This is a genomic window from Photobacterium makurazakiensis (assembly GCF_050336715.1).
In the GTDB taxonomy this organism is placed as follows: domain Bacteria; phylum Pseudomonadota; class Gammaproteobacteria; order Enterobacterales; family Vibrionaceae; genus Photobacterium; species Photobacterium makurazakiensis.
In genome coordinates this window covers 1-57,671 of record NZ_JAKJSJ010000017.1, presented here as the reverse complement: position 1 = coordinate 57,671, position 57,671 = coordinate 1, and the positions used below count along the sequence as shown (strand labels likewise).

Annotated in this window: 52 protein-coding genes and 4 tRNA genes (1 of these 56 running past the window's edge); 13 read left to right on the top strand and 43 right to left on the bottom strand. The window is 43.6% G+C overall.

Annotated elements, in window-relative coordinates:
* Together L4D09_RS08655 and L4D09_RS08650 are read left to right on the top strand one after the other, a co-directional pair.
* Positions 1 to 9 carry the 3' portion of a long-chain-fatty-acid--CoA ligase gene (locus L4D09_RS08655; RefSeq protein WP_428457092.1) on the top strand. The gene continues 1,536 nt to the left of window position 1, outside the view, so 9 of the gene's 1,545 nt are visible here — the last part of the coding sequence; its start codon lies beyond the left edge, outside the window; the stop codon is at positions 7 to 9.
* Positions 10 to 86: 77 nt separating this feature from the next.
* Complete coding sequence (locus L4D09_RS08650; RefSeq protein ID WP_428457091.1) at positions 87 to 833, top strand: DUF3108 domain-containing protein; 747 nt, start codon at positions 87 to 89, stop codon at positions 831 to 833.
* Between the two features lie 40 nt (positions 834 to 873).
* On the opposite strand, the gene L4D09_RS08645 is transcribed toward L4D09_RS08650, so the two are convergent.
* From L4D09_RS08645 to L4D09_RS08625, 5 genes are read right to left on the bottom strand one after another with little or no spacing between them, the layout of a single operon-like run.
* Entirely contained in the window at positions 874 to 1,125 is a 252-nt protein-coding gene (locus tag L4D09_RS08645; protein ID WP_428457090.1) for a hypothetical protein, read from the bottom strand.
* Positions 1,126 to 1,132: 7 nt separating this feature from the next.
* On the bottom strand, positions 1,133 to 1,690 hold the full coding sequence (locus L4D09_RS08640) for a gamma-glutamylcyclotransferase family protein (RefSeq protein ID WP_428457089.1): 558 nt from the start codon (positions 1,688 to 1,690) through the stop codon (positions 1,133 to 1,135).
* 32 nt (positions 1,691 to 1,722) lie between these two features.
* Complete coding sequence (locus tag L4D09_RS08635) at positions 1,723 to 2,670, bottom strand: 5-oxoprolinase subunit C family protein (protein ID WP_428457088.1); 948 nt, start codon at positions 2,668 to 2,670, stop codon at positions 1,723 to 1,725.
* A complete protein-coding gene (gene pxpB, locus L4D09_RS08630) occupies positions 2,652 to 3,365 on the bottom strand; it encodes a 5-oxoprolinase subunit PxpB (protein ID WP_428457087.1) in 714 nt (237 codons plus the stop codon). The genes L4D09_RS08635 and pxpB overlap by 19 nt, the downstream gene beginning before the upstream one ends.
* Positions 3,362 to 4,102: a 5-oxoprolinase subunit PxpA gene (locus L4D09_RS08625; RefSeq protein ID WP_428457086.1), complete on the bottom strand. Its 741-nt coding sequence runs from the start codon at positions 4,100 to 4,102 to the stop codon at positions 3,362 to 3,364. Before L4D09_RS08625 ends, pxpB begins: the two co-directional genes overlap by 4 nt.
* A gap of 173 nt (positions 4,103 to 4,275) precedes the next feature.
* Between L4D09_RS08625 and L4D09_RS08620 the strand changes: the two genes are divergently transcribed.
* The gene (locus L4D09_RS08620; RefSeq protein WP_428457085.1) at positions 4,276 to 4,857 is read left to right on the top strand and encodes an outer membrane beta-barrel protein; all 582 of its coding nucleotides are present in this window, start codon (positions 4,276 to 4,278) and stop codon (positions 4,855 to 4,857) included.
* A gap of 41 nt (positions 4,858 to 4,898) precedes the next feature.
* Here the strand turns inward: L4D09_RS08620 and L4D09_RS08615 are convergent.
* From L4D09_RS08615 to L4D09_RS08600, 4 genes are all read right to left on the bottom strand, one after another.
* Positions 4,899 to 4,974 (bottom strand) — tRNA-Gly (locus L4D09_RS08615).
* 41 nt (positions 4,975 to 5,015) lie between these two features.
* Positions 5,016 to 5,102 (bottom strand) — tRNA-Leu (locus L4D09_RS08610).
* Between the two features lie 78 nt (positions 5,103 to 5,180).
* Positions 5,181 to 5,256: transfer RNA gene (locus tag L4D09_RS08605), tRNA-Gly, on the bottom strand.
* A gap of 22 nt (positions 5,257 to 5,278) precedes the next feature.
* Positions 5,279 to 5,352: transfer RNA gene (locus tag L4D09_RS08600), tRNA-Cys, on the bottom strand.
* Between the two features lie 292 nt (positions 5,353 to 5,644).
* Here L4D09_RS08600 and L4D09_RS08595 point away from each other — a divergent pair.
* Both L4D09_RS08595 and L4D09_RS08590 read left to right on the top strand, forming a co-directional pair.
* Positions 5,645 to 6,445 carry a hypothetical protein gene (locus L4D09_RS08595; RefSeq protein ID WP_428457084.1) on the top strand — a complete coding sequence of 267 codons (801 nt, stop codon included), beginning with the start codon at positions 5,645 to 5,647 and terminating at the stop codon, positions 6,443 to 6,445.
* Positions 6,446 to 6,719: 274 nt separating this feature from the next.
* Positions 6,720 to 8,309 (top strand): methyl-accepting chemotaxis protein, encoded by a 1,590-nt coding sequence (locus L4D09_RS08590; RefSeq protein WP_428457083.1) that lies wholly within the window; start codon positions 6,720 to 6,722, stop codon positions 8,307 to 8,309.
* A 76-nt stretch (positions 8,310 to 8,385) separates the two neighbouring features.
* Here the strand turns inward: L4D09_RS08590 and L4D09_RS08585 are convergent, their stop codons facing one another.
* From L4D09_RS08585 to L4D09_RS08560, 6 genes are all read right to left on the bottom strand, one after another.
* Positions 8,386 to 9,018 carry a bifunctional 4-hydroxy-2-oxoglutarate aldolase/2-dehydro-3-deoxy-phosphogluconate aldolase gene (locus L4D09_RS08585; RefSeq protein WP_428457082.1) on the bottom strand — a complete coding sequence of 211 codons (633 nt, stop codon included), beginning with the start codon at positions 9,016 to 9,018 and terminating at the stop codon, positions 8,386 to 8,388.
* Between the two features lie 7 nt (positions 9,019 to 9,025).
* A complete protein-coding gene (locus L4D09_RS08580) occupies positions 9,026 to 9,928 on the bottom strand; it encodes a sugar kinase (RefSeq protein WP_428457145.1) in 903 nt (300 codons plus the stop codon).
* Positions 9,929 to 10,053: 125 nt separating this feature from the next.
* A complete protein-coding gene (locus L4D09_RS08575; RefSeq protein WP_428457081.1) occupies positions 10,054 to 11,544 on the bottom strand; it encodes a sodium:solute symporter family protein in 1,491 nt (496 codons plus the stop codon).
* A gap of 256 nt (positions 11,545 to 11,800) precedes the next feature.
* Positions 11,801 to 12,193 (bottom strand): RidA family protein, encoded by a 393-nt coding sequence (locus L4D09_RS08570; protein WP_428457080.1) that lies wholly within the window; start codon positions 12,191 to 12,193, stop codon positions 11,801 to 11,803.
* 92 nt (positions 12,194 to 12,285) lie between these two features.
* Positions 12,286 to 13,725, bottom strand: a complete 1,440-nt coding sequence (locus L4D09_RS08565) for an N-acyl-D-amino-acid deacylase family protein (RefSeq protein ID WP_428457079.1) — start codon at positions 13,723 to 13,725, stop codon at positions 12,286 to 12,288.
* A 66-nt stretch (positions 13,726 to 13,791) separates the two neighbouring features.
* Entirely contained in the window at positions 13,792 to 14,655 is an 864-nt protein-coding gene (locus L4D09_RS08560; RefSeq protein ID WP_428457078.1) for a MurR/RpiR family transcriptional regulator, read from the bottom strand.
* A 173-nt stretch (positions 14,656 to 14,828) separates the two neighbouring features.
* On the opposite strand from L4D09_RS08560, the gene L4D09_RS08555 reads away from it, so the two are divergent.
* Together L4D09_RS08555 and L4D09_RS08550 are read left to right on the top strand one after the other, a co-directional pair.
* The gene (locus L4D09_RS08555; protein WP_428457077.1) at positions 14,829 to 16,103 is read left to right on the top strand and encodes an amino acid deaminase; all 1,275 of its coding nucleotides are present in this window, start codon (positions 14,829 to 14,831) and stop codon (positions 16,101 to 16,103) included.
* Between the two features lie 283 nt (positions 16,104 to 16,386).
* Positions 16,387 to 16,587, top strand: a complete 201-nt coding sequence (locus L4D09_RS08550; protein WP_428457076.1) for a hypothetical protein — start codon at positions 16,387 to 16,389, stop codon at positions 16,585 to 16,587.
* Between the two features lie 16 nt (positions 16,588 to 16,603).
* On the opposite strand, the gene gloA2 is transcribed toward L4D09_RS08550, so the two are convergent.
* From gloA2 to nrfB, 8 genes are all read right to left on the bottom strand, one after another.
* Positions 16,604 to 16,999, bottom strand: coding sequence for an SMU1112c/YaeR family gloxylase I-like metalloprotein (gene gloA2, locus L4D09_RS08545; RefSeq protein ID WP_428457075.1), 396 nt, complete (start codon positions 16,997 to 16,999; stop codon positions 16,604 to 16,606).
* A gap of 103 nt (positions 17,000 to 17,102) precedes the next feature.
* Entirely contained in the window at positions 17,103 to 19,214 is a 2,112-nt protein-coding gene (locus tag L4D09_RS08540; protein ID WP_428457074.1) for an alkyl/aryl-sulfatase, read from the bottom strand.
* Positions 19,215 to 19,372: 158 nt separating this feature from the next.
* Positions 19,373 to 19,852 carry a heme lyase NrfEFG subunit NrfF gene (gene nrfF / locus L4D09_RS08535; RefSeq protein WP_428457073.1) on the bottom strand — a complete coding sequence of 160 codons (480 nt, stop codon included), beginning with the start codon at positions 19,850 to 19,852 and terminating at the stop codon, positions 19,373 to 19,375.
* Positions 19,833 to 20,378 (bottom strand): DsbE family thiol:disulfide interchange protein, encoded by a 546-nt coding sequence (locus tag L4D09_RS08530; protein WP_428457072.1) that lies wholly within the window; start codon positions 20,376 to 20,378, stop codon positions 19,833 to 19,835. Before L4D09_RS08530 ends, nrfF begins: the two co-directional genes overlap by 20 nt.
* A 31-nt stretch (positions 20,379 to 20,409) precedes the next feature.
* Positions 20,410 to 22,377, bottom strand: a complete 1,968-nt coding sequence (locus L4D09_RS08525; protein ID WP_428457071.1) for a heme lyase CcmF/NrfE family subunit — start codon at positions 22,375 to 22,377, stop codon at positions 20,410 to 20,412.
* 60 nt (positions 22,378 to 22,437) lie between these two features.
* Positions 22,438 to 23,397, bottom strand: a complete 960-nt coding sequence (nrfD, locus tag L4D09_RS08520) for a cytochrome c nitrite reductase subunit NrfD (RefSeq protein ID WP_428457070.1) — start codon at positions 23,395 to 23,397, stop codon at positions 22,438 to 22,440.
* A complete protein-coding gene (nrfC, locus tag L4D09_RS08515; protein ID WP_428457069.1) occupies positions 23,394 to 24,083 on the bottom strand; it encodes a cytochrome c nitrite reductase Fe-S protein in 690 nt (229 codons plus the stop codon). The genes nrfD and nrfC overlap by 4 nt, the downstream gene beginning before the upstream one ends.
* 8 nt (positions 24,084 to 24,091) lie before the next feature.
* On the bottom strand, positions 24,092 to 24,694 hold the full coding sequence (gene nrfB, locus L4D09_RS08510; RefSeq protein WP_428457068.1) for a cytochrome c nitrite reductase pentaheme subunit: 603 nt from the start codon (positions 24,692 to 24,694) through the stop codon (positions 24,092 to 24,094).
* A gap of 544 nt (positions 24,695 to 25,238) precedes the next feature.
* Here nrfB and nrfA point away from each other — a divergent pair.
* Positions 25,239 to 26,678, top strand: coding sequence for an ammonia-forming nitrite reductase cytochrome c552 subunit (gene nrfA, locus L4D09_RS08505; protein ID WP_428457067.1), 1,440 nt, complete (start codon positions 25,239 to 25,241; stop codon positions 26,676 to 26,678).
* A gap of 141 nt (positions 26,679 to 26,819) precedes the next feature.
* Positions 26,820 to 27,461 carry a DUF642 domain-containing protein gene (locus L4D09_RS08500; RefSeq protein ID WP_428457066.1) on the top strand — a complete coding sequence of 214 codons (642 nt, stop codon included), beginning with the start codon at positions 26,820 to 26,822 and terminating at the stop codon, positions 27,459 to 27,461.
* 59 nt (positions 27,462 to 27,520) lie between these two features.
* Here L4D09_RS08500 and L4D09_RS08495 read toward each other — a convergent pair whose 3' ends face one another.
* The 4 genes from L4D09_RS08495 to L4D09_RS08480 all read right to left on the bottom strand — a co-directional run bounded on the left by L4D09_RS08495 (position 27,521) and on the right by L4D09_RS08480 (position 31,107).
* Positions 27,521 to 28,201, bottom strand: a complete 681-nt coding sequence (locus L4D09_RS08495) for a TPR domain-containing protein (RefSeq protein ID WP_428457065.1) — start codon at positions 28,199 to 28,201, stop codon at positions 27,521 to 27,523.
* 188 nt (positions 28,202 to 28,389) lie between these two features.
* Entirely contained in the window at positions 28,390 to 28,698 is a 309-nt protein-coding gene (locus tag L4D09_RS08490; protein ID WP_428457064.1) for a glutaredoxin domain-containing protein, read from the bottom strand.
* A 91-nt stretch (positions 28,699 to 28,789) separates the two neighbouring features.
* Entirely contained in the window at positions 28,790 to 30,043 is a 1,254-nt protein-coding gene (locus L4D09_RS08485; protein WP_428457063.1) for an NADH:flavin oxidoreductase/NADH oxidase family protein, read from the bottom strand.
* 65 nt (positions 30,044 to 30,108) lie between these two features.
* On the bottom strand, positions 30,109 to 31,107 hold the full coding sequence (locus L4D09_RS08480) for an NADP-dependent oxidoreductase (RefSeq protein WP_428457062.1): 999 nt from the start codon (positions 31,105 to 31,107) through the stop codon (positions 30,109 to 30,111).
* 166 nt (positions 31,108 to 31,273) lie between these two features.
* Here L4D09_RS08480 and L4D09_RS08475 point away from each other — a divergent pair, with 166 nt between their 5' ends.
* Positions 31,274 to 32,176: a LysR family transcriptional regulator gene (locus tag L4D09_RS08475; protein WP_428457061.1), complete on the top strand. Its 903-nt coding sequence runs from the start codon at positions 31,274 to 31,276 to the stop codon at positions 32,174 to 32,176.
* An 11-nt stretch (positions 32,177 to 32,187) separates the two neighbouring features.
* On the opposite strand, the gene amrS is transcribed toward L4D09_RS08475, so the two are convergent.
* Positions 32,188 to 33,267: an AmmeMemoRadiSam system radical SAM enzyme gene (gene amrS / locus L4D09_RS08470; protein WP_428457060.1), complete on the bottom strand. Its 1,080-nt coding sequence runs from the start codon at positions 33,265 to 33,267 to the stop codon at positions 32,188 to 32,190.
* Between the two features lie 85 nt (positions 33,268 to 33,352).
* On the opposite strand from amrS, the gene amrB reads away from it, so the two are divergent.
* Positions 33,353 to 34,144: an AmmeMemoRadiSam system protein B gene (gene amrB / locus L4D09_RS08465; protein ID WP_428457059.1), complete on the top strand. Its 792-nt coding sequence runs from the start codon at positions 33,353 to 33,355 to the stop codon at positions 34,142 to 34,144.
* On the top strand, positions 34,113 to 34,700 hold the full coding sequence (amrA, locus tag L4D09_RS08460) for an AmmeMemoRadiSam system protein A (RefSeq protein ID WP_428457058.1): 588 nt from the start codon (positions 34,113 to 34,115) through the stop codon (positions 34,698 to 34,700). Before amrB ends, amrA begins: the two co-directional genes overlap by 32 nt.
* A 90-nt stretch (positions 34,701 to 34,790) precedes the next feature.
* Here the strand turns inward: amrA and L4D09_RS08455 are convergent, their stop codons facing one another.
* The 5 genes from L4D09_RS08455 to L4D09_RS08435 all read right to left on the bottom strand — a co-directional run bounded on the left by L4D09_RS08455 (position 34,791) and on the right by L4D09_RS08435 (position 39,661).
* Positions 34,791 to 35,897, bottom strand: a complete 1,107-nt coding sequence (locus L4D09_RS08455) for a DUF3541 domain-containing protein (RefSeq protein ID WP_428457057.1) — start codon at positions 35,895 to 35,897, stop codon at positions 34,791 to 34,793.
* Between the two features lie 72 nt (positions 35,898 to 35,969).
* Entirely contained in the window at positions 35,970 to 36,605 is a 636-nt protein-coding gene (locus tag L4D09_RS08450) for an alpha-ketoglutarate-dependent dioxygenase AlkB family protein (RefSeq protein ID WP_428457056.1), read from the bottom strand.
* Positions 36,606 to 36,628: 23 nt separating this feature from the next.
* Entirely contained in the window at positions 36,629 to 37,777 is a 1,149-nt protein-coding gene (gene prpC, locus L4D09_RS08445; RefSeq protein ID WP_428457055.1) for a bifunctional 2-methylcitrate synthase/citrate synthase, read from the bottom strand.
* A gap of 107 nt (positions 37,778 to 37,884) precedes the next feature.
* Positions 37,885 to 38,949 carry an endonuclease/exonuclease/phosphatase family protein gene (locus L4D09_RS08440; protein ID WP_428457144.1) on the bottom strand — a complete coding sequence of 355 codons (1,065 nt, stop codon included), beginning with the start codon at positions 38,947 to 38,949 and terminating at the stop codon, positions 37,885 to 37,887.
* Between the two features lie 226 nt (positions 38,950 to 39,175).
* Positions 39,176 to 39,661, bottom strand: coding sequence for a hypothetical protein (locus L4D09_RS08435; protein ID WP_428457054.1), 486 nt, complete (start codon positions 39,659 to 39,661; stop codon positions 39,176 to 39,178).
* 279 nt (positions 39,662 to 39,940) lie between these two features.
* On the opposite strand from L4D09_RS08435, the gene mobB reads away from it, so the two are divergent.
* On the top strand, positions 39,941 to 40,471 hold the full coding sequence (mobB, locus tag L4D09_RS08430; RefSeq protein ID WP_428457053.1) for a molybdopterin-guanine dinucleotide biosynthesis protein B: 531 nt from the start codon (positions 39,941 to 39,943) through the stop codon (positions 40,469 to 40,471).
* Positions 40,472 to 40,555: 84 nt separating this feature from the next.
* Here mobB and L4D09_RS08425 read toward each other — a convergent pair whose 3' ends face one another.
* From L4D09_RS08425 to ygfK, 10 genes are all read right to left on the bottom strand, one after another.
* Positions 40,556 to 41,938, bottom strand: a complete 1,383-nt coding sequence (locus L4D09_RS08425; protein ID WP_428457052.1) for an NCS2 family permease — start codon at positions 41,936 to 41,938, stop codon at positions 40,556 to 40,558.
* A gap of 274 nt (positions 41,939 to 42,212) precedes the next feature.
* On the bottom strand, positions 42,213 to 43,529 hold the full coding sequence (guaD, locus tag L4D09_RS08420) for a guanine deaminase (protein WP_428457051.1): 1,317 nt from the start codon (positions 43,527 to 43,529) through the stop codon (positions 42,213 to 42,215).
* Positions 43,530 to 43,639: 110 nt separating this feature from the next.
* Complete coding sequence (locus tag L4D09_RS08415) at positions 43,640 to 45,046, bottom strand: nucleobase:cation symporter-2 family protein (protein WP_428457050.1); 1,407 nt, start codon at positions 45,044 to 45,046, stop codon at positions 43,640 to 43,642.
* Positions 45,047 to 45,263: 217 nt separating this feature from the next.
* Complete coding sequence (locus L4D09_RS08410; RefSeq protein WP_428457049.1) at positions 45,264 to 48,134, bottom strand: molybdopterin-dependent oxidoreductase Mo/Fe-S-binding subunit; 2,871 nt, start codon at positions 48,132 to 48,134, stop codon at positions 45,264 to 45,266.
* A 2-nt stretch (positions 48,135 to 48,136) separates the two neighbouring features.
* Positions 48,137 to 48,931, bottom strand: a complete 795-nt coding sequence (gene ygfM, locus L4D09_RS08405; protein WP_428457048.1) for a molybdopterin-dependent oxidoreductase FAD-binding subunit — start codon at positions 48,929 to 48,931, stop codon at positions 48,137 to 48,139.
* Positions 48,932 to 49,331: 400 nt separating this feature from the next.
* Positions 49,332 to 50,246, bottom strand: coding sequence for an FAD binding domain-containing protein (locus tag L4D09_RS08400; protein WP_428457047.1), 915 nt, complete (start codon positions 50,244 to 50,246; stop codon positions 49,332 to 49,334).
* Positions 50,240 to 50,710: a (2Fe-2S)-binding protein gene (locus L4D09_RS08395; RefSeq protein WP_428457046.1), complete on the bottom strand. Its 471-nt coding sequence runs from the start codon at positions 50,708 to 50,710 to the stop codon at positions 50,240 to 50,242. Before L4D09_RS08395 ends, L4D09_RS08400 begins: the two co-directional genes overlap by 7 nt.
* Entirely contained in the window at positions 50,700 to 52,877 is a 2,178-nt protein-coding gene (locus tag L4D09_RS08390; protein WP_428457045.1) for a xanthine dehydrogenase family protein molybdopterin-binding subunit, read from the bottom strand. Before L4D09_RS08390 ends, L4D09_RS08395 begins: the two co-directional genes overlap by 11 nt.
* Positions 52,878 to 52,891: 14 nt before the next feature.
* Positions 52,892 to 54,220 (bottom strand): putative aminohydrolase SsnA, encoded by a 1,329-nt coding sequence (gene ssnA / locus L4D09_RS08385; RefSeq protein ID WP_428457044.1) that lies wholly within the window; start codon positions 54,218 to 54,220, stop codon positions 52,892 to 52,894.
* A gap of 15 nt (positions 54,221 to 54,235) precedes the next feature.
* Positions 54,236 to 57,349, bottom strand: a complete 3,114-nt coding sequence (gene ygfK, locus L4D09_RS08380; protein ID WP_428457043.1) for a putative selenate reductase subunit YgfK — start codon at positions 57,347 to 57,349, stop codon at positions 54,236 to 54,238.
* Between the last annotated feature and the right edge of the window lie 322 nt (positions 57,350 to 57,671).

Sequence of the window (57,671 nt, the reverse complement as noted above, 5' to 3'; positions counted from 1 at the left end):
CTAAAATAGTCGTTCTAAATTGGCACAATAAAGCCTGCCCTGCTATTTTTGATCAAAGTTGAGAAGTATTTTGAATCGGAGGTAGAGTGCAGGCTTATTCCTTTCTATATCCATGTTTTATCGCTTTAGTTCTTCTCATCACGAGCTTCTACTCAGCGACCGCTAGTACTGCGCCTTCCCTTGCTTTTCATCAATGCTCAAAAACATTTTCCTACGATCTCTTTTTTAACAACCTAAAAGTCGGGCAACTCAGTCGTACATTAAAATGGCAGGATACAAACGCCACGATTCTCTCATACAGTAATATCGAAGTTTTAATGACAAAGACAAAGTTTAAACAGAGCAGTCAATTATACTGGTCTGAGCGACATAATTCTTTTTTATCAAAAGGCTTCAAGCGTGAAGTATCAGGGTTACTCGCCGGTAAAACCCAAGCAAGCTTTTCCTCTGACGGGAAAGCATCATCTATAAGTAGCAACGGTGAAACGGCAACATTTACAAGTCAGGATCTCCCTCTACTCGACACCGATGCCGTTGGCAGCCAAATGCGGCTCGCACTCATTGAAGGTAAAAAAGAATTCAACTACAAACTGCAAGATACTGATGACGTCAATCACTACTATTTTCAGGTTATGGGCACTGAAAAAATCAACAGCAACTTTGGTAAAATTAATACAATTAGAGTCGAACAAGTACGGAAAAGTGACCGAAAATTGGTCATGTGGTTTTCGCCAGACATTGACTATCAGCTGGTCAGGGCAACCTATAAGCGTAAAATACTTAATTTAAAAGCCGTTTTGTTTAGCAAAAAAGTCCAATGCCCTCAGCAATAACACATGCTTCTTTAAAGTCCGTCATGAATAAAGGCGACTATTACTTCATTGTCACCTTACCGCCGATCATTTTGAATGCAGGGGCACCACGCACTAACGTATCGCGAGCAAATACCTTCTGACATTGCGGGCAGGTTCCTGCATCAGTCGTAAAATCCTTCACTATGCGTTCTTTAAAGCACTTTACCAATGCGCCCTTCCCGCCCTTTCGGTATTTGTAGAGTGGTGTTTTACAACCCGCACAATAGACATCAACCGTTTTGGTTGGCCCTTTCTTATTCGGTTTTGCCATTGTTCTCTTATTTTGTCCTAACAGTTGCTAGCAGTTGATCGATTTTATCAAGGTGCCTTTCTTCTACACCTGCATGATTACCATATTTAGGCTGATGGCGGTCATTTTCCAGAGGATAATGCCACCCTTGAGTTGTTTGAACAAATGTTTTTGCGAAGGTCTCTGAGATAGACAAACATCCAGCCAACACGGTATCTACATAGGTTTGCATGATCGGCTGCACTTCACATGGAGGTTCATGCTGCGGCCTGACATACACCCAAATCGGTTGATGTTTATCGATTTCATTTGATGTAATAATCTGATTGGGTTCAAGCTCAATACGTTGATAGCCTAGCTCGCGTTGATCAAAACATTGCAACGCCTCATCATCCACCCTCACCAATACCCCATTACACTCACCAGCCCCCACCATAGCAACTAATGGTGAAATACTATAACGACTGTCTATTTTTCCCCAATAACGTTCAATCCCCTTTACCGTTACGGCAACCGCCTCACTTGTTTGCCCTGTCCGTGTTCTCGAATAATGGTTAATTAAGCTGCCGTATCCGAATATGTACATAGTGCTCCTTTGCATCAAAAAGTAATAAGCAGCTAAAACTGCAAACCAAAAAATCTTGAGAATACCAACCACTCTTCTGTCGCTTCAGCCAATGGCATTGGTTTAAAGTGAACCTCAGTGTAAGGCCTTGCTTGAGCCAACTTTGGAATATCAACACGGGCGACACACCCTAATTTTGGATAACCGCCGAGCGTCTGTCGGTCATTCAGTAAAACAATTGGCTGGCCATTAGGCGGGATCTGAATGGCTCCAAGCGCTATTCCCTCTGAAACAATACCATTATTCATATCCGCCGTTATTGCTCTCCCATCTAATCGACACCCCATACGATCAGTTTCTTGACTAACAGTATAGGTACTTTGATAAAAGGCCTCTTTTTCGCTGTCAGCAAAGGCTGCATGCTGATAAGACTCTACAACTCTAAGTGTGATGGGTTTACCGTAATCTGGCACAAAACGAGAAGCAGCCTGCTGCCCTTCAATACGTCCAAGCTCCTTAAAATCAGCCATTGGATTTAACGGTAAGCTATCCCCTTTCATTAACGGCCGACCTTTTTTCAACCCACCGAGCTGATTACGCGACACCGTCGTACAGCTGCCTAACACTGCAGGGATGTTAAAGCCGCCACTGACTGCTAAATACGCTCTTAGTCCTTCGCGCGCAAAACCAAAAGATAGCACCTGCCCTTTATTTAGAATAAAACGTTGCCAATTGTTAACCGCAGTTCCATCAACAATTGCTGACATATCAGCACCTGTAATCACTACGCAGCACCGCGATGTCGCTTTAAATGACGCCTTGCCCAACGTGATTTCGATGAGTGGAGTATTTGCATCATTACCGACAAGGTGATTGGCCCAGCAATAAGCATGTAAATCGACAGGCCCTCCCTGACTTAACCCTTGCGAGCCAACGCCAAATCGCCCAAGATCTTGTACCAGACTCAGCATACCTGCATGGATCACTTCCAATGTGGCCATATCTCACCTCCTTGATCCAAAAACTCTTTACGCGATATTTGAGTAAAGCGTACTTGGTCGCCAACCATAAAAGGTGACATGGGCGTTTGATTGGGGTTAAACAGTTCCGATGGGCAATTTCCAATAATCTGCCATCCTCCAGGCGAATCTGCGGGATATACCGCCGTTTGCGAATTAGCAATTCCAACACTGCCTGCAGGTATTTTCTTTCTTGGAGCATGGTGCCGAGGAGTAGCAATCTCCTCATTAACCGATGCTAAAAAAGCAAAACCAGGTGCAAAGCCAATAGCGCACACCGTATAAAGTTGTTCGCTATGGAATGCAATAACTTGGTCGAGACTTAACTGCTTCTCTTTCGCGATCGCCTTTAGATCTGGGCCAACCTCTGTTGAATAATAAACAGGTAACTCAATCACTTTTGAGTGATTTGACTGTGGTAGGTTTAACGGCTGATTTTCGCGAAGAATCTGCTCATATTGCAATACCGCAGCTTGTAGTTGCCCAAATGAAATCTGTTGTGGCCGGAATTGAATCAGTACGGAAGTGTATGAAGGTATGACTTCAACAATGGCATTAGCCTTCAACGTCCATAAATAATCAACTAACAGGCTAATTTTCGGTGTTAATGCAACGTCGATTTGGTTGCCGAGGTAAACTATCGCATTGTTTTCAGAAACATGTTCGATCTTCATCATTGCTGGAGATCCTCATATAAGGATTTTACAACCGCAATAGATTGTTCATTGTCACCATGCACACATACAGTATCAGCTTGGAGCAATAATTTAGTGCCCGACGCTGTCGTGATGAACCCTGCTGAAAGTTCGGCGACTTGCCGTCGGATCCTTTTGCTATCATGGTGCACTGCACCTGATTTACTTCTGGGTACCAATAATCCCGTATCATCATATGCACGGTCAGCGAACGCTTCGAATAATAGCTCAACATTATATTTAGCGGCCAAATCGCGATACGTTGTATTGTCTGCTCTTGCTAACACCATCAGCTTTAACGGCTTTTCAAGTGACGGATTCAACCTTGAAATGGATTCAAGCACCGCAATGAATATCCCTTCCTCAGCCATCATATCGTTATACAGTGCCCCATGAGGTTTAACATAGGTCATCGCAACATCATGAAATTGGCAGATAGCGTTAAGCGCCCCTATTTGATAAGCAATTAAATGTGAAATAGCTGCCGATGTGTGTGGAATAGAGCGGCGTCCGAAACCTTGTTTATCGTCGTAGCCAGGATGTGCGCCAACTTCAACTCCATGTTTTTTGGCTAAGCGAACAGTTTCTGACATATGATTAGGATCTGAAGCATGAAACCCACAAGCAATATTTGCCATATCAACCCATGGCATAACAGCATTATCATTACCTATTTGCCAACAACCAAAGCTTTCGCCCATATCACAGTTTAATTTCATCACTATCCCTGCTACATAAAATTCAACAACCTGCCCTTTTTATCCACTCTATAAAGAAAAGCATGTCTAATCAATGCTCCTAGCGAGGCTTAACATGGCGCTCTTGCATTAAAGACTCATCAGCATACAGTCATCCCCTATACTCACTGTTCACTCTACAAGTCGGCATCGAAATGAATAAACTATTTTCTGTGTTTCTATTTGCTATGCCATACCACGCTGTCGCATTCGAACAAGATAACAGAGGGCTTTATTTAGGTGCTGGCTTTGGCAAAACCACTTATGAAGAAGACGATTGGACAACAAGTAACGCAACTGGCATTCGATCAAATGATAGTAGTTGGAAGATCATAGCTGGTTATCGGATCAATTCAATGTGGCATATAGAAGGCACTTACACGTCTTATGGCACGATTGAACAAATCGATCGTTATAAATTTGAACCGAACGCGTTTACGTTAGCAGCAAATGGGGGGTATACGTTTAGTAACGCCATACGACCCTTTGGCATTATTGGTTTATCGGCATTAGATCTGAGTCAGTCGCAGCCGATCCTTCAAGATGATAAAGGCATTGCCATACGATTAGGTTTCGGAATTGAATATATGCCAACCCAGTTTAATGATGTCACCTTACGTATCGCATACGAAGGCGATGGATTTGCAGTTAGCAATAGAAGCTTCATTGATGTTGATACCGACATCTTTCTTGGTAGTTATTATTTCAGTGCTACATATGCTTTGAGTAATGATTAAACGTAAAAAAGCCCCGATATTTCTATCAGGGCTTTCTTATTTGGAGCGACACACGAGGTTCGAACTCGTGACCTCAACCTTGGCAAGGTTGCGCTCTACCAGCTGAGCTAGTGTCGCATGCTAACATTCTCTTTTCAGAAAATATCAGTCTTTATAGATGGTGCCCCGGGCCGGACTTGAACCGGCACAGCGCGAACGCCGAGGGATTTTAAATCCCTTGTGTCTACCAATTCCACCACCAGGGCACGCAATTCTGGATTGCGATGGGTAAGACACCATCTTAATAACGATCTGCCATGTAACTTGACCGTTAGTACAAAATTTGGAGCGACACACGAGGTTCGAACTCGTGACCTCAACCTTGGCAAGGTTGCGCTCTACCAGCTGAGCTAGTGTCGCTTTATATTCTCTAGTAAGAGAATGGAGGCGCGTCCCGGAGTCGAACCGAGGTCCACGGATTTGCAATCCGCTGCATAGCCACTCTGCCAACGCGCCCTTACATCACAACCAATCGACTCATCGTCGTTGGTATGGGCTGCATTTTACGGAATGCTGAGTTTGAGTCAACAAAAAATATCGAAAAACTTTTTAATTGACTGATATATGTACAAAAGATCGAATAAAAAGCCACTTTAGCCGATTTTAGCTGCCCAACAAGCGATTAAACCTCTCAAAAACAGGAAACTGAAGTCAACTGTGCCCATGAACTCGACGTAGTCTTTCTTGTAATTAAATTACAGATGCTAGAAAATGCCGATCCAGATCACACTTTATGTTCATTTTAATTATGTCACGCATTCAACTTATCATTACTAGCGTTTTAGCAACTTTATTACTATCCGCTTGTTCGCCAAAGCAACATAAACCTGTTGATATTGCAGTAAGCTTCATAACTCAAGCACCAGACTCAATGCTGGTTAATGATAAGTACCAGCAACCCATGATAAAGCGGTGGCTAAGAAGCAACCTCCAACAAGCCTTCGATCGGGCACAAGTAAATAATACAAAACATATCGCCTTCTATTCAGATCAAAATCTGAATAAGCCATTGCTAACCCCAGCCTTCTCCTATGTCACTGCATTAGTACTTAATGAACAAAATGCCGATATGGCTCGTCAATATATAAAACCGAACCACTCCATCATAGCCAGCAACATAAACTTTGGCCTCAAGCAATATGGCGCCAAAATTTACGCTTACAACGCTGGTAAATCTCGAGCCGATGCATACATCCAATCAGTTAATAATGAAAAGATTGCTTACCTTTCACTCATAAACCAAAGCAACCAACTTGATGATAAGCCTGAGCAGCAAGACTTAGACATCATCGCTCACTCAGTTGATCGACTATATGTTCAAGGTGTTAATAAAATTATTTTATTAAGTCAATACTCTGGAATGTACTCAAGTTCTTTAGCAAACAAAATAAATGGGCTTGATGTTATAGTTAGTACTGGTGAAAACTATAATACAACCTTTAGTAATGGTAGCTGTATTGCATATTTTGATGATAAGGGAGATTGGAAAGATTTATATTTAAAGTTTGATATAAACGGCAAAATTATATCATGTGATTTCATGTATTAATACCTTCACTACAATTCTAAATATAGTAAAAGCAAAATATCACCATTAGTCATAAGCACTGCCCTGAGCGTCAAATATTCAGCTTAAACATGACATTATATTGGCGTTCAACTCGAAACAACTATGAATCAATGCGATTAGTCACAAATTAATGCAGTGTAAAATAGCCTACATAAACGGCATTTTAAATAATAATTATTATTTAACGAAATATCACTGGATGTTGGTTAAGTAATTGTTTTAATATCAGCGCACTTTGCATGGATGTTATTTTATGAAACTCAGACTTACATTACAGTTGCTTCTAAGCCTTATATCATTTGTTATTATTTTCATTGTTCTAACTTACTCGTTTAATAGAGTAAACCAAAATTCCAGTGAATTATATCAAGATAGAGTTATCCCAATGGGACAGCTTAAAATCATCAATGATACGTTTGCGGTAAATATTATTGATGCTTTTAACAAACACTTACTTGGCGACTTTACACATAACCAAATGAATCAATCTATCGATTCGGGTTTACAAAATGTTGAAAGTGTTTGGCGCGAATACATGAGTACCTACCTGACTCCAGAAGAAAGTGCTATAGCCTCACGGTTTGCTGAACAGCAGCGCGTAGTCAATCAGTATTTGGCTACAATAAAACAGCAACCCGTTACTGATGCAATGGTGCTAGAACTGTATCAAAAGGTTGATATTCTATCTGCTATAGGTGCTGAACTTACCCATATTCAAGAATCTATCGCTAAAACACTATACGAGCAAAGCCTCGCTGATGCTTCTTCAGCGAGTAAGCTTGTTATGTATATTATCTTTATCTGTGTAGTCGCAACACTCTATCTCAACTATCTAATTTTTAAATATATAGAACAACATGTTGGTGGCGAGCCAAACGAGATTTCAGAAAAGATCAAAATCATTAGCCAAGGTGATTTTACCCTACAGATGAAAGGGGATGAGCAAGGTATTTACCGTGACGTGCTCAATCTTGCTGACAACCTCAAAACCTCTTTCAGACAGTCAGCAAGCATTGCCGATAACGTGGCTTCTGCCTCAGAGGAATTGGCAACCGTCATGATTCAAGCAAACGACAACGCCAATATCGAGCTTGAGCAGATTGAAAATGTATCAAGTGCTGTTAATCAGCTCACTGTTGCGGCCAACGAAGTCAGCATACAGGCTGAAAGAGCACAGGCAATCACGTTATCAGTAGCAGAAAATGTTACTCACGGCGGACAGTCATTGCTGACATCAAATAGACTGAATGACCAAATTCAGCATTCTGTCGATGATTCGGTAAATATAGTCGGTCAACTCAACGAATTTACTAATGAAATTAATGACGTTATTGAAGTAATAAACAGTATTTCCGATCAAACCAACCTGCTTGCTTTAAATGCAGCCATTGAAGCAGCACGAGCTGGAGAGCAAGGTAGAGGCTTTGCAGTTGTAGCAGACGAAGTCAGGGCGCTTGCTGTTAAAACCCAGCAATCAACACTGAGTATTCGAGAAATTATTAATAAGCTACAAGCTCAGTCTCAACTTGCCGTTGAGCATATGGAGGGCAACGCTTCATTAGTTGAGGAATCGAAACAGCTCTCAAGCTCACTGGCCAATGCTTTTGATGATATTAAGCAATCCGTTGAGGCTATGAATGATGTTAACAACCTTGTTGCCAGCGCAACACAAGAACAAGTACAAGTGACGAACTCTATTTCAGAGAATGTAACGGTTACTTTAGATACTATAAACCAAAATGTAGCTGGAATAGCGCAAACGACTTCAGCAAGCGAAGAGCTTTCACACCTCTCAGCTGAACAAAATAAGCAACTCGCCCGCTTTAAGATAGACCAAGCCTAACGAAAGCATCTTCCTCGTCCTAAAATCAAAAAAGCCACTATTCAGTGGCTTTTATTATATTAAATTACGCACGTAACTAGTCGTTAACCAGCTCAACAGCTTCTCGAATCAGACGACCAATTTCGTCCCAATCTCCAGCTTCAATCAACTGAGGTGATACCATCCACGTACCACCACAACAAAGAACACGATCTATAGCAAGGTAATCACGTATATTCGCCTTGCCAATACCACCTGTCGGCATCAGCGAGAGATCAACATATGGTGCAAGCAATGACTTAATCATATTAATTCCACCCGATGCTTCAGCAGGGAAGAACTTCAAAAAAGTTAGCCCTAATTCCAGTGCCTGCTCAACCTGACTTGGGTTATTAATACCAGGCACCATTGGAATACTTTTCGCTTGGCAGTAACGCACTGTTGTTGGATTCAAGCCCGGTGCAACCATAAACTCGGCACCTGCTTCAATAGCACGATCAACCTGCTCTGCATTTAATACTGTACCTGCACCAATGCACATTTCAGGGTATGCTTCTCGCATTAACCGGATGCACTCTGCAGCAGCTTCTGTTCTAAACGTAACTTCAGCGACAGGCAGGCCATTTTCAACTAATGTTTTTGCTAATGGTACTGCCTGCTCAACGCTGTTGATCTGAATAACAGGGATAACTTTGAAGGCTTTCAGTTTTTCAATTAGTTGCTGAGACATCTTTACACTATTCCTTTGACATTAACGCTTTCATCGCTTGAGGCGGAATAATCGCCCCAGGATATTGAATAACTATAGAAGCCAATTGATGGCCTAATTCTGCTGATGCTGTTTCCGTGCTGCCACTTAGTCGTCCGGCTAAATAACCTGCAGCAAATGAGTCACCTGCCGCGCAAGTATCAACGACCTTGTCTACTTTATTTGCAGCGACATAGAATGTTTCACATTGATTATTTTGTAAGCCACAAACAACTTTACAAGGCTCACATCCACGTTTTATTACGACTTCTTTGCAACCCAACTGTTGGCAACGTTCAACAATATCGGTTTGTCCCCAAACTAAATGATCATCATCTTCCGTAATGAGGGCGATATCAACGAATGGCAAAACTTGTGAATACCAGTATTGCGCTTGTTTTGCTGTCCATAATTGAGGGCGGAAGTTATTATCAAATAATACTCGTCCACCATTTGCTTTATGCTTTTCAAGTAACGTTATCAACGTTGCTTTGGCATCTTCAGCTAAGATGGCTAAGCTGATACCACTGATGTACAACGCATCAAATTCATGCTGCTCAATCGCTTGTTCGAGTGGTGTCATATCAACTGAAAAATAGAATTTTGCCGCGCTATCATTACGCCAGTAATGAAAGTGTCGCTCGCCATTAGGCTCTGTTTCAACCAAGTATAGGCCCGGCAATTTATTCTCAAGCTTTCTGACCATCGAAACATCAATACTCTCAGCCTGCCATGAGCTAAGCATATCTTGACTAATTTTATCGACACCCAACGCTGTTGCGTAACTGACAGCGATATCACGAGAAGCACCAAGGCGTGATAGGTACAGCGCAGTATTTAGCGTATCGCCACCAAAAGTGCGTTGTAATGGCTGGCCACTTAGCTCAACCATACATTCACCAAAAAATGCAATTTTCACACTGTCACCTTTAATTTTTAAATCTGTACTAAAAGCGTAATTGAAGATGCAGGCCTTACATCATCACAAAGGCCTGCATTTTGACGAGTTTTAGAGGATTATTTTGCAGCTGCTGTTTCGATACTCACAGCAGGTTCTTCAGACTGTTCCATTCCAGCACGCTCTGCATCAAGAATCGCTAACGCTTCTTCTTTCGTCACGGCGTTGGCTGGTGTAACTATGCTCACAACTACACCTGCGGTTAATGCCGTTAATACTGATGGGATCACTGGGTTACCCCAGAAAGCGGTAAAGTCGCTACTCATCATGATTGTAAATGATGCGGCTGATGCACCCGCTAAGGTTGCAATTGCACCTTGCCAGTTATAGCGAGACCAGAAGCGACCCAACATACCGCACACAAACATGCCAGACATAACAGTTGAAATCATCTTGGTGATGTAGCTAATAATGTCATTCGACGTTAGAGCAAACAGCAGTGCCAAGCCAATACAGATAATCAGTGCGAAGCGTGAATAGCTAACCATCTTATCTTTTGATGGTACTTTACCCGTGAACATGATGTAGATATCACGTAGCAAGATAGATACACCTGCAATAGCATCTGAGCTTGCGCTCGACATGGTTGCTGAAAGACCTGCGATAAGAACAATCATACCAATACCAACTGGTAGTACTGTTGCTGCCACGTATGGGAACGCAAAGTTCGCATTATTCAATTCAGGGTTAATCGCATGTGCTGACATACCGATAACCGCTGGAATGATAGAGAAGAACAAGTACAGAACACCCGACAACACAAATGAGCGGCGAATGGTTTTTACGTCTTTACCTGAATAAATGCGCTGACGGAAAGATGGGGTGGCTAAAATACCGACACCAACAACGGTTGCCAAAGATATCGCAGGAATTAGACCAAGCTTATCGATACCAAATAAACTAACCGATGCAGGATCCATCGCTGCATATAGGTTATCAAGGCCACCAATATGCTCAACAGAAAGTACCGCCATTAAGATGAAGCCAGTAAATAGAATGACTGCTTGAATTGTATCGGTCCATACTACAGCGGTATAACCACCAATCACCACGTAAATAGTAAAGGCTGCTGCAATAATCAGTTTCGCTGTATTGATTTCAATATCGGCAATCCAGGCGAGGTACATACCACCGCCCAGAATATGCGCACCTAACCAACCTATTGATGCCACAAAGATCAGTACACCAACAACGTTCTTAACGACTTTGTTTGCACCAACATAGTAAGACAGCTCTTCACTCATCGTCATGAAGTTCAGCTTACGCACTGGCGCAAACCAGTATGCTAGAAGCAAAATACCGATAGCACCACCAACGCCATATAGTGCGCCAGCCCAGCCATTAGCATAACCAAAGCCAACAGCCCCCATACTTGAACCTGTACCAACCATGGTTGCAACGGTTGTACCAAGCACCAAGAACAAAGGTAGGCCACGACCACCTAGTAAGAAATCTTCACCTGATTTTTGGTTTCGAGAAACAAACCAACCCAACCAGATTAAAAAAACCACATATGCACCGAACCCGGTGAGAAAGAGTGTACTGTTCATTCCATCCCTCTTATAATCGTTATTGCTTTTATTTGCTTGGGGATAGCGCTCTTAATCACTACCCCATGATTAACTGATATCATCAGTTTTGCTTTTTTATATTGGGTTGGTGCTTTGCCAACCCTTTTTCTTTTGGCCAATCCTTAGCCACTTCTTAATAACTACCTGATACCCCTTACCAAGCAGTGGTGACAAGCCTTCTGATGTTCTTCGACATAATATAGGGCGAAGACTTGTCTAAATATTTAGTCAGCTGTTAGCGACGATCTTCACGGTAGCACGTCACATCAACTTCAACTTTCACATCAACAACCAAGTCACATACCATGCAGATACGTGCTGGTGGGTTTGCGCCAAAGAACTCTTTAAACACTTTATTGAATGACTGGAAGTAACGTGAATCCGTTAATACCACTTTAACATGGACAACATCTTCTAGGCCGTAGCCCGCTTCTTCCATAATATCGACACAGTTTTGAACCGCTAGACGAGATTGCTCAATGATGCCGCCTTCAACAACTTCACCATCTGTCATTGGTGTCTGGCCTGAAACATACAGGAAACCACCCGCTTGAGTTGCTCGTGCAAAAGGAAGGTGCTGACCGCCGGTGCCTGTACCGCCTTCGATGCCATAGCGTGTGATAGTCATAATTTTTTTCTCCAACTTCTTGTTACTGATTTTAGTAATGGCGACACCCCAAACCATTTGGGCTGCATCACCAATTTGTAGGCCAGCAAGCGTTATGCTTGATGGCGGTATAAGAAACGGCCATGCCGTTGTTGGTCTACTTGACCATTTTGATAACTGATGCTGCCATTCACCATAACGGCATCGATGCCTTTCGCCGCAGCTATTGGATTTTCAAAGCTGGCGACATCAATAATGGTATTTGGGTCAAACAACACCATATCGGCATACGCGCCTTGTTTAATTTCACCACGATCTTTCAAGCAATAACGCTTGGCAGACATGCCGGTCATTTTGTGAATGGCCTGACCTAAGCTGAACAGCTGTCGTTCACGGCTGTAATAGCCCAGCACGCGAGGAAATGAGCCCCACAGTCTTGGATGTGGATGTGGATCATTTGGTAGTCCATCTGATCCCACCATGGTTAAACGGTACTTCAATACTCGCTCAACATCGGCTTCATCCATGCAGTGATATACCGCGCCTGCTGGTTGTAACTGTTTTGCCGCTTCGATTAATGGCAAGCCCATATCTGCAGCAATATCTTTCAGCATTTTTCCTGCCTGCTCTGGCAGACTTTCAGACCAAGTAATAAAAATATCAATTTCATCGGTTACTTGGTTCAAATCGAGCGTTGATGAACTAGCAGAGTACGGATAACAGTCACACGACACGTCTTGTTTCTGCGCTGTCTTATCCATTAAATCAAGCACTTCAACCGTACGTCCCCAATTACCAGCACCAGCACATTTTAAATGGGAGATAACAACAGGTACTTTACCGTGCTTACCTGTTTTAAACGCTTCCTCCATTGCTTCAAGGATCTGCTCAAACTCGGTGCGCATATGCGTGGTATAGATACCGTCAAACTCCGCTAACTCTTCAACTAACGCCATCACTTCTTCAACCGGCGCTTGCTTTGCCGAGGCATATGCAAGGCCAGAGCTCAAGCCTAATGCCCCTTGCTCCATAGCTAAGTGAAGCTGCTTTTTCATCATCGATATTTCTTCACTTGTTGCTGCGCGAAGTAAATCATCCATTTCGTTGTTACGTAGCGTGGTATGCCCAACAAGTGCAGCGACATTCACTGCAGGTTGCGCTTGTGTTACCGCGTTTGCATAAGCGCTAAAATCTGGGTATTTAAAATCTTCTCGCTTACCTAATAGATTCATAGGATCTGGCGGATCACTCGCTAACACCGTAGGGGAAGCACTGATCCCGCAATTGCCGACGATAACGGTGGTAACACCTTGGCTGATCTTGGGTAAACATTCAGGCAAGCGAATGACATTTGTATCATCATGGGTATGTACATCAATAAAACCGGGAGCAAGTGCCTTCCCTTCTCCATCAATAATTTGCTGTGCCTGACTGCCTGCTAAATCACCAATGGCTGCAATACGATCCCCTGTTATTGCTACATCTGCGTTGTATGGTTCGGCGCCTGTGCCGTCTACAACTTGTACATTTCGGAAAACGGTATCGAACTGCATGACTCTTCCTCTTATATCTGCTGCTTCATTACCGCTCCCAAAAGTTTGAATGCTTTCTGGTTACGGCTAGTCGCCGAGAGGTTGCCTATCTTCGCCACCGCGGTGGCTATCTAAAGCCAGCTTTAACCGTCGTAATTTATCTCGGGTTCGGCGTTTATGGCTTAAGGCAAGCTCTGTCGACAACACATCTATTAAAGCCATCATGGCGTAGCGCGAAGCTGACGGCTTATAGATGAAATCTGTTTCTTTTGTCACTATGGGCAGCACTAAATCACTAATTTCCGCCAATGGTGACTCTTTTGGTGTAATCGAAATGATTTTCACACCGTATTGTTTCGCTATTGATGCAGGCTCAACCACTTCAGGGGTATAGCCCGTTGCAGAAATCACAACCATCACATCGTTTGCATCTGCCGTTGAAGCGACCATTCGTGCAAGCAGGCCATCGTTGTATGCTGTGACAGGGTAACCAAGTCTAAATAACCGGAACTGAAGTTCCTGAGATAGCATGGTTGAACCGCCCCCCATACCAACAGCGAGTATTTGTCTTGCGTTTTGCAAGGTTTCAACCGCTGTCGCAATATCCTGCTCATTCACTATCTTGCGGTTTATGTTGATCGCGTTTTTAATCGATTCATAAACCCCTTGAATGCCTGATTGGTCTGGTGCTTCATGAATGAAGCGTTGACCTATAGCCAGTGACTGAGCCAGTTTAAGCTTTAAATCACGTACATTCTTACAACCAACCGCTTTCGCAAAGCGTGTAATTGTTGCCTCACTCACTCCAGCTTCTTCTGCTAACTGGCTAATGCTTGAGCCTGACGCTGCTGCCAAATCATCGATAACTAATCGGGCAACTTTCTTTTCTGCTTCTCGTAATTGCGAAAAGCGTTCAGTAATTCTTGAAACAATATCAACTTCGATTGTCACGGCTTTCACCTTTCTCTCGACAAGACAAATAATAAATTCAGAGCAGGGTTAAAACAGTGAGAAGCACCACAAAAACACAAGCAATGTTTGATACTTTCTAACACCGCAAATATGATAATCACGCTTAAACCCTGTAACGACGTAGCCTAGAAGCTATGTTAGGAGAATAATAAATGAACCAAGCAAATAAAAAGCATGTTAGTAAATACCAAGACACTCATCACAAAAAATTTCCCGCGGGTACCAAGGGAGTATGGGTTGATGAAAAAAATGAAGGAAAATACAGCCTAATTGACGAAGAGATCAGCCTACCTGCTGCCGTTATTAAGCAGCAGGCACTAGAAAATAACCTTAGCTGGATGCAGCAGTTTGCCAACCACCACCAGGTAAAGTTATCCCCTCATGGTAAAACCACCATGACCCCTGCTTTTTTTGAGCAGCAGCTTGCTGCTGGAGCATGGGGCGTGACAGTAGCAACAGCACCACATACTCAAGTCGCTGCTGAAGCGGGTGCAAAAAACATCATGATGGCGAACCAGTTGGTTGGTAAAGCCAATATGTCGTTAATAAAGAAAGTCATTGAACAATATGACGTTAACTTCTATTGCTGTGTGGATTCCGTTGAGAATGCCGACCAATTGCATCAATACTTCAACCAAACAGGGGTAACACTCAATATATTGATTGAGTTTGGTGTAGAGGGTGGTCGCTGTGGCTGTCGAAATACAGAAGAAGTGATAAAGCTTGCTCAGCATATTAACCAACTGGATGGATTGAACCTTTCCGGTATCGAGGTCTATGAAGGTGTGATCCACGGTGAAAACGCAGAAGCCGATATTCGTGAATTTCTGGCGACAACAATTGCTACTGTTGAAAGACTTTCAGAAGAAAAGCTAATAACAGATCAGCACCCTATCGTGACTGGCGCTGGTTCAGCTTGGTATGATGTTGTGGCCGAAAGCTTTACCGCCTGTCAGCACCTTAACGCGATTATCAGACCGGGTTGCTATTTGATCCACGATACGGGGATCTATCAAGACGCCCAAGACAAGGTAATGAACCGCGCAGAAAAAAACCAAGGCTACGCCTGCGATTTAGGGGGGAACCTTGAATCTGCACTCGAAGTTTGGGCTTATGTGCTTTCTCGCCCTGAAGCGAATAAAGCGGTGATTGGATTAGGTAAGCGTGATGTCGCATTTGATGCCGGCTTACCCATCCCAGAACGCGGCTACCGCAATGGAGAAAGTATCGATGTTGCTCAGCTAGAAGCAACTGCCATCATGGATCAACATACCTTTGTCACTGTACCTGATGGCTGTGATCTTGCTGTCGGTGATGTTATCGCTTTTTCAACCTCGCACCCATGCCTCACATTTGATAAATGGAAGTACATCTGTATTTCTGATGAAAAATACACGGTTAGTCAGTTTGTTGAAACCTGCTTTTAATCACATAACTGTAGATATACCGAACAAAAATACCATTTAACGATACATATTGAGCCCTATCGACTAGGGCTCATACCTTTTACAACAAACCCCACAGCTCGCTGTTATTTATAAAGTTATTCGCTTCCCTACCCTATATGCGTATAAATGCAAAGCGATTACATAACTACTTAAGACCCTGTTTTTTATAAGTTTAATTGCCTATTTTTCACGTTGATAAATGCAATCAGGTGTGTATTATGCCCTTGCAAATGTATTATCCCGTGCTTCAAAGGACACTAACATGGAATTAACGTTTTTAATCGAAGGATTGCTTTTTGGCTTAATCGTCCTACTAATCGGCTTATCTGGTGGTTCATTTTTTACCATGGCCACAGTAAAGAAATCAGAAGTTGAAACCGTGGTTGAATCACGCATTGAATTCGGCTTTTACGGCGTCGCTAGCTTGGTTTTTGCCGCCTTACTAGCGGGTATTCTTAGCTAGACACCCGAGAGCTTTATTAAGCACTTCCCCCTGCTTGATAAAGCTCGAGTGGTAACCCATCAGGGTCTTGAAAAAATGTATACTTTTGCCCTGTGTACTCATCCACTCTAATTGGCTCAATGCCGACCCCTCGACTTTCAAGATAATCTGCCACCAGTTCAACCGAATCAACGACAAACGCTAAGTGTCGTAACCCCTTTGCTTCAGGAAAGCTAGGTCTTTCAGGTGGATTAGAAAAAGAAAATAGTTCTATTTGACTGCCATCTGGTAATGCTAAATCGAGCTTAAATGAATCTCGCGCTTCACGGTAATGTTCTGCCACCACTTTCAAACCGAGAATATCGACATAAAAGTGTTTAGATACCGCATAATCTGAACAAATAATCGCAGCATGGTGAATGGCTTTTAGCATCTCAATATCCTTCCTGAATCGCACAAGTCATCTATACTAGCACTCAAGAAAATGGAGCGATATCGCTCCATTTAAAGTACATTACAACTAACCTTAAACACGGTTAGCCGCCCTCGGTATTACCTATTTCAGGTTGGGCAAACGTCTGTTCTTCATTACTTTGTTGCTGATTAGGTCGCTTTTTCTTTGTTCCTGGCATCAGTTCAAAATCAGGCGTGAAACTCGCTAACATACTTTTTAGCTGATCAATTGGCTTACGATCACCATCCAATTTTGCTTTACCATTTTCAATCTGCTCATCAAGCGTAACCGAACCCATCATTACAGGCTCAAGATCTGCACGATCAATAGTGATCGTTAGATCCGGCTTATCAGCAATATAGCCTTTTATGTTTGTGAGTGTTGAATTACTTAACTCAACGGCATACTCCTCATTATTGTCGGGAGTCACCAGATTAATCACAAACTCAATACCATCCGCTTTTTCACTGTTCAATCGAACAGCTAAGAAGTCTAACCATAAACTGGTCGACATTGCCCTAATAACATCAGGTCCCGATGTTTTCGGTGTTGCCCCTGTTGGAATACCGTTACGTAGTTCATACGCTGCAGCCAAGAAGCTATTACGTACACTAGGGCTTTCTTGCTGGTAGCCTATTTGCTCAAACACGTTGGCTAATAAATCTTTGGCTTTCTGGTTATCGGGTTCACCGTAAACCAACTTATTCAATATTTCTGAAGCCATCAGATATTCGCCGTTATCAAACAGCGCCTGGCCTTTCTTGATGATATTGTCAGCGCCTCCCATCATTTCAACATATAAAGGCCCTGACTCACTGGGTGATACTGGTATCAATGTAGCCGGATTTCCATCCCAGTAACCTAGGTAACGATTAATAACTGCACGGCTGTTATGTGCCTCTGAGCCATGATAACTATGGGCTGACCATTGCTGCTGTAAGCTTTTTGGTGGTTTATATTGATTATGTACTTCATTGATTGTGACGCCTTGATTGGCTAAATGAAGTACTTCATTGTTAAGGTTGGCGTAAATGTCACGCTGAGAACGCATGATTTCTTGAATTCGATCATTCCCCCAACGCGGCCAGGAGTGAGAGGCAAACATCACTTCAGCATCTTGACCAAACATATATAAAGCTTTATTGATCTGCTTTGACCACTCAAGAGCATCACGTATCAATGCACCACGTAAGGTATAGATGTTGTGTACTGTACCCGTAATATTTTCAGCAGCCCAAAATGTTTTTAACTCTGGGAAATACGTATTCATTTCCGCTGGCGCTTCTGTACCTGGTGTATTTTGGAATACCATCTTCACACCATCAATTGTGTGCTCTTCAATATCATCTTTAATGTACATTGTAGGTGGTACAAGCCCAGTTGTTCCCGCCGCGGTATTCTTACCAATGGATTGATCAACATGTCCAAATGGGCTTCTTGGTAACAACACACCATATTGGAAAAAAAGTCTACGGTTCATTGCGTTACCGGCGTAGACATTTTCAGATACCGCATGCAGCATAAAACCTTCTGGAGCAATGATTTTTACTTTACCAGCGGCAATATCTTCATCACTAATGACCCCCCTAGCTCCACCAAAGTGATCAGCATGGGAGTGAGAATACACAACAGCGACGACAGGCCGCTCACCAAGTTGCTCATTAACAAACTTCAACGCTGCTGCTGCGGTTTCTTTCGCGGTTAATGGATCAAAGATAATCCAGCCCGTATCACCCTTGATAAAGCTTATGTTGGCTAAATCAAAGCCTCGAACTTGATAGATTTTATCGGGGACGACTTCATAGAGCCCATAAGCCATATTGAGAACGGCTTGTCGCTGCAATGAGGGATGAATGCTGTCGAATTCTTTTTCTTGCAGTAGCCATTCGTAACTCGCCATATCCCATGCGACATTGCCTGATTCAGCTTTTATTTGTTTATAGTCAGGTGCAGCAATAAAGCCTTTTTTTGCCTCATCAAAATCACGTTTATCATCAAATGGTAGAGATTCACGCTGCTGCTGTTGGATGTCTTGAGTATATTTCGAAGGGGGCTGCCCTTTTGGATCAAAATGCTTGCCTTCTGCTGCACCGGGATCGGATAAAACACCACCGCCCCCAGATGCCCATACTACGCCTTGTGTACAACTTAAAGCAAAGATAACAACAAGAGTAATTATTCCCTTTCTATTCATCAACTGTTCCTTTATTTTCAAGTAACCACTTAGATTTCAGAGCAAAAGGCATACTTTTTTGCTCAAAAGGTACTCTCAGCCTAGAACAGGCAATAAAAAAGGGTGAAGAAATTCACCCTTAAAATAGTTAGTCATTAATATAGAACACAGGTTAAGTGTCATATCTTCATTGAGCGTTGCTGCCTGCGAAGGGTAAAAAACACAATCCCGCCGAACAAACCAAGCAGCAATATTGGCCCTCCCCATAATAAATAGGTATTGGGAGAGAGCTTTGGCTTATATAAAACAAAGTCCCCAAAGCGAGAAGTCATGTATTCCACAACTTCCGCGTTTGTCTTGCCATTGTTCACCATCTGATAGACCTGTAACCTCAGATCTTTGGCAACAGGTGAATTCGACTCTATCAAATTCTGATTCTGGCATTGCGGGCAACGTAAGCGTCGCGATAAATCAATCGCTCGCTTCTGCTCAGAAGGTGAACGAAACTTAAAAGTTTCTACTGTTTCAATGATCTCTGAATCAGCTCCAACAAAGATCTGCTCGACCTGTGCAAAGCTGGGCAGGCTAAAGAATAGCATCGTAAATAGAAAACCAACGGCTCCTTGCCAATACTTACCATTAGCCATTAATTTCGTCATTTTGCTGTTCCTTTATGTACTGTATAACGGGCTCAAATTCCTGTTGCCATATTTGCGTATCTAACGCACCAGAGTATCGAAAGCGGATCATGCCATACTGATCAACCAGATAACTTTCAGGTGTGCCATATACACCTAAATCAAGTGATAACTTGCCTCTTGGATCATAGATAACTGTCTGATATGGGCTCCCAGTACGCTGCAAAATATTACGCGCATCAGCTAAATTATCGCGATAATTTAAACCGACTAAATCAATGGTGTTATTTTCAGCTAATGACATCAAAAAAGGATGTTCCGACTGACACACGCCACACCATGAGGCCCAAACATTCAATAACGTCAAGTTGCCTTTAAAGACAGACTCATTCACCTGTACCGCTGTAGAAGAAAGTGTTTCCATTTGAAATGACGGTACTGGAGTATTTTCTAGTCGACTTAATGACGACGGGGTGTTGTTGTTCATTGCATACACAATCACACCAAGCAGGCCTACAACTAATATCAGTGGTATAAAACGATTCACAATTTTCACCTGCTATTTGCCATCATTAGGATCATTTCCATACCACGATTGTTTCAACTGGCTTAGTTTGTTTATGAGTGGCTTTCTCGTTACGTAAACTAAGTACCGCCATAAACCCACCAATCATCATTAGCAGGCCGCCTAACCATAACCAACGAACATATGGTTTATATTGAATTCTCACCGCATAATCAGTGCGATTAAGCTTTTCACCCAAGGTAATATAGATGTCTCCATGCCAATACCACTTAATTCCCGGTTCACTCATGTTCATGGTACGAACAGCATAGTGGCGACGTTGAGGTTGGATCATCGCTTCAAACTGACTGTCTTTAGTCATCACAATATTCGCCTGCTCAGCTGTATAATTAGGCCCTATAAGCAACTCTGTATCGCTATATGTAAAGGTATAATCGTCAAGAACAACCACATCACCCGGCCCCATTTTATCGCTAATTTCAGTGTCGTAATGACTCACTAAAGCCGCGCCAACAATAGTGATTGCAACACCAATATGCGCAACCACCATTGCCGCTTGTCGCCAAACAATGCCTTTTAAGCCTTTTGAGCGCCTTTTATTAACCCGCATAACAAATGCTTGTAACGCTGTGAGTGCTATCCAAAGCGCAGTGATAAATGATGCGCATACAACAAGGTTAACCCCTCTTTCAAACAACACTGATAATGCAACACCCAATACAACTGATGCCGCCATGGGTGCAAGCGTTCGAGTGATCAAATCATCCATCGTCACACTGTGCCAGCGGATCAGCACACCAAAACCCATAAATATGAACAATATAAAGCTCATTGGCACAAACATGGCATTAAAGTAGGGTGCACCAACTGAAATATTACCGAGCCCTAAAGCTTGAAAAACCAGTGGGTAAAACGTTCCAAGCAAAACGGTGAGTGTTGAAACAGCAAATAAACTATTACCTATCATAAACATGGCTTCTTTAGATAAAAAACCAAATTTAGCGGGTACAAAATATTGGGCTGACTTCACCGCAAATAAACTAAGTGAAACAACCAATATCAGCGCGAGAATAGATAACAATATAATGCCGCGCGTTGGGTCTACCGCAAACGCATGTACCGATGTTAGCAAACCAGAGCGCACAATGAATGTGCCAAGCAAGCTCAGCGAGAAAGTGAAGATAGCCAGCAGTAAACTCCAGCCAATTAATGCACGTTGATGTTGTGTGATCATCAACGAGTGCAGTAATGCCGTACCAGTTAGCCAAGGCATCAGTGACGCATTTTCAACAGGATCCCAGAACCACCAGCCACCCCAACCTAGTTCGTAGTAAGCCCACCAAGAACCAAGAGCGATACCGCCAGTCAAGAATACCCACGCAGCCAACGTCCAAGGACGGCTCCATTTCGCCCAATCTAACTGCGCCTCTTTCGAGGTTAACGCAGCCATGGCAAAGGCAAAACTCACCGCGAAGCCAACATAACCAAGGTAGAGCATCGGCGGGTGGAAGATCAGACCAACATCTTGCAACATCGGATTCAAATCCCGCCCTTCAAGAGGAACTGGAAATAATCGTTCAAACGGGTTCGATGCAAATAAAATAAATGCACTAAATAACGCAATCAATACCGCTAGAGTCACTAAAACCCTGGCAATAAACGCCTCATCTCGATGACGACACACCCAAGCAACGGCTGCAGCCCACAAAGCAAGCGAGAACAACCAAAATAGGAATGACCCTTCATGCCCCCCCCACACCGCTGCAAGTTTGAAGAAGAAAGGAAGCTGGGTATTAGAATGATGGGCAATGTAGGCAACCGAAAAATCATCCAGCGCAAAACCTACGCCTAATAAAACAATAGATAGAGTAACAAACAGGAAAGCGCCATAACTTAACGGCCAAGCGTAGCGAGTAAGGTATGAATCCTTTTTAATTAATCCAACAACAGGGATGGTGGAGCCGAGTATTGCCAAGACAAACCCTATGATCAGGGCAAAGTGTCCAACTTCAGGAAGCATCGTGTATCCTTTCAATAACCGCCACGGCATACACCGTGACGATTAACGTAGTACTAGGTATTATACCGTGGTCATTTGGCCAGCATACAGAATGAAAGTACGTAACATCAGTACTCCAATCAAACTTAATGTGGTTACCAACATAATAAAGGCTTTGTTGTGACGAATGCCCGCAGGACTAAATGCATTCAGGCCAAGTGGAACCAACATACCCATGCCGATGACACCGTACCAGAACCATGTAGCCCAAAAACCGCCACCGATTGCAGCCATTGCAGCCGCAGCGCTTTGACCGCCACCGAAATACAAACCGCTAAAGAAAGCAAATATGACAAATAATTCAAACATTACGACTGGGCGTTCGAACTTGTGCACCCATTTTACGCTTGCACTATGTGCAGATTCTTTGAAGAAAAGAACCCCAACCAAAATACAAGCTGCCGCACCCGATGATAAACTGGAGAATAAAAACAGTAATGGTAGTACTGGGTTATTCAACAACGGATAGGTTTGAAGTGCTGATAACAGGAAGCCGGTATACGCCGCTAGCAATAACGCTAAGAAGCCCAAGAATAACTCAAGGCTATTTTCAAAGCGCGTAATGACGGCCATCACTTTACCTACAATTGGCAAGCGACCGTTAAGCAATTTCAGCAGCTCATCTTTATAGATAATGGCAATCCAAGCAAACAGTACCACCATGTATATCTGGAATAACATAACCCCCATCGACATCACTGAACTTGGGTTATAGAAGATCATAATCTTCCAGAACGACAATGGCTTCGTTAGGTGGAATACCAAGATTAATAGACCAACAATAATCCCGAATGGTGCCAGGATCGCCGTTGCTTTAATAATACCATTTGTACTTGGGTGACCTTCAATCACCTTACGTTTAAGGTAAATTGAAATCATCACCGCACCCGCCGACATACCGGCTAAAAATAGGTAAACGGCAATGATCCAATCCCACACAAGCGAATCAAAATAAAAGGCATCTGCAAATGCTGTACTCATCCTTTTATCTCCCCTTTTCCATGAGGTACTTTATACAGCTTCGGCTGCGTCCCTAGTTCCACTTTCTGGCGATAAACAGGCTTCTCTTTTATCAGCTGACTAACTTCACTATTTGGATCATTAAGATCACCAAATGTCAGTGCTTTTGTTGGGCATGATTCAACACAAGCGGGTTGTTTACCGGCTTTTAAGTTTGTTTTTTTACAGAAATCACACTTATCAGCTGATTTTGTTTCAGGGTTAAAGAAGCGGACTTGATAAGGGCATGCTGCCAAACAATAGCCACAACCAACACATTTGAAGTTATCAACATCAACAATGCCAGTTTCTGCGTCTTTAAAGGCGGCCCCTGTTGGGCATACATGAACACATGGTGCGTTTTCACAATGCTGACAAGAAATACGTGTGAACTTGTAGTCTACATTCGGGTATTCGCCTTGAGGCTCACTGCGTACTATTTCTAATCGCGATACCCCTTCAGGTACATTGTTCACCTCTCGACAAGCATCAGTACATGCTGTACAGCCAATACATAACGTTTCATCATGTACCATGCCGTATAGCTTAACGCCGTCTTTCATTGTTGCCGCCAGTGATTGGCGACCGAGTAGCGAGTTGGCACCGACGCCTGTGGTGAAAATTACTGCACCTGCACCAGCCAAAAAATTACGTCTTGAACACGTCATAATCGCCCCTACTCTTCTTTTTTCAGATCTGAATGACAATCGACACAAAGCTTAATTCTCGGCTTTCTTTCGATACCCTTCATTGGATCTGTTTCTGGGTGGATGTTATGGCAAGATGCACAAGATAAATCTAACGCATGCACATCATGAGTCCAGTTTGCTTCACGCAAATCTTTTGGCTCATGGCAATCAGTACAGGTTTGATTTTGCTTCGTGATCCACGTTATATCGGCCGCTGGCTTTTCACTGCCAGCAACAGACTGCGACGGTGCAAACTTCGTCACTGATGAACCACCATCGCGGTGATCTTTTCCTATCGTGCTGTGGCAATCGACACAGGTAATGTTTCGATTTGTTTCAGCATGAAGCACATCACTATGTGCGCCTTTTAGCGTGTCTTTTTCATCTTTATGGCATTGCGTACAAGCGTAGTCGCGATCCCGGATGAAATCGACAACATGTCGACCTGACTCTTGAGTTGAAACAGAAGGGGTTGCTGCTGTGGCTTCTGCTGGCTGAGAGTCGGCGGCAACATTGATTGAGAAACCCCAAATACACATGCCTACAAATAATGTAATCATGCTATTTAGGGCTACTTTATAATTGCCCATTTTTCACCTTTTCATCTTCCAATTACTTTTTATTTAAAAGTAACAGGTGCTGATATAAAGAGTTGAGTGCATCAAGATGCACAATTAATATAAATGTCACTAAACATATTTAATTGATATCAATTCTTATTTTCATCAACATAAGCCACAACGCTTAACAGTTACATATTAAACAATATTTCAATATGTGAAAACATGCGTCAAGCTGCAAATACTACTTAGGGGTGATTTAATCTGCCTGTTTAGTGACCTAGATCAATTCCATTCTTCGCATAAGATGATGATTTAAAGTTCATTTTTTAAATAAATCTCCAGCAGTTATTTAGCTACCCCTAAATACCCAAAAAGGGGTATTTGAATGTAAATTTAGGTCAACTCCCATTATTAATTTTTCACTTTTGATCCAAAACAATAAACATTTTCCTTTTCCTCCACACAACATCATATTTGCTATTCTTAGCAAGATCTCCAGTTCTTAATCATCAATCGGCCGCTCTCACAACGCTTGGCTCTATTTATAATTAGAATTATGGAGTAACACACTGTGAGTAATAAATGGACGAGAAACACTGCCGCCGTTGCAGCTTTGTTGTCTGCAATATTTCTTTCGACTAATGTGCAGGCTGCCTCTGAAGATGCAGAAAAAGAAAGAATAGAAGCACGCAACCAAAACTACGCGCTAGAGCATGTTGAACAATACACAAGCTGGGAAGCGACCAAAGAAAGTGACACCATTGAGGATGCCCTTGAAGGCGACCCTAATATGGTGATTTTGTGGGCGGGATATGGTTTCGCAAAAGACTATAACAAAGCACGTGGTCACTTTTATGCTGTTGATGATGTACGTGAAACACTTCGTACAGGCGGCCCACAAGATGAAAACTCAGGCCCAATGCCAATGGCATGTTGGAGCTGTAAAAGCCCTGACGTCGCTCGTGTAATCGACGAGCGTGGTGAAGATGGCTACTTCGAAGGTAAATGGGCACGCTTAGGCTCGGAAATCAATAACGCTATTGGTTGTGCAGATTGCCACAACACCAATAGCGACGACTTCAAACAAGGTAAGCCAGCCCTTGCAATGTCACGCCCATACGCTGAGCGTGCAATGGAAGCGATTGATAAGAAGTTTGAAGATGGCTCGCGACTTGACCAGCAGGCACAAGTTTGTGGTCAGTGTCACGTTGAGTACTACTTCCAAAAACAAAATAAGAACGCGGTTAAATTCCCTTGGGATAAAGGTACTGGCGTTGATGAAATGGAAGTGTACTTCGATGAAATTGGGTTCAGCGATTGGACCCATGGCGTATCTAAAGCACCAATGATCAAAGCACAGCACCCAGAATATGAAACATGGCGTGATGGTATCCATGGCAAGAATAACGTGACATGTATTGACTGTCACATGCCTAAGGTACAAAACGAAGAAGGTGTCGTGTTCACAGATCATAAGATCGGCAACCCATTCGACCGTTTCGAAGATACTTGTGCACAATGCCACACGCAAGATAAAGCAACAATGCAAGGCATCGTTTCAACACGTAAAGCACAAGTGCTTGATATGAAGCTACGCGCTGAAAAGCAAATCGTTGCTGCTCACTTTGAAGCGAAAGCGGCTTGGGATGCAGGTGCAACCGAAGAGGAAATGAAGCCAATCCTTATGGATATTCGCCACGCACAATGGCGCTGGGACTATGCAATTGCTTCACACGGCGTTCATATGCATGCTCCAGAAGTTGCCCTACGCGTATTAGGCACAGCTGTTGATAAAGCAAGTGACGCTCGTGCTCAAGTTATTCGCTTGTTGGCAACTAAAGGCATTACTGAAGAAGTTCAGATCCCAGATATCTCAACCAAGCTAAAAGCACAGCAAGCTCTTGGCATGGATATGGATGCTATGAACGAAGAGAAAGAAGACTTCTTGAAGACCGTGGTACCACAATGGGATAAAGAAGCAGAAGCTCGCGAAGCGTCTTACGATAAGTAATTAAACTATTCGATATAAATAAAAACCCAGCTGATGCTGGGTTTTTTTATTTAAAACACTACCTATCTCTATTCGTATTTTTCCACACTGTTGACCATACTGACATAAGCAATACGTTTAGTATTAAGCAGGGAAGTGACTATGAGGCAGATTATTGGGGCATCATTTCGTGTATTAATTGCTTTTATGCTTGTCATCAGCCAAGGAGCGCAGGCAAATTTAATTGAGAATGGAAGCTTTGAAGTCACAGATGTAAGAGATGGCCGCTGGCGTTATTTCACTCCAGGAACCCCTGCAGCAACTGGATTAGCATGGCAAGGCGATAACATCGAGATTTGGGATTCACTGTTTGGCTTTGAGGCCAGCGATGGCGACCAATACGCAGAACTTAATGCTCATCCAAACCAAGGTGATAAATTTTCATTTTTCCAATCGTTTTCAACCGTTAACAACAGGTTATATCAGCTGAGTTTTGATTACTCCGCAAGAAGAAAACGCAATGAARGCTTTAATATTAATGTGTTAGGCGAGTCGGTGCTTCTTGATTATGATCTTGATGATCACACTCGATTTAACTGGCGACAATATTCAGGCACATTTACTGCTGACAGTGCTGAAACAACATTGCGCTTCACTTCAAATAATAATGGCACACGAGGTAACTTACTCGATAATATTAAAGTAATTTTGATCCCTGAACCAGATCTCATGTTTCCTTTATTCCTTTTAATCTTATTTTTAGCGATCGGCTACCAAAGACGAAAAGTTCAGCATAAGAAATAAAAAAGCCCAGTAATTAACTGGGGCTAATGATTATTCTTATTTAATAGAACAATTTTTAGTTAAATTAAGCCTTTCGCCCGATTAATTGCATTAATTAGCTTCACACGATCTAAATCTGTTCTTTCAGTATCAAGGGCTTGCTGCCAAGTATCAATCGCTCTTTGGTAGCGCGCTGTTAGAAAGTAATCTGTAGCCTGTAGCATCAAAGCAGGAATATTATCTTCGTCGAGCTCAAGTGCCTTATTCAACCATTGCTTGCTTTCAGGGGTAAAGTTCTGACCTTTATCATAATAGCTCGCGGTTGCCATTGCTGAATAAATGTTGGCTTGAGGTACTTCTGTCAGTTTCGACGCATAGAAAAAAGCAGTACCAGCCTCTTCAAACTGTGAGCTGTACATATAGGCATTCCCTAAGGCATACCATAATTCACCATTTTGAGTATCGTCACGCAGCTCATTCTGTATTTCATTAATGCGTTGCTGATTGAGATCAGTCGGCATCATCGACGCAATATTATCACGATCAGAGCCATCACTTACTTTCTCTAAAAGAACGACGTCTTGGCGATCGGGTTGGGTTGTGCCTAGAAAAGCATAAACTCCAATAGATATCATCGATATTAGAGAAAACAAACCAATAAAGAGTGGTGTTACTTTTCGATTATGACGGTATGAATGGCCRGCAAGCAATAAACCGGCAGCCAACAATAAAAGTCCAAATAATAGTATTTGATAACCCAAGGTTCCCTCTCCATCATACTGTAACCATAAATTAAACCACTGATATTCTATGTTCAAAAAACATCAATGTGATATATCATTTTAACAGAATTCAAGAAGATAACTGGCTTATCAAAGAAAGGTTTAACGCAGATCAAAAACAAAAAAAGGTAACGAATTCGTTACCTTTTTTATTTCGTGATTTGAGCTTATAGCTCAAAACCGCCGAAAGCTTCACTGTCTACTTGGCGCTCAAGAAAAGCGACAAGATCATCATGACCACCAATGTATTGACCATCAAGAATAATCTGAGGCACGGTGCGTACAACGTTACCTGTTGTTTGCTCAATGAAGTCAACCATCATTGTTTTTGGCAAATCTTGGCCTAGTACAAGTGTGGTGTATTCTGTTCCACGTGCATCAAGCAAGGCTTTTGCTTTTACACAAAATGGGCAATTTGGTTGGGTAACAACAAGGTTCTGGTGGCCAGCAAGTTGTTCAATCGTCATCTCAGACATTGTTCTTCACTTCTTCAGGTTAACTTTGCCCGTTAAGATAATCGAAACCCTTCACGACCGCAATTTTGATGTAAGATCTTTATCGACTTTATTATGCCCTACGCTTTCTAAAGGCATACATACCCGCACTAAGCAGTACATTGATGAAGGCCTTCCACTCACTTAAATTCGCTTTTGGTGAAGTACCTTTTGCCATTAGGGCGAGTTGTTGCTCATACCAAGTAATGTTCAGCATCGCCATATTATCGATAGCTCTGATACCAGTAGTTAATGTGCGTAGTTCTTGCTTATGCTCAATATTGTTGATTAGCTTTTGTGGAAAATCAGGATCGACCGCTGTAGTTCGTGCCAAACCAATAAAATCAGTCGCCCCAGAATCTAATGCAGCCTGCATCGCAGATGCTGATCTAAAGCCCCCAGTCAGGACAAGTGGCGTATCCACCAAATGGCGCACTTTTTCAATATAATCAAGAAAATATGCTTCACGATTTTGCGTCGACGCCTTCTGCTTGCCTCCCATCATCGTTGGGCTTTCATAGGTGCCACCGGAAATTTCAATCAAATCAATTCCAGCCCTACTTAGCGCTTTCACCACCAGCATCGAATCATCTTCACTGAAACTTCCTTGCATAAAGTCTGCCGAGTTCAGCTTGATACCTATAGGGAAATGCTCACCCACTTTAAGGCGTATAGCATCATAGATTGCTAACACAAATCGCATACGGTTTTCTAACGACCCACCCCACTTGTCCGTTCGTTGGTTATGGCGAGGTGATAAGAATTGACTCACTAAATATCCATGGGCAGCGTGGATTTGAACCCCAGTAAAGCCAGCCTCTTTGGATAACTGTGCACTAAGCGCAAACTTTTCAATAATCGAATATATTTCGGCTTCTGTCAGTGCTCGGGGTTTATTAAATCCTTTTTCCAAACCGTTTTCTAAAGTAATAGCTGAGGGTGCAACGGGTTGTTTACAAATGAAACTGGGTATTTGTTTACCTGGATGGTTTAATTGGGTCCAAATTTGGCTGTTATTTTTCTTACCAGCCACGGCCCAACGTTTAAATAAACTTAAATCTGACTCTTCATCAAGCACAACATTTTTAGGCTCACCCAGCGCCGTTCTATCAACCATGATATTACCGGTTATCGACAGACCAATTCCACCTTCCGCCCAGCGTGAGTATAACGTCGCTAGGCCTGCTTTTGGGCTATGTTCTCGTGTCCCTAGCTGTTCGCTCATTGCTGATTTGAATAAACGGTTTTTTATTGTCTGGCCACTTTTCAAGGTGAGTGAACTACCCAGTTCAATTCTGTCGTGGTTCTCGGTTGCCAATTGATCCATTATATTTCCTATCATTTTGTCTATATTCAAATTCAGCTTTAAAGTCCAAGCCAAAGAACAACTAATTATAATTTAACGATTAACTTGCCCTTATTGGCACCGGTGAAAAACAAATTTAACCCTGTCATTGCGCTTTCTAATCCGTTCAACAGGTGAGTACGATAGTTTATTCTACCTTGCATGACATACGGCGTAAGTTTACTCAGTAAAGCTGGCGCATCACCTAAATGATCTGGCATTGCAAAACCTTGAACGGTAATCCGCTTTTTGATCAAAGGAATCCAGTTTGGGCCTGGTGCCGGTACTTCTGAGGTGTAATCAGCAATCATTCCACACACAACAATACGACCAAAGGTATTCATACGATTGAAAATAAGCTGCTGAATTGGCCCTCCGGTATTTTCAAAAAACACATCAATGCCATTCGGGGTCAATGCACTCAATTGTTGGTCTAAATTCTCTGACTTATAGTTAATGGCACCATCAAAACCCAGATCATTAACTATCCAATCCGCTTTTTCATCACTTCCTACAACCCCAATAACACGTAAACCATCAGCTTTGGCTAATTGCCCAACAATTGAGCCCACAGAGCCCGCAGCACCTGTTACAACCAGTGTTTCACCAGCTTTTGGCTTACCGACATTAAACAGCCCTTGTGTGGCAGTTAATCCAGGTAAAGCAAACACCGATAATGCCATTTCAGCATCAATGCCCGCTTGTACTTTATTCAGTCCACGGCCATTACTTAGAAAATATTCCGTCCACCCAGTCATCCCCATCACTTTATCGCCAACAGCAAAATCAGGGTGATTCGATTCTAGCACCTCGCCAAAACCGCTTGAGCGCATAACCGTATTTAACTCAACAGGTGCGATGTAGCTGTTTGTATCTGGGCTCATCCAACCAATCATTGCAGGGTCTAACGACATATGAGTCTGTTTAACAAGCACTTGACCAGGTCCAGCGGTTGGGATCGTTTTACGTACAACGTCAAACAAGTGTGGGCCAATTGGGCTATTGTCAGGGCGGTGAGCAAGTAATATTTCAGTATATTGGGTCATTATTTCTTCCTTCATTTTTATTATTAGCATTTACCCAACTAGCTTTAGATGAACACTCCAGCCGCGATAGGTAACTGAGATGCATCTAGTATTACCCATGTTTTAAGTCATATATAGAGGTTAAAATGCTAAACTCTATTGTCTTAATAACAACAATGAATGATTTATGGACCAATTAAGAGCCTTAAAGTATTTTTCTGCCACAGCAGAAGCAGGTAACTTTACCAGTGCCGCAAAGCGGTTTAATGTCCCTGCCTCATCGATCTCACGCCGTATTGCTGATTTAGAAGCCAGCTTAGGCGCTCAATTGCTTACTCGTACCACCCGTACCGTTGCATTAACGGAGGTTGGCCAACAATATTTACATCAAATAAATACTATTTTGGAGCAACTGGAGCAATCTGATAAAGCCGTTAAAGAGTATCAAGCGACTCCCAAGGGACGGTTAAAAATTAGCGCCATGGTTGGTTTTGGCGAGCAAATATTGATCCCTATCTTGGATGAGTTCTCGATGCTTTATCCCGAGATCCTATTAGACGTCGTGCTAAGTGATGAGCTTTCTAAATTAGATCGTGATGATGTCGATATCGCTATCCGTGGTGGGTTTGCGCCAGATGAACGTGTGGTGGCAATTCACCTCATGGATAACCATTTTATTGCCGCCGCCTCACAGAAGTATTTACAAAGCCATGGGGTGCCAAGCAGTACAATCGAGTTAAAGGAGCATAAAGGGCTATATTTCAAAACGCCTATGGGACCAACGCCTTGGTTAAGTGAGATTCAAGGGCAATGGCAAGACGTATCGGCACCAAGTGCCTTAACCACAAATAATGGAAAATGGTTGGCAAGAAAAGCCATTGAAGGCGTTGGTATTGTGATGATGCCACGCTGGGTATTACAGCCCTATTTTGACTCAAATGAACTCGTTGAATTAAAATTTCAAGAGCCGTTAAGCATTACGCAAAACCAACATCTGGGTGTGTATATGCTGTACCAAAAGCTTGGCTACGCGACACCGAAAGTTAAAGCCGCGGTCGACTTTATCGCTGCGCGAGTGAAAGGAAGGTAGCGTTCGCGTTTTCAGCCAATTTTGATGGGAATCCGCTTTCGGCCAAATGCTTTCTCGCGCGCGGCAAACCGACCAGCCAGCTGAAAACCGCAATATTTGCACTCTCCCTGCCCCGTAAGGTGACAGTCGCCCAGCTCATACCAATTACGTGAAAGTACTTTTTCCTTACAGTTAGGGCAGTAAGTACTGTCGCCCTGTTCATCGTAAATATTACCGACATAGGCATAATTTAATCCATTTTTAACGGCAATTTCACGCGCTCGCTGTACCGTTGCTGGCGGTGTCCTCGTCTTATCCATCATTTTAAAGTCAGGGTGAAACGCACTGAAATGGATGGGAATATCAGCGCCAAGATGGTCATATACCCACTTACAGAGCGCTTCTATTTCTTGACTACTGTCGTTTTCATCGGGAATAAGCAGTGTCGTAATTTCGAACCACACCTCGGTTTCATGACGTAAATACAGAAGCGTATCGAGTACAGGTGCAAGGTGTCCGCTACAAATTTTATGATAAAAACGCTCAGTAAATGCCTTCAAATCAATATTGGCCGCATCCATGTAACGAAAGAAATCAGGCCGAGCTTGATCCGTAATATAACCTGCACTTACCGCAACGCTATTAATACCCTGCTCACGACAAGCTTGGGCTGCATCAACGGCATACTCTAAAAAAATAACCGGATCGTTATAGGTAAAAGCAATACTGTCACAATTATAACGTTTTGCTGCTGCAGCCAATTGTTCTGGCATTGCTGATGAGCCCAAAGTATCGATTTGACGAGACTTACTTATGTTCCAGTTTTGGCAGAACTTACAGCCAAGGTTACACCCCGCAGTACCAAAAGAGAGGACGGAACTACCGGGGTAAAAATGATTCAATGGTTTTTTCTCAATCGGATCAATGCAGAACCCGCTAGAACGCCCGTAACTCGTCAAGGCAATTTCACCGTCATGTGCTTGCCTTACAAAACACGCGCCGCGCTTTCCATCTCGTAAACGACAATGCCGAGGGCAAAGATCACAAACAACTCGCCCATCATCAAGTTGGTGCCAGTACTTTGTTGGATAAAAGGCTGGAGGAGTTCGCATCTTATTCACCTGATTGAGTATTCCTTTTCTATACTGAGTATAGGTAATGAAATAGACGATAGTGTCTAAACGAAGTAGGTAATTTATGCGTATTCGTCACCCTGCTGTAGCTGGTCGATTTTATAGCCAGTCTCAAGTGCAACTTCAACAGCAATTAACAAACTGGTTATCGGAAAAATCGCACTTTGAGCAGTCTATACGCGCTTTAATTGTCCCCCATGCTGGGTATGCATTTTCGGGTGAAGTAGCAGCAAAGGCTTACCAATACCTTGGTGAACTGGCAAATAAAATTAATAAAGTTATTTTGATTGGTCCAAGCCACCGCCATTATTTCAAAGGATGTGCATTACCGGCTGCGGATTATTTCGAGACACCGTTAGGAAAAGTACGAATTGACACACAATCTATTGAAAAACTCCGCGAAATAGAAGATATTGAAGTATCGGAACAGGTACATGCTTTAGAGCATTGTCTTGAAGTACAGTTACCTTTCCTCCAAGCATGTTTGCATGATTTTACTCTAATACCACTGATAACCAGTAATGTGTCACCCGCGAAAGTAGCAACGCTAATCGATACATTATGGCAAGGTGACAACTGTTTACTGATAATAAGCAGTGATCTTAGCCATTTTCATTCCTACTCAGAAGCACAAACAATCGATAATCATACGTGCTCTCTGATTGAACGTTACGAGCCATCACTCACGCCAGAACAAGCCTGTGGCTCAACAGGGATCAATACACTGCTATTAATGGCTAAAAAAAGAGGGTATCAGCTTACTCGAACAGCATTAATCAACTCTGGTGATACCGTTGCCGGAGATAAGGAGAGAGTCGTAGGATATGTCAGCTATCTTATATCAGAGCCTGAATAAAGGTGAATTAACCCAATTATTGGATATTGCGCGTGAAGCGATTCGCAGTCACTTTTCGACGGGTATACCAAAACTGCCGCAGCTTGATTTATATGGAAAAAAACTATTGCAACCGGGTGCCTGTTTCGTCACTCTAAAAGTTGATGGTCAGCTTCAAGGCTGTTTAGGTACAACAGCCGCTCACTCTCCTTTAGTCCTTGAAGTACACAATAAAGCGCGTGCTAGTGCCTATCAAGACCGTCGCTTTATGCCTTTAACCGAAGAGCAACTTGATAACTTAAATATTGAAATTTCTGTACTATCGCAACCACAGCCACTCTCGATCCAATCAGAACAAGAACTGATTGATTACCTCGAAAAGAATAAAGTGGGTGTGATTTTATCGGATAAATACCAGCAGGCTCTGTTCTTACCACAAGTATGGGAAAGCCTTCCAAAACCAGTAGATTTCATTCGCCAACTAAAAATAAAAGCGGGATGGAACACGGTATATTGGTCGCCAACGATGCAGGTAAAAACCTTTAAGGTTAATAGTATCAGCGGTCGATACTATTAATAAAAAGTCAGCAACGTATTTACATCACCAGTTATGACTTACTCTCTCAAATTATAAAGCCCTGCTCAGCAGGGCTTTATTGCAATTATTTTATTTTTTCACCAGCCCATATGGAATACTGGTAAACATTTCTGGCTGGTGTGTAATGGTTGGCACTTCCTTCGCACCTTTCCAATCCAATAACATAATCGCCAAGACATTTCGGTGTTCGCCGTCGACTAAGTCTGTACTGCCGTTTGTCGCAGGTACCATACCCGCCTTACGATCAATTGACTGTTGAATGGCCTTTCGCATTTTCTCGACAACAGGATCACTTTCTAAATCTGCGAGCAAAAAATTAATACCAACCTCGGCTAATACATCTTCTTTTGAACGTGCAAGAATGGCATCAACGTTGTTACGGTAATAATCATAAATCCATTGGTAGTCTGCTTCATTTACCGTGTGTTGGTAATATTCAGCAGCCGCAAATATAATATGAGTCATCCCATATATTTTATTCATGAATTGCTGATCGGTTAATTGAGCATCTTGATCATCTGGGTATGCTAATTTAAATGCTTCAATAAATTCAGAGACGACATTTTGCTCTCCCAATTGTTTGAGCCAGTAGACTTGATTTGCTAATTGAGCCGCCCAAGCACGGATCATATCGGGATCCGTCGCATAGGCTTTGAAATCGTAACGGCGAATAATTTGGCGAAGCTTTTCATCTTCTCGATGCTTTAGTTCATATTCATTAGCTCTCGCCATTGAGCCCAATAGATCGACACCTAGATACAGGTACTCAGGCTTATCGATCGTCGCTTCATACCTCATGTCACTTCTTACATCTTTTTTCTTATCATAATTCGCAATTCTACTTGCTGAGTAAGTGCTAATTTGTGCAGGCGTATGTACTTCAGTCGTAAAATAGTTCAGTCGGCTAGCTACTCTGGCCATATCAGCCCAAATAGCAGCTTGGTACTTACTATCTTGAGTTTGGCGATACATTCTTAATCCATAGTGCCCCATTTTAAATGCGGGTAATGTATAAAGCTGAGGCTCAAACGTACTTCTAATCAATGCGGCATCTTGCTGATAACTTGGTAAAACGCTGGCTGATTCGTTTTCGCCTGCGGCGATTGCTGGCGAGACTGCAGCCAGCAATAGTCCACATGACAGCAACATATTCCGTGTTTCTTTTTTCAACCACATCACCGATATCCTTATATTCTTTAAGTGCATAATTATGCTAGCAAAGATATGATATATAAAGTCAGGGCATAGTTAAATAATTGTACGGAATGTTAAGTTAATTCTGCTGTCTTTAGGGCGCCTTGTTTTGGGGACACAATGCTGCCAGTGGCTTTGTAGTGAGCCAGCCATCACCAGCAGTGAACCATGTGATAGTGTAAACTCTCGCTTTTCATTGGTAGTGGTGTGCTTCAAAACAAATCGTCTTTCTTCACCTAAATTAACTGAAGCAATAAGTGGGTTCTCACCTAATTCGGGCTCATTATCTTGATGCCACCCCATATAGTCGCAACCATCTCGGTATTTATTTGCCAGCACCGAGTTAAATTGAACCTTCAGTAAACGGTTTAATTTATCCCGAATTTCGACTAACTCCGCCGTCCACGGATCTGGGTGCATGGTTAAGCCGGAATAACGATATGTCGCATCACCACACCATGCTTGTAAGCGTGGCTGCATAACGCTACGACCATACATAGAAATAGGCTTTTGTTGCCATTGCAGAGTATTATCAAGTCGACGATATAACCTGTCTGCATCTTGCAGCGTTAACCAATGCCGCGACCAAAAAAGCCTTCCATCACGTACCGATTGCCAGCCTTCTTGATCGTTTGCAGTTTCACGAAACAGATCAGGTTCATTATTTCCCAGCAACTCTAACTGCCGCATATCGCTCCTATTGACGGTTACACTTAGTGGCGATCATCTATTGGCATCCAGTCTTGATGATCGGGGCCAACATAATCGGCACTGGGTCGAATAATACGATTATGATCGCGTTGTTCAAACACATGAGCAGCCCAACCAGTAACCCGGCTCATAACAAAGATCGGCGTAAAGAGCTTGGTCGGGATCCCCATAAAGTGATAAGCCGAGGCATGAAAAAAATCCGCATTACAAAACAAATTCTTCTCGCGCTTCATCACAGATTCAACACGATCAGAGATAGCATATAGATAAGACGCATCAGCTTGATGGGACAGCTTTTCCGACCAGACTTTGATTAATGCATTACGTGGGTCTGATTCTCGATAAATCGCATGACCAAACCCCATGATTTTATCTTTGTTTGCCAACATTTCCATGATGCCAGTTTCAGCTTCATCTGGGGTCTGCCACTGCGCTATCATTTCCATCGCGGCTTCATTCGCGCCACCATGTAATGGCCCACGCAGTGTTCCAATCGCCGCACCGATGCAAGAATATATATCGGAGAGTGTCGAGGCACAAACTCTTGCTGCAAACGTCGAGGCGTTAAATTCATGCTCTGCGTACAGAATTAATGAGCAATGCATCACTTGCTTATGTAACTCTGACGGTGACTCTCCCGTCAGCATTTTCAGAAAATAGCCACCGAGACTGTCTTGATCACAATAGGTTTCAATCTTAATCCCATGGTGACTATAGCGATACCAATAACAAATAATGGCAGGCAGCAATGCTAGCAATCGGTCTGCTTTGTCGTATTCTTCTGAAAAGCCATGCTCTTGCTCTAGGTTACCTAACATTGAACAACCTGTCCGCATCACATCCATTGGGTGAGCGTCTGCCGGAATTTGCTCTAATACAACTTTAAGCGCTAACGGTAAACCACGGTATGAGATCAATGTTGTTTTATAAGCCGCTAATTCTGCTCTTGTTGGCAACTTCCCCTTTAACAGCAAGTAAGCGACTTCTTCAAATTCTGCATGTTCCGCAAGATCGGAAATATCATAACCACGATAGGTTAAACCTGTGCCTGTTTTCCCTACCGTACAAAGTGCCGTAGCTCCCGCCGTCTGGCCTCGTAACCCTTCACCACACAACTTGTCGCTACCCTCTGACCTCAATGAATCTGACATCTCAAACTCCCTGTTTTGCTTCTCTGTATCAAAAGCTTAGGCTAGAAAGTCTGTAGCAACCATGTCACCAGCTATAATATCCTGCTACCACACGCGTTTTATCTCACCTAAAAGCTAACATCGACACTCACCATACGATGATCGCTACCCGCCTGCGGTCGTTCACGACCTTTATCATCGGTAATGAGGTATCGTAAGGGATCTTTTTTATCCGGCCAAAACACGCTTGACTGCAGTACCGTTAAATTTGCTGACGGTATTACATAATCAAGCCTTAAGCCTGAAATATGTGTCCATTCACTCGCGCGCCCTTTGCGTGGAAGCCAAGGGCGTAAGAAACGGCCGCCAAGACTTTTTGGTGTCATTCGACCGGAAGCGACGGAACGGTTAACACGAGGGTGCATAAGCAACTGCTGAATCGCAGGCTTCATACCATCGCCATCCACACGATCTGCATTTAAATCACCAACAATGACAAAGTGCTGATCTGGAGGTAAACCACCAGTTTGTCCACGGTCATCAACCAGATGCTCTGCATCATCAAGAATCGCTTTTACCAACATCAGCTCATCGTGATTGCGTCTAACATTACGCTTTTCTTCACCATCAAATACCGGTGGCGTTGGATGGCAACACACCAAATTCAGGGAGTGATCATCAATCATAATCGGTATGACGAGGTGGTTTTTAGACGACAAACGAAGCGCCTGTGACGCCGCGGTACTGTAATAATTTGGTGGCATTTTATGATTAGGAAAATCTTGCCACAACAGTGCCTGCCAACTACGAATATTGGTTTCATCAATCGGGTAACGCGACAAAATCACAAATCCGAAATGACCATGGTGCTCACCGAAACCTTGCGCATCATTCGGTAGGGTTATTACACCATCACCATCTAAATCATACTCAGATCGTAGCCCTGTATTGGTCGGCGGACAATAACGATAAGGGTAATGTATGGGTTGTTGGTTATGTTGAGACACCGCTAAGTAATGACGACAAAAATCAGCCAAGGCACCATCATCACCACCATCTCCAGGGTGGTCGAACTCACACAACATCAATACATCAGGCTGTTGGTGCTGAATAATGGCAGCAAGCTTTGAAAACCGTGCATCAGATTGGGACGCCACCTGCTGCCGAATCTCTCCTGAGCGGGGGGATGACATTGAAACATTAAACACCGCAACCCGGAATGATGTCGGTAACGGTGTCGCACTGTGAGTGGTAATAGACTGAGTTTGCAAGAAAAGTATCCTAAGCAAGGTATATGTGCAAAGTATACCTTGCCACCAATACGGAAGAAATGAGCAACTACTTTTGATTAGTAAGCATCTCTGATAAGTAAGAATCTAAGGGAAGCTACTCATCACGACACATTTATTGCTTAAACATTTATTCCATTAATTGGCGAATCGCTTTTCTGATTTGCTTTGCATCTGATTCGGCTCGGTGTTTTGCAGGACCAAGATCAGCCATTGTTTGTTGAAAATGCGCTCGTGCAATACCATTTTCTTGCAATAGCCACAGTCCTACTTCGGTGAGCGTAAACGATGGTCGCATATGTGCAGCGTGATATAGCCGCCCCAGCCAGAATAAGTCCCACTGACTATCGCAAAATACCTGTTCATACTGCCCTAATATCGAATTCAGGTGTTGGCACACTTCGACAACCTGCATACCATTATGGTGCAGTTCTTGACGTGAAATTTGGTGAATTTCCTGCTCGGCGTAATCATCCCAATGTTGCCAAACATCACTCGCTGTTAGAGGGTTGATAAGTAGACTATGCCCTGTGCCGTCCGGCAACGAATAACCGACTTCAATTGGGTAAGATTGGTCAGAAAGACCAGATGCTTCAAAATCCAGAGTTGCCCACATTGCACTCTCCCTGATGTGGTAATAGTGATCTGTTATTCAGAACTACGACTTCCTGTCTTAAATACGCTGAACAGCAGAGATGCAAAATTTTGCTGCACCTAAATTGTTAATAGCAGATGCAACTGAACTACACAATAAATGTAGCTTGAATCATGAGCTAGGATGAAAAATATTTAATGCCACTCACTTTTAATACACTTCACCTTTAAATAGCTATGGTATTAGCAACCTATTCCATTAAACTTTACGCTGACAATCACAGACTCAGTTAACGCGATAATGACCCCTATTCTTGGTTTTGCTGGCTACAGCGGTTCAGGTAAAACAACTTTATTAGAACTACTTATTCCCATCTTAAAACAACATGGCTTGCGTATTGGCCTGATCAAACATAGCCACCATAGTATTGACCCTGATAAACCAGGGAAAGACAGTTATCGCTTGCGTCATGCTGGCTGCGCTCAAACATTGCTGGCAACAAAAGAGCGACATGTGCTCTACTTCGAGTACCCAGAGCCAGAGCGCGAAGAACCAGAGCTTCAGGCATGCATAGACCAGCTTGATCATCGCCAATTAGATTTAATCATTGTTGAGGGATTCCGAGAGGAAAACATCCCAAAAATTGAGGTGCACCGACCTAGTTATGGCAAACCTTTACTGCACCCTATAGACAGTTTCATTATTGCCTTTGCCACCGATGGCGAACACCTAAATAACTGCGCTATACCGCAACTCGATTTAAATCAACCAACTGAAATTGCCGCGTTTATTCAACACTGGCTCAAGTCAGTGAATAATGATAATGCTTAAATAAAGACAGATATAAAAAAGACGAGGTATTGAGCCTCGTCTTTTTTGAGTCATAAAATGCTAATGATAAACATTGTTTACACTTTAAATAGCCCAACCACCGGCATAAAACAACACCAATACGATTGCAATAATAACAGTACCAATATTTAAACGCTTGTACTCACCAGAGACCACACGTCCAATAACCAAAGATGCAAAGCCCAACATAATACCAGTCACAATATTACCAGTTAAAACGATAAACACTGCACACATTAGGCCCGATAAAGCATCTACGGAATCCGACATATCAAGCTTGCTGACATTACTCATCATTAGCAAACCTACATACATTAATGCCGGAGCCGTCGCATAAGCAGGTACCAAATAACTCACTGGCGCAAGGAACAACATTAACAAAAAGAGGCCACCAACCACTGTTGCAGTCAAGCCTGTTTTGCCACCCGCCGCAGTACCTGCTGCCGATTCGATATACACCGCAGCTGGTGCACCGCCAACAAAACCTGCAAAAATGCTACTTACTGAGTCTGATGTCAGCGCCTTGCCACCATCGATAATTTGCCCATCTTTATCTAATAAGTTAGCTTGTCCGGCAACGGCTCGAATGGTTCCTGTTGCATCGAAGATTGCCGTCATAACCAAGGCTAAAACACTTGGAATAACAATAGGATTAAGTGCTCCCATGATATCCATAGTACCTAATAATGATTCGCCTTCACCACCAAATGATGGCATTGCAAATAGTCCTTGGTAGGTTACATTCGGGTCGAAAATTAAACCAAATGTCGAGATAGCAATAATCACCAGTAAAATACCACCCGGTACGCGTCGCTTCTCCAAACCGAATATTGCAGCCAAACCAATCGTCGACATAATGACAGGTAAAGACGTAAACTCACCTAGTGCAACTGGCAACCCTTCATGTGGGTTTTGCACCACCATTCCGACGCCATTTGCTGCTATCAGCAATAAAAATAACCCAATACCAATACCAGTACCGTGAGCGATACCATATGGCAGGTTAGTTAATATCCACTGCCGTACTCCTGTGACTGTGATAGCAGTAAACACCACCCCCATCAAAAACACTGCCCCAAGCGCAACAGGAATACTGATCCCCTGCCCAAGCACCAAACTAAATGCAGTAAACGCGGTGAGTGAAATCGCACAACCAATCGCCATTGGCAAGTTCGCCCACAACCCCATTAATAACGAGCCAAATGCTGCGACTAAACAGGTTGCTATAAATACAGAACCAGGATTAAACCCTGCCGCCCCTAACATGCTCGGGACAACGATAACCGAATAGACCATCGCGAGGAATGTTGTTAAGCCAGCAACGAGCTCTTGCCTAACCGTACTTCCACGCTGTGTAATTTTAAAATACCCATCCAACCCGCTTCTTCGGGGTGCGTCTTCTGCTACAACGGTAGATTCATTGTGAATCGAACTATTTTCAGACATGATGTGATTCCTTGTAAGATTTGACGCCAGGCTTTTGCCTGCTCGCCTTGAAAAATGTTGAGCGTCCTCTCAACCCGCCCCACAGCAATCGTTTGCTTTTTTGGGGCTGTAATTTGTCATCTCATTACTGACTTCAAATGCAAGCACCCCAGTTACGGTGAACCCGTTAGTATCTGTCATGTAATACTCAGAACTGGGGCCAGGTAAATTGGCGGCGATTATACGCGCCACTCACCCGTTATTGCTAAAAACTTATTTTCCACTAATCCACTACTCACCCACGCTCATATACTAAGCGGCCATCGACATAAGTACGGTAAATACATCGGTCGTCACCCAGAGTCATCAACATAAAGAGTTTCTCTGACAAACCTTTTGAGCTATCGTATCGCAGCTGTTGTAACGGTGTAGAGCAGGGATCAAGTATTACGAAATCAGCTTCTTTGCCTACGTCGAAATTACCGATTTGATGATCAAGCGATAAGGATTTTGCTCCCCCTAGGGTCGCAAGATAAAACGCTTCATAAGCCGATAGGCGATGTTGTTGCAACTGCATCACCTTGTAGGCTTCATTTAACGTTTGCAGCATATTAAACGTGGTACCAGCACCAATATCGGTGCCCATACCGACCTTAATATTACGTTTCCACGCTTCCTGTAATTTGAATAGCCCGCTACCAAGGTACAAGTTAGACGTTGGGCAAAATGCCACCGCAGAATCCGTTTCTTGCAAACAATCCCACTCTTTGTCTTCTAAGTGGATACAGTGGGCAAAAACACTTTTGTCCCCTGTTAAGCCATGATGATGATAAACATCTAAATAACCATCTTGTTCGGGATACAGCTCTTTCACCCACGCGATCTCATTCTTGTTTTCACACAGGTGAGTATGGAGGTAAGTATCTGGGTATTCTTGCTTTAAGCGCCCAGCTAAAGCTAGTTGCTCAGGTGTAGAGGTAGGTGCAAAGCGTGGCGTAATAGCGTAAAGCAAACGGCCTCGATTATGCCACTTATCAATCAATGTTTTCGTTTCGGTATAACTGGTTTCTGCCGTATCAAGTAAGTATTCAGGCGCATTACGATCCATCATCACCTTACCGGCAATCAGGCGCATGTTAATTTTCTCTGCTTCTTCAAACAAAGCGTCTACAGATTCTGGATGAACGGTGCCAAATACCAATGCCGTCGTTGTACCATTTCGTAATAATTGTTTGATAAAGAAGGTCGACATTTCACGCGAATAATCTTTGTCTTTGTATCTCGCTTCAGTTGGGAAAGTATAGTTATTCAACCACTCAAGAAGCTGCTCACCATAGGCTCCTACCATTTCAGCTTGCGGATAATGAATGTGGGTATCAATAAATCCCGGCATTACAATTTTGCCCGGATAACTGCGAATGCGAACTGAAGCAGGGATCTTATCTTTGCCCTCTTCCCAAGGACCAACCCACTCGATATGGCCATCATCAATCAGCATTAATCCATCTTCGATAAAACGGATATGCTGTTCGATGTCCTCCGGCTTATCAACTACCTGTGCAATATCTAATATTGATGCTCGAATTGCTTTAATTGACTGGGTATATTCCATAATTACCTCAAATTTTCTACGTCTATCAGGTTTAAAGCCGCGGCAAATAATGTAGGGGCGTGCCACTTCCCAATGACGTGATATATTTTATGTTGTGTTCTGATTCGTCGTTAATTCTCTTGCTGGCTTGCTTGTTTTGTTTCTTCTTCTGCTAGTGCTTTATCACAAGCCTCACACTCTTTAATTTGTTCTTTTAAAGCCTCACGCTTATCTTTCGCGCTTTCGGCTTCATCGGCACGGTTAATACCTAATACAAAGTTCAAACTAAGCGCCACCAAAGACCCTGTAGTGATCCCTGAACCTAGAATGACCTGTATGGAACTTGGCATATACGTTAATATCTCAGGGCGAACGGTAACAGCCATGCCGGTGGCAACCCCCACAGCAATGATCAGCATGTTACGTTTGGTAAAGTTGATTCGTGACAAAATGCCAATCCCTGCTGAAATGATCATCGCGAACATCACAAGGCCAGCACCACCGAGTACTGGTGAAGGAATGGTAACCACCAAACCACCGAATTTGGGAAACATGCCAGCAAACAGCATAATGACACCCGTTACAGCTACCACATGACGACTAGCTACCCCGGTAATCGATACAATACCGACATTTTGGCTGAATGATGAAAATGGCGTAGCACCAAAGACTGAAGCAAGGGCACTCCCTAACCCATCACATAGAATGCCTTTGGACAGTTTTTTACCTGTTAATTTGGTATGAGTTGCATCGCTTAGTGCTAGGAAGTCTCCTGTTGATTCCATAATGGTCACTAAATAGGCTATCGACATCCCTATGATCCCACTCACGGTAAATGTTAAGCCAAATGGCAGCACCTCAGGCAGAGAGAAGAATTTTGCCTCTTTCACTGGCGTGAAATCGACAATCCCCATCAACATCGCAACGAGATAGCCAACCATCATGCCTAGCACTATAGCTGCAGCAGAGATCAACCCTGTGCCGACCTGAGATAATACAATGACGACCACTAGCACCAACAAACCCAACATCAAGTTATTGAGTTGCCCGTATTCTTCTTGGCCGACAAATCCACCAGCTAGCCAATCGACAGAAACAGGTAGAATTGTTAAACCAATTAAAACGACCACCGTGCCAGAAACAACGGGAGGGAAAAGCTTACGGATCTGGGGCATAAAACGGCTACCGATGATCATTACCAGCGAGCCAACTAGGGACGCGCCAAAAATACCGGAAATACCTGCATCTAATCCAATCGAAATCGAAATAGCGACAAAAGTAAAACTTGTCCCCATCACAACGGGTAAGCGGATCCCAACAGGGCCTACGCCTTTACACTGAATTATCGTAACTACGCCCGATACCATCAGAGCAGCATTAACCAAAATCACCATTTGATCGGTAGGTAAACCAATAGCACTGCCCACCACCAAAGGCACAGCAATAATTGCGCCCATCGCTGCCAACATATGTTGCAAGGCAAGTAAAATTGATGCCCCTACAGGGGGCTTGTCTTCGACGTTATAAAACAGCTTCATTTCAATACCATCCATTACTAATTTTGGACGCGTAATGAATCGATAACCTAGCCAGAAAACCTTAGGGCCTATTCAGTCCAATCGTCACCGATTTAAACTGCTGCCATCCCTGTATATTACTGTGGCTTTACGCCACCTAACTAGCCAAGCTAAAACGGCTCATTCGCAAATGAAAGCGGTCACTTCCCATCCCCTGAAAGTGACCGCTCACAAATCGCTAGAGCTTATTGAGTCCACGTAGGACTTTTTCTGGCGTAAAGTGCCAATCACGAAGCCACACCCCACATGCATCATGTATTGCAGAGGCAATCGCTGGTGCCGCTCCGTTTACCCCAATTTCCGATATTGACTTCGCCCCATAAGGGCCAACCGGATCGTCGCTCGGCACGAGCACAGCCTTGAAGTCACGAGGTATGTCACCGATCATTGGTGCGCCGTAACTCTTCAGATCGCGAGTTAACGGTATACCGTTATCGTCATAAACCAGCTCTTCAGTCAAACTGTGACCAATGGCTCGCATGCTAGCCCCGTAGATTTGTCCGAGAGCTAAATCGGGATTCACAGGCGTACCACAATCGAGTAAAGCGTGGAATTTATCGAGTCGAATTTCACCTGTACGCGTATTTACAGCAACTTCGGCAAAGTTTGCCCCATAAGGAAAAGCAAACTCGGATGTAATAAAGCAGCCCGAGGCCAGCAGTTGGCCCCAGCCAGTGCCGCTTTCAGCTTTATGCGCAATATCGAAGAAACTGACTGTCCCAGACTGACCAACAACAATGCCAGGTGCTGCCAGCTTAACCTCGTCAACAGGCTCACCTAGCATTTCAGCTCCACATTTAAGGATTTTCTCTCGCATTGCTTCAGCAGCACGTTTGGCTGCATTACCCGAGAAGCACGTTCCCGACGATGCATAGGCGCCTTTATCAAACGGCGCATGATCAGTATCACCAGAGTGAACGGTAATATCGTCCATCGGGCAACAAAGCACTTCTGCGGTCAATTTACTGATAACTGTATCTAAGCCGGTACCGATATCAGCGCCACCAGAGTGAACAATAAAGGTGCCATCTGATGCCATTTTTATCCGACAGTTAGCCTGGTCAATGTCAGGGATCCCTGACTTCTGCTGAATAATGGCAACACCACGCCCGACCTTCCAATCACCTTTCACTGGTTTTGGCGTGTCCCATTCAATTAATTTTCGCCCTTCGCGTAGAATTGGCTCCAGAGCACAACTATGCACTTTGGGCGCACTAGCTGGCATCTTGCCTTCACCAATGGCAGCAAGTATTTTCAGTTCTTGGCCTTCAACCACACGGTTCTTCTCAACCATATCAAGGTGGTCGATGCCTAACTCTTCGGCGAGTTCAGCCATTGCCATGGTTAAGGCAAAGTTCCCCTTCGGCGCACCGTAACCTTGATAGGCACCTGTTGGACAGATATTGGAATAATAAGTCGTCACTCGGAAATCAACGTTATCACACGGGTAAAGCGGTAATGACAAAGCAGGACCATTACTCGGTACCGTTAACGCGTGGTTGCCATATGGACCTGTATTTGCACGGAATTCCATATCAATCGCAGTTAATTTGCCGTCTTTCGTCGCGCCTAACTTAACCGTTACTTTCGCCACATGGCGAGTTGAATTAGAGATGAACTCTTCTTCACGGGTATGATGAAAATAGACTGGGCGTCCGGTTGTCCATGTTGCCCATGCACAAACGTCTTCAAGTAAAATATCTTGCTTAGAGCCATAACCGCCGCCAACACGTTCTTTAACGATATGAACTTTGTTTTGCTTAATGCCAAGGATTTTTGCTACCTGACGACGCACATGCCATGGCACCTGAGTTGAGTCATGCATGACAATTCGATCACCATCCATATAGCTATAACAAATATGCGTTTCAACCGGCAGCTGCTGTACCTGCTTTGACTCGTAAGTGCGTTCAATAACTACATCAGCTTCAGCAAACCCTTTTGCCAAATCACCAATATGGCCACGAACACTGGCAGCAATATTCTTACGCGGGAAACAACCGATAGGAAAGTTAACGATTAATTTTCCTTCACGGGGATCTGCATTAAGGTTCTGCAACTCCAGATCATCAGGCGCACCTACACCGTACTCAATGGGCTCGTTGTGAACAATCGGCGCATTTTTCGCCATAGCTTGATCAATGGTTATAACAGGCTCAAGTACATCATACTCGACCGATATCAAACTCAATGCCTGCTCAGCAATCTCTGGGCTCTCTGCCACCACGGCCGCAACGCGATCGCCAACATGCCGCATCTTTTGACCGAACATACGACGATCCAGTGGCGAAGGCTCTGGTGCGCTTTGTCCTCCAGGGGTATAAGGGATATCGGGACAATTTCGGTAAGTAATCACAGCCACAACACCCGCTAGAGCCTCGGCTTTCGAGACATCTAAATGCGTGATCCACGCATGTGGATGTGGGCTACGCAGCATCTTTATCACACAGGCATTCGCTGGGATACGGTCTTCTACATAGCAAGGTTTTGCCTGTACCATTTTTGCTGAATCAATTTTCGGGCAATTTTTGCCGACGATATTCAAGTCATCACGAAACTCTGGTGCAAACTGCTGTTTGTAATCCGGATCAGATAAACGTTTTGTTGCCAGAGCCACGACATCATAGAATTGTTGGTAACCTGCATCTCGGCTAAATAACCCAGAAATGGCATCGTCGATTTCATCACGGGTCGGAGTTGGGTTCACCTCAAGTAACTGAGTTAAGATCAAAGCCAATGCAGGATCGTTATACCCTGACTGCACCACACCGACATCAATCATCGCCTGTTGTACTAAGCTCAATTGATTCCAACGACCAAGTGACTCAGCCGTTTTCACTTCTGCACCTTCTAATTGCGCGGCAATGAGCAATGAGGCATTCACAAGAGTATCATTTAGCAAAATGACATCAGAGCCGGCAAAGCCAAAACCATCATCACTATTTCGCACCGAATGAAAACCCATACCGTGTAGTAGTGTTTGTACATTCTCGCCTAGTCGGCAGAATAGCGTTTGTGGTCGGCCATTAAGGATAAATTGGATAGTCATGCTTAAGCCTCCTGTGCCAACTGCTGGCATTCCATCATCAAATCCGTGACCACGATCCCAGCGATATAGCGCTTATACTCAACACTGCCGCATAAATCAGCAACGGGGTATATTGCATCTGCAACAGCCTGCTCCAGAAGTTCACCTTTCAGATCTTGCCCTTCTACATCGCGCAAGCGAATCGGCTGAGCGGCGCCGTTTTTCAATGGTGCGACTCCATCAAGGGCGATAACCTTATTTCCTGACCTATCAACTGAAACTGCAGCTGTTACAACCGCTAGCCCTGCCGCGGATCGTGTTAGGTTATAACCAATACAGCTCAATGTGACGTCTGGAATAATCACTTCCGTAATTAACTCTCGCACTTCCTGCTGCAGATAAACTTCTGTAGAAACCTGTTGACCATCAGCCAGGAGTAATTCGGCCTGCATAGCCATCAAGCAAGGAACAAGTACCGCTTCAGGTTGGCGTGCAGCTATTTCACCACCAAGCGTCGCTTGATTGCGGATATGACGAGAATAAATAAAAGCAGCAGACTGCTTAATCGCAGCGGGAACCAGTTCATGCTCAATTAGCTGCTGAATACGGCACATCGCACCAATATGGAGGCTATTACCTTGTTGTTTGACATCGGATAAGTCCAGCTTGGACAACGCTATAGCGACGGTGCAATCAGATTTAGTTGGGGTAGCGTTGATCTTCGAGCCACCTGCAAACCAAATGGCTTCATCACCATACTGTTGCATCAACTCAAGTGCCTGCTTGGGCGTATCAGGCGTTAAATATTGCTCAATCATTTTAATACCTTTTAGAACTCTGGTTATCTGAACATTCCTACATCGCATTCAATCAACTTGATGCTGGAGCGTATTTGATCGATCTGAAAACGTTGTTGAATCTAAAAAAGGCAACAATTAAGCCAAGCTTACCTATTGGCTTAAGCGATAGAGCTAACCGTGAACACGATCAGAAATTAAACCGAATATGCGATCTACATCATCAGCTTGGTCACACTATTTTCACCCTCGTCGAGGCAAAAAAATTTCTTTATTTTTTATCTCTCATACAGTCAGCTATTTTCTATCAAAATAATATTTTTACTATCAATATGATATTGATAGTTCTTCTGGTTTTTACACGCTAGCTGAAAATAACAAAGGGGCTTTCGCCCCTTAACTCAGATAAATATATGCCATTTTATCCTTGTGCTGATATATCACACAACCAACGTCTTAAGAGATTAAGCGATACTTGATACCGATAATTAGCAGTCGAACGTTGATCATCTATTGGCCGAATGATCTCTCGATAACAATCGGTAACCTGCGCGAGAAAAGCAGGCTTTGCTAATACTTCGAGCCGTTGACCCACAACCATCGATTCAAGTTCAGCACTTCGGATCACAGTAGGGCCAACCGCGCCAAAGGCAACCCGCCAATCAGCTATCACAGCCTTACTTTCCTGCGTTTTTGAAACCTTTGCCAAGCCCGCAACTGAAAGCTTTGCAAGTGCATTTGCCGCTCGAGTTCCCACTTTATGGTAAAAAGTCACTGGTAAGTCAGTGCACGGAATAACAATATGACTAAGCATTTCATCAGGCATCAAACTCGTTAGCCCCGGTGCTTGAATAAATTCCGCTAACGGGATATCACGCTGTCCCCTAATGGAGGATAGGATAACCCGTGCATTAAGCAGATATAGGGCGGGGAGTGAGTCGGCAGCTGGTGAAGCATTACAAATATTACCAGCAAGGGTCGCGCGGTTTCGTAAAGCTGGTGCCGCTATACCAGCCACGCTTTGCTGCAACACATCAGGTACCAACGGATGATGCTCAAGATCCGCCAATACGACACCAGCGCCAATAAACAAAGCTTTACCCGCATGTAACGCCATTGTTGATTGACTATCAGTAAAATACTCAGACACCATAATATGTTTCAGCTCATCAATTGCATCAACAAACACAACATCATGGTTAAAACGTGAGGTCATTCCTGCTCTTACGGCATGGCGTACCATCAAATCTGTTCCGCCAGCAAAAACAGTGTGCTCACCAACAGCTAGCTTATCTAACACTTGCTCCAATGAGTCGGGGCGATAAACGTTTACCATAACCCCTCTCCTCTTTTAGCCGCTATTTTCGCAGCATCAACAATCATACCGTAACCAGTACAGCGACATAAGTTACCCGAAATTGCAGTACGAATTGTCAGTTCATCTGGATTGGAATTTACTTCAAGTAGGACATATAAAGCCAATACCATTCCGGGGCTACAAAAACCACACTGTACGCCCTTAGCCTCCAACAAGGCATTTATGACACATTGGCCTTTTTCAGTTTGACGTAAGCCTTCAAGTGTCGTGACGTCTCCCCCTTCTACTTGGGCAATCGGCATCATGCATGCATTAACTAACCGGCCATTGAACAGCACCGAACACGCACCACACTCACCCTCACCACACCCTTCCTTGGTTGCAGTTTGCGACATTTCATGACGTAGCGTATGCAAGAGTGACTGCATCGGATCACAGTCAACGCTGATCAACTGCTCATTTAAGAAAAACTCAATTTTCATTGTAATCCCCTTGCTCACTGCGCTGATAAAGTGCTTCGCAGATTTTTTCTGGGGTAACCGGAATTGATGACAATGGGATGCTGATCGCATTCTCAACCGCAGCGGCAAAAGCAGCAGCGCCACCATTATGGGTTAACTCGCCGCCCCCCTTTGCACCATTGGGACCATAAGGGTATGGGTTATCGACCAACTCACTTTGTATGCTTGGCACATCCAACGCTGTAGGAATAACATAATCAGCCATAGTGCGCTGAGCGAACGTTCCATCAAGTGTCAACTCAAGCTTCTCGCAGCTGCCATAACCCAGAGCTTGTACCAAGCCTCCATCTATTTGGCCTTTGAAAATCATGGGGTCGATGGCCCTGCCTACATCATAAACAGCCCAAGCCCCAACAATATCGGTTTCACCAGTATCGACATCGACTTCAACCTCAACCATGTTCATACCATAACTGGTCGCTTGATAAGCATTCCCCTGATAGGTATTCTGATCCCATTGGTGATACTCGGGCTTGCAATAAGTTTGCACAATTTCTTGTTTTTCGCCGTCTTTCCATGATCTTTTCAGCTTTTTTGCGGCTTTTTCGATAAGGTATCCCACGATGAGAATTGAACGTGATGCTACCGTTGGCCCTGAGTCGGGAACAACAGCGGTATCTGGTACTGCAAGTTGAATGGTTATCAGCGGTTTTTCTAGCGTTTCAGCGACAATTTTACGAAAAGTCAGGCTAAGTCCCTGACCAATGTCGGTATTTGAGGCAAGGATCTGCACGTTCCCATCGGCATGCTTAATCAATTTGAGCTTGGCTCGCACTAGCGTGTCTTCTAAATCACCAGCAAAACCACAACCATGCTGAAAAATTGCCACGCCGATGCCACGTTGCTTACTCGATTTAGGCCCACTCACGCCGTTACGAGCTTTTGCTTGATAAATTTCGGCTATTTTGCGGCGATAATCCGACATATCTAACAAACGTGTCAGCATTTGGTCTAACACCAAATCCCCAAATACATCTGCTCCTGTCAGTGTTTTTGACGATGATGTAAGGAAGTGACGTTGCTTGAAGGTGATTGGGTCTTCACCCAATTGCTTGGCAACATGATTAATGTGGGTCTCCATACCAAAACATGTTTGAGGAGAGCCAAAGCCACGAAATGCGCCAGTAGGCACGGTATTTGTCGTCCACGCATGGCCTTCAACCCGTACATTTGGAATGTCATAAACATTAGTTGCAGTGGTGATAGAACGTTGCAGCACAATACCGGATAAGCTCAGGTAAGCCCCCGAATTAATATCAAATCGGATATCCATTGCAACAATATTGCCCGACGCGTCAATACCGGTTTTATAGTGGAGTGTCACAGGGTGGCGTTTTGATGTTGTCGCAATATCTTCACCCCGTTCGAAGATAATTCGTATTGGTTGTTGCAGTTGTTCAACAGCAACTGCCAAAGGAGCCGCTAACACATCAGGGAAATCTTCTTTGCCACCAAAGCCGCCTCCTGTCGGGCACTGTATTGCTCTGACCTTATCGTGGCCAAGTACAACTGCCATCGTGTGATGTACATACCAAGGACATTGCATCGAGCCTTCTAAAACAATTTTTCCATCACTTGGATAACAAACAGCGCCTTGAGTTTCGAGGTAGATATGCTCTTGATAACTCGTTGAGCAAATTTCTTCAATTACCGTTACTGCTTGCTCAAACCCTACATCAATATTGCCCCGGTATAAGACATGATGATCAAGTACATTATCTTTCCCATGAATAGCACCATCGAGCGCCGCTTTAGACTGCTCTATCGTATATGCAGGGGTGAGTGGCAGGTATTCAATGTCAATAAGCCCGAGTAACCGCTCTAGCTCATCGGGGTCGGGGCCAACCAACAGATATATAACCTGACCAACAAACCGTACTTCTTGCTCCGCAAATGCTGGCCAGTCAATTTCAACAATTGGCAGCACATTCTGTCCGGGTACATCTTCAGCCCCGAACAGGTGATAGCCATCAGGTAGCGATGGCAAAGAAACCGACTTTATATGCCCTCGAGGGCAAGAAGAGCGGTAAAACCGCCCTTCTAATAGTCCCTCGTAATGGCGGTCGGCAATATACTTAGCGTTACCAGTGGCTTCGTCCCACTTAAACGTCGTATTTACCGTATCCATAATGAGTTCTCACATCAATCGAGTCTATCCATGGTCTTCCAAAGACGCTGTGCGACTTTGCTAGCTTCGGCATATATCGGTGCAATATCGAATGGGAAATTGCGATCTTCATACACAAAGCGACCATCAACAACCACGCTATTGACGTTGCCAGCATTAAAGCCAAAGGCAATATGACCTGGCAGATTGTCGGCGACGAATGGCGTTGGGCTGGTATAATCCAGAACAGTTAAATCCGCTTTATTACCTGCGTCTAGGCGACCAAATTTCGCGCCAAAGTTACGCGCTAGGATCTCATTGCCATTCCACAAGTGACGTAAGAAACTATCAGGCCATAATGGACCACCTGAATCACGGTGTTTGAAGAAAGCAAACTTGAGTTCTTCAAACATGTCAGCTCCAATACCATCAGTGCCTAAAGCGACATTCTTGAAGCGCATAAGTTTATCGTTATAACCAACGTTATTGTTCATATTAGAGCGAGAGTTATGTACTAAGAAGCCATCTTTAGCATTCAAAATCGCAATATCTTTTTCCGATAAGAACAAGCCATGAGCAAGCAAGGTTTTCTCGTTAATCAAACCGAAACTATCTAAGCGCTCAACAATATCTTGATTGTAATGATGATGGCTGTGGGTTACATCATAGCGATCTTCAGCTACATGGACATGAATACCACGTCCTGTCGCCTGTACCGCTTCTGCCATCATCGCTAACCCTTCATTGGTCACCGTAAACGGAGCATGTGCTCCAATATGAGACTCGACTAAATACGGTTCTTCACCTTTCTCTTTCGCACTATCGATTAGCTGAGCGAAGGCAATGTTCTCTTCAACCCCTGCCATCATTTCTTTCGCACCACCGTTACGATCGGTTGTTTCGTAGCAAGTCATGCCGCGTAAGCCTGCTTTCAAGAAACCTTTACGTAATGTATTGAGCGAACCTGCAACATAATTAGGCGAAGCATGGTGATCTATCACTGATGAACAACCTGACTTAATGGCTTCCAGTGAGCAGATCAAGCCACTGTAGTACACTGCTTCTTCATCTAGCGCCCTATCCATTCGCCACCATAGATTTTTCAAAATCGAGATGAAGTCAGGGCTAGGTTTAATATCTGCCATAATCCCGCGGGCCAATCCCGAGTAGAAATGGTTATGGGAACAAACCATGCCCGGCATCACAAGCTTGCCCTTCATATCCTTCACTTCGGCTTCTGGATACTTAGCTGATAAGTTAGCGCCAACTTCCTTTATAATGCTGCCATCTGTCACGATATCAACGTTTTCTTTGATAAGCGCAGGCTCATACTGTACTGCTGTTGCATTCTTAAGTAATAACATTCCGTTGCTCCTTACCTATACCTCTACCTTACCAAGCAGGTAGTTATGGTTAGCGATTACATAGTTAATGATGGTGGCTTCGTCAGCTAATGCTTCAGGCATTTCAACCACACCTTCATCGATTCTGAAAGCGTGTATACCACCCTGTGTACGTACCAACACTTCATCACCTTCCACAAAGAAACCAACATTGGTGCTATGGCTAAAATCTTCACGTAAATTAAACAACGTGAACTTATCTTTGTACGGTTTGCTATCCCATGGACAGAACTGAGCACAGTTGCCGCACTCGTTACAGTAAGCATCAAGGTGTAGCGTCTGGAATTGGTCTTTGAAACCAGGGATCGGCAGTGAAATATTGGCACGGTTCGGGCAAACATCAACGCACTTGCTACAGATGTATGAGCACTCTAAACATCGATTTGACTCTTGCTCAATAAAGCTGTCGCGATCAGCCTCTTCTAGCTTGCTTGCTTCAATTAACTTAACTTGAATATCCCCTTTTCGGGCATAAATCGAATCAGCTGTAACCTGTGATACCACCTCAGGGACTTCATCATGTTGGGCTTCACGGGCAAGTATTGTTGTTGCCGCTTTACGTCCACCGGAAATAGCTGAAACAATGGATGATGGACCGGTTTGGACATCGCCCATCAGAAATACGTTTTCGACGGTAGTCTCACCTGTTTTTTTGTTAACCTCAGGCCAACCATCGCTACCCATTGGGATACCCATTTGGGTCAATACGCCACGGTTAGTTTGCTCACCTACAGCAGTGATAAGTGAATCGACTTGCAGTTCAATGGTTTTTTCAGTCGCAACAGGGCGACAACGGCCCTGAGCGTCAGGCTCTCCTAGCTCCATAACACGCGCGACTAAGCTGCCATCAGTATTAAACTGCTCAGGATTGGTCAAGAACATAAACTGCACGCCATCCTCAACTGCTTCTTCATACTCTTCTTTGTAAGCAGGCATTTCGGCGATAGTACGACGATAAAGAATGGTGACTTTTTCAACGCCGTTAACTTTCAATGCTGCACGCGCACTGTCCATAGCGGTATTACCTGCACCGGCAACAGCAACATGCTGACCAAGCTCTAGCTTTTCACCATCATTAAAGCTTCTTAAAAATTCGAGCGACTTATAAACACGGGTGTTTTCGCCAGCCAATGACATTGGATTACCTTTGTCAGCACCTATTCCCAAGCAGACATATTTGAAGCCACTTGATTTAAGCGTACTCACTGTCATATTCGGGTTACAGCCGTATTCGATATGGACACCATGGTCACTAACAAACTTAATATCATGCTCAATGGCTTCAGCCGGAATGCGGAATTGCGGGATAATATTTTTCACCACGCCACCCGCATTGTGCTCTTTTTCAAACACTGTCACTGGATGCCCTGCCCGTGCCATAAAGTAAGCAGCAGATAAACCAGCTGGCCCCGCCCCAATAACAGCGACAGGGTGCTTAGCCTTATCTAAATCTGGCTCATGCCACTTGGCCTTATAGCTTTCCCAGCCTTTCGCAAGAGCGATTTTTTTCATCTCACGAATATTCAATGCGCCTTCATAGTCACGACGAGTACAGTTGTACTGGCACTGGTGATCACAAATATGGCCTGTGATTGACGGTAAAGCATTACGCGAATAAATGACTTCTAGTGCCTCGGTATATTGGTGCTCACCCATTAGGCGCAAATACTCAGGTATATCTTGGCTTATTGGGCAAGCTGTCACACAAGGCGCAATGTAGCAATCTGTAAGCGGCACGGCTTTATGAACACTGATCTCTTCTGGTCCACGCCATTCTTTTTGGGTGTATTCCGCCACCAGTGATTTTTCAGCAAGCGCTTCAAGCTTCACAAGATCGACTTGCTGCATTCCCCACTTATCACTGACTTCCAGCTCTTTAGCACAGTCAGCTAAGCGGAGATACCCACCCGGCTTAAGCAGGTCAGTGGCCATGGTAATTGGACGAATACCGGTTTCAAAGATCTCGCGGATATTGAATTTACTCGCCCCGCCAGAATAGGAAATTGGTAGTGTGCCGTTAAATTCGCGGGRGAGTTCCAGTGCGACATTAATTGATAGAGGGAACAAGGCTCGGCCTGACATGTACATCTCTTTATCAGGTAAACGGCCTTTTTTATTCAGTGTACCGAGTGTATTGGTAAGCTTAACCCCAAAACCGATACCCTGTGCTTTACCCAAATCGACTAAGCGATGGAGCATTGCTTTAGCATCGTTGATTTGTAAGTCATGAGAGAAAGACTCTTCACTCAGTGCAACATAATCAAAGCCAGCATTGTCAAGAATGCTACGCACCCGCTCAAATCCTAGCAGGGTCGGATTAAGCTTAACGAAGGTGTTAATCCCCTTCTCTTCAATCATGTATTGGCAAATAGCTTCAATTTCATGCGGAGGGCAACCGTGCATGGTTGAAAGCGTCACACCTCTCGTTAACTGACTAGAAATCGTATCCGCCATGGTTAGTAATTCATCAACACGCTCAGCAAGATCAAATTGCTCGATAAATGCAGGGGCTTGAATGAAATTTTTCAGTTCATCAATATAACGTGAGAAGTCTGGGTGCTGACTTGAGTCCAGCATATCATCAATGTACTTCTGCATTGGGGCTGTTTTGATCCCTGATAGATCATACCCAACACTCATATTAAAGATAAATGACTTCTGCTCGCCATCGGCACAAGGAGCAAAGACTTCCTCTAGCAAATGCAGCGCAATCCAAGCCTTTAGGTATTCATCATAAGCTTTGATCAGTGTGAATTCAGTAGACCATTCAGTATTAAAACATTCATCTTCAGCATCAATACAGGGCTTGGCGATTTCAAGCGTATCCAGTTTCTGAACGGTTTTAAGTTCCATGAAACGGCCACCGGCCAACCACGATGCAATGATATTTTGCGCCAATTGTGTATGTGGGCCTGCGGCTGGACCAACAGGAGTTTCACAATACTCTCCCCATACCGATAAATTTTTGTGATTTTCTTTTCGGTAAAACTGCTTTGATGGAATTTCAAAAATCGACTGCTTCTGCTTATATTCACTAAAAACGCGATTTAGCAGCTCGCCGAACGGAACGGGGCGCATGATGTCTCCCATGATAGATCTCCTTGATGCTGTATTTTTGTTTTATATTTCACAGCCAGCACATTTCTTCGTGCATGCGTATTAAAATTAGGCTTGGAATATTCAGCCATTACTACAGCTAACAGCAACTAGTGCGCCAAATTTCATTTAATTTAATAAAAAGGATATTTTTGAAATTATTTTCGTGACCAATATCTTAATTCACTATTAGAATGTGATTCAGAGCAATCATATAAATAGACTTAGACACAGTTGTATCATTGAGTAAATGAGTATTATTACTAACTAAAAATTAACGTCTATCAATTTAATATAAGATTATCAGTTTGATAGG

What these genes read in the sequence shown, in the direction of transcription:
- L4D09_RS08645 (WP_428457090.1), bottom strand. Translation starts at nt 1,125, where the DNA reads ATGGCAAAACCGAATAAGAAAGGGCCAACCAAAACGGTTGATGTCTAT.
- L4D09_RS08640 (WP_428457089.1), bottom strand. Translation starts at nt 1,690, where the DNA reads ATGTACATATTCGGATACGGCAGCTTAATTAACCATTATTCGAGAACA.
- L4D09_RS08635 (WP_428457088.1), bottom strand. Translation starts at nt 2,670, where the DNA reads ATGGCCACATTGGAAGTGATCCATGCAGGTATGCTGAGTCTGGTACAA.
- pxpB (WP_428457087.1), bottom strand. Translation starts at nt 3,365, where the DNA reads ATGATGAAGATCGAACATGTTTCTGAAAACAATGCGATAGTTTACCTC.
- L4D09_RS08625 (WP_428457086.1), bottom strand. Translation starts at nt 4,102, where the DNA reads ATGAAATTAAACTGTGATATGGGCGAAAGCTTTGGTTGTTGGCAAATA.
- L4D09_RS08620 (WP_428457085.1), top strand. Translation starts at nt 4,276, where the DNA reads ATGAATAAACTATTTTCTGTGTTTCTATTTGCTATGCCATACCACGCT.
- L4D09_RS08595 (WP_428457084.1), top strand. Translation starts at nt 5,645, where the DNA reads ATGTCACGCATTCAACTTATCATTACTAGCGTTTTAGCAACTTTATTA.
- L4D09_RS08590 (WP_428457083.1), top strand. Translation starts at nt 6,720, where the DNA reads ATGAAACTCAGACTTACATTACAGTTGCTTCTAAGCCTTATATCATTT.
- L4D09_RS08585 (WP_428457082.1), bottom strand. Translation starts at nt 9,018, where the DNA reads ATGTCTCAGCAACTAATTGAAAAACTGAAAGCCTTCAAAGTTATCCCT.
- L4D09_RS08580 (WP_428457145.1), bottom strand. Translation starts at nt 9,928, where the DNA reads ATGGTTGAGCTAAGTGGCCAGCCATTACAACGCACTTTTGGTGGCGAT.
- L4D09_RS08575 (WP_428457081.1), bottom strand. Translation starts at nt 11,544, where the DNA reads ATGAACAGTACACTCTTTCTCACCGGGTTCGGTGCATATGTGGTTTTT.
- L4D09_RS08570 (WP_428457080.1), bottom strand. Translation starts at nt 12,193, where the DNA reads ATGACTATCACACGCTATGGCATCGAAGGCGGTACAGGCACCGGCGGT.
- L4D09_RS08565 (WP_428457079.1), bottom strand. Translation starts at nt 13,725, where the DNA reads ATGCAGTTCGATACCGTTTTCCGAAATGTACAAGTTGTAGACGGCACA.
- L4D09_RS08555 (WP_428457077.1), top strand. Translation starts at nt 14,829, where the DNA reads ATGAACCAAGCAAATAAAAAGCATGTTAGTAAATACCAAGACACTCAT.
- L4D09_RS08550 (WP_428457076.1), top strand. Translation starts at nt 16,387, where the DNA reads ATGGAATTAACGTTTTTAATCGAAGGATTGCTTTTTGGCTTAATCGTC.
- gloA2 (WP_428457075.1), bottom strand. Translation starts at nt 16,999, where the DNA reads ATGCTAAAAGCCATTCACCATGCTGCGATTATTTGTTCAGATTATGCG.
- L4D09_RS08540 (WP_428457074.1), bottom strand. Translation starts at nt 19,214, where the DNA reads ATGAATAGAAAGGGAATAATTACTCTTGTTGTTATCTTTGCTTTAAGT.
- nrfF (WP_428457073.1), bottom strand. Translation starts at nt 19,852, where the DNA reads ATGACGAAATTAATGGCTAATGGTAAGTATTGGCAAGGAGCCGTTGGT.
- L4D09_RS08525 (WP_428457071.1), bottom strand. Translation starts at nt 22,377, where the DNA reads ATGCTTCCTGAAGTTGGACACTTTGCCCTGATCATAGGGTTTGTCTTG.
- nrfD (WP_428457070.1), bottom strand. Translation starts at nt 23,397, where the DNA reads ATGAGTACAGCATTTGCAGATGCCTTTTATTTTGATTCGCTTGTGTGG.
- nrfC (WP_428457069.1), bottom strand. Translation starts at nt 24,083, where the DNA reads ATGACGTGTTCAAGACGTAATTTTTTGGCTGGTGCAGGTGCAGTAATT.
- nrfB (WP_428457068.1), bottom strand. Translation starts at nt 24,694, where the DNA reads ATGGGCAATTATAAAGTAGCCCTAAATAGCATGATTACATTATTTGTA.
- L4D09_RS08490 (WP_428457064.1), bottom strand. Translation starts at nt 28,698, where the DNA reads ATGTCTGAGATGACGATTGAACAACTTGCTGGCCACCAGAACCTTGTT.
- L4D09_RS08485 (WP_428457063.1), bottom strand. Translation starts at nt 30,043, where the DNA reads ATGGATCAATTGGCAACCGAGAACCACGACAGAATTGAACTGGGTAGT.
- L4D09_RS08480 (WP_428457062.1), bottom strand. Translation starts at nt 31,107, where the DNA reads ATGACCCAATATACTGAAATATTACTTGCTCACCGCCCTGACAATAGC.
- L4D09_RS08475 (WP_428457061.1), top strand. Translation starts at nt 31,274, where the DNA reads ATGGACCAATTAAGAGCCTTAAAGTATTTTTCTGCCACAGCAGAAGCA.
- amrS (WP_428457060.1), bottom strand. Translation starts at nt 33,267, where the DNA reads ATGCGAACTCCTCCAGCCTTTTATCCAACAAAGTACTGGCACCAACTT.
- amrB (WP_428457059.1), top strand. Translation starts at nt 33,353, where the DNA reads ATGCGTATTCGTCACCCTGCTGTAGCTGGTCGATTTTATAGCCAGTCT.
- amrA (WP_428457058.1), top strand. Translation starts at nt 34,113, where the DNA reads ATGTCAGCTATCTTATATCAGAGCCTGAATAAAGGTGAATTAACCCAA.
- L4D09_RS08455 (WP_428457057.1), bottom strand. Translation starts at nt 35,897, where the DNA reads ATGTGGTTGAAAAAAGAAACACGGAATATGTTGCTGTCATGTGGACTA.
- L4D09_RS08450 (WP_428457056.1), bottom strand. Translation starts at nt 36,605, where the DNA reads ATGCGGCAGTTAGAGTTGCTGGGAAATAATGAACCTGATCTGTTTCGT.
- prpC (WP_428457055.1), bottom strand. Translation starts at nt 37,777, where the DNA reads ATGTCAGATTCATTGAGGTCAGAGGGTAGCGACAAGTTGTGTGGTGAA.
- L4D09_RS08440 (WP_428457144.1), bottom strand. Translation starts at nt 38,949, where the DNA reads ATGTCATCCCCCCGCTCAGGAGAGATTCGGCAGCAGGTGGCGTCCCAA.
- L4D09_RS08435 (WP_428457054.1), bottom strand. Translation starts at nt 39,661, where the DNA reads ATGTGGGCAACTCTGGATTTTGAAGCATCTGGTCTTTCTGACCAATCT.
- mobB (WP_428457053.1), top strand. Translation starts at nt 39,941, where the DNA reads ATGACCCCTATTCTTGGTTTTGCTGGCTACAGCGGTTCAGGTAAAACA.
- L4D09_RS08425 (WP_428457052.1), bottom strand. Translation starts at nt 41,938, where the DNA reads ATGTCTGAAAATAGTTCGATTCACAATGAATCTACCGTTGTAGCAGAA.
- guaD (WP_428457051.1), bottom strand. Translation starts at nt 43,529, where the DNA reads ATGGAATATACCCAGTCAATTAAAGCAATTCGAGCATCAATATTAGAT.
- L4D09_RS08415 (WP_428457050.1), bottom strand. Translation starts at nt 45,046, where the DNA reads ATGAAGCTGTTTTATAACGTCGAAGACAAGCCCCCTGTAGGGGCATCA.
- L4D09_RS08410 (WP_428457049.1), bottom strand. Translation starts at nt 48,134, where the DNA reads ATGACTATCCAATTTATCCTTAATGGCCGACCACAAACGCTATTCTGC.
- ygfM (WP_428457048.1), bottom strand. Translation starts at nt 48,931, where the DNA reads ATGATTGAGCAATATTTAACGCCTGATACGCCCAAGCAGGCACTTGAG.
- L4D09_RS08400 (WP_428457047.1), bottom strand. Translation starts at nt 50,246, where the DNA reads ATGGTAAACGTTTATCGCCCCGACTCATTGGAGCAAGTGTTAGATAAG.
- L4D09_RS08395 (WP_428457046.1), bottom strand. Translation starts at nt 50,710, where the DNA reads ATGAAAATTGAGTTTTTCTTAAATGAGCAGTTGATCAGCGTTGACTGT.
- L4D09_RS08390 (WP_428457045.1), bottom strand. Translation starts at nt 52,877, where the DNA reads ATGGATACGGTAAATACGACGTTTAAGTGGGACGAAGCCACTGGTAAC.
- ssnA (WP_428457044.1), bottom strand. Translation starts at nt 54,220, where the DNA reads ATGTTATTACTTAAGAATGCAACAGCAGTACAGTATGAGCCTGCGCTT.